Origin of the sequence: Pseudomonas brassicacearum (assembly GCF_000585995.1) — a bacterium.
Lineage (GTDB): Bacteria > Pseudomonadota > Gammaproteobacteria > Pseudomonadales > Pseudomonadaceae > Aquipseudomonas > Aquipseudomonas brassicacearum_A.
Window position 1 is genome coordinate 1,086,851 of the sequence record NZ_CP007410.1, and the last position, 56,321, is coordinate 1,143,171.

Here is a 56,321-nt window from a genome sequence, read left to right on the forward strand (position 1 = left end):
CGCATCAATCTGATTTGATCAGCGAGGACATCCTCGCCTACCTGGGCCAGCACGAGCGTAAAGAGCTGCTGCGCTTTTTGACCTGCGGTAACGTCGACGACGGCAAGAGCACCCTGATCGGGCGCCTGCTGCACGACTCCAAGATGATCTACGAGGATCATCTGGAAGCCATCACCCGCGATTCGAAGAAAGTCGGCACCACCGGTGATGACATCGACCTGGCGTTGCTGGTCGACGGCCTGCAGGCCGAGCGCGAACAAGGCATCACCATCGATGTCGCGTACCGCTATTTCTCCACCGCCAAGCGCAAATTCATCATCGCCGATACCCCGGGCCATGAGCAGTACACCCGCAACATGGCCACCGGTGCTTCTACCTGTGACCTGGCGATCATCCTGGTGGACGCCCGCTACGGCGTGCAGACCCAGACCCGTCGCCACAGCTTCATCGCCTCCTTGCTGGGCATCAAGCATATCGTCGTCGCCATCAACAAGATGGATTTGAAGGACTTCGACCAAGGTGTGTTCGAGTCGATCAAGGCCGACTACCTGAAGTTCGCCGAAGGCTTGAAAATGAAGCCCACCAGCATGCATTTCGTGCCGATGTCTGCCCTCAAGGGCGACAACGTGGTGAACAAATCCGAGCGCTCGCCGTGGTACACCGGCCAGTCGCTGATGGAAATCCTCGAGACCGTGGAAGTGGCGGGCGACCGTAACTTCACCGACCTGCGTTTCCCGGTGCAGTACGTCAACCGTCCGAACCTGAACTTCCGCGGATTCGCCGGCACCCTCGCCAGCGGCATCGTGCACAAGGGTGACGAAGTGGTGGTGCTGCCGTCGGGCAAGAGCAGCCGCGTCAAATCCATCGTCACCTTCGAAGGCGAGCTGGAACATGCCGGTCCCGGTCAGGCAGTCACACTGACCATGGAAGACGAGATCGACATCTCCCGTGGCGACCTGTTGGTGCATGCCGACAACGTGCCGCCAGTGACCGACAGCTTCGAAGCGATGCTGGTGTGGATGGCTGAAGAGCCGATGCTGCCGGGCAAGAAATACGACATCAAGCGCGCCACCAGTTACGTGCCGGGCTCGATTGCCAGCATCGTCAACAAGGTCGACGTGAACACCCTGGAAGAAGGTCCGGCCAGCGCGTTGCAGCTCAATGAAATCGGCAAGGTGAAGATCGCGCTGGATGCGCCGATTGCCCTGGACGGTTACGAGAGCAACCGCACCACCGGCTCATTCATCATCATCGATCGCCTGACCAACGGCACAGTCGGCGCCGGCATGATCGTCGCCCAGCCGCTGGCCCATGGCAGCAGCACGCACCACGGCAAACTGGCCCACGTGTCGGTGGAGGAGCGCGCCCAGCGCTTCGGCCAGCAGCCGGCCACGGTGTTGTTCAGCGGCCTGTCGGGCGCGGGTAAAAGCACGCTGGCCTATGCGGTGGAACGCAAGTTGTTCGACATGGGACGTGCGGTGTTCGTCCTTGATGGCCAGAACCTGCGTCATGACCTGAACAAGGGCTTGCCGCAGGATCGCGCCGGGCGTACCGAGAACTGGCGCCGTGCGGCTCACGTCGCCCGTCAGTTCAACGAAGCCGGCCTGCTGACCCTCGCTGCGTTCGTTGCGCCAAATGCCGAAGGGCGTGAGCAGGCCAAAGACCTGATCGGCAGGGAGCGTCTGCTGACGGTCTACGTCCAGGCCTCGCCAACAGTGTGCGCCCAGCGTGATCCGCAAGGGCTGTACGCTGCTGCTGGCGACAACATCCCGGGCGAGTCCTTCCCGTACGACGTGCCGCTGGACGCCGACCTGGTGATCGACACCCAGTCGCTGACGTTGGAAGAGAGCGTCAAGCAGGTCCTGGATCTGCTGCGCAAGCGTGGGGCGATCTAAGGAACGCCGCTGTAAATAAAAAGCCCGCAGGTGAGTGATCATCTGCGGGCTTTTTCATTTCCAGAGGGCACTCGATCAAATGTGGGAGCGGGCTTGCTCGCGAAGACGATGGAACATCCAACATCTTCATGAGCTGACACACCGCTTTCGCGAGCAAGCCCGCTCCCACAGGGATTAACGGTGATCTGGGTATTCGCGGTGCATCTGCTCCAGCAACGCATCCTTGTCCTGCCACAACTGGTTGATCCAGCCTTGGAATTCCAGGCGATACGCGCCGTCCTGATCGTAGTTTTTCCGGATGAACTGCGCTGGAATCTTCAGTTCCTGGAAATGCACCACCACCTCGCCCATCTTGCCGCACAGCAAATCCCAATACCCCGGACGCCCGCCTGGATAATGGATCGTCACGTTGATGATCGACTCCAGTTGCTCACCCATAGCATCGAGCACAAACGCGATGCCGCCGGCCTTGGGCTTGAGCAGGTAGCGAAACGGTGACTGCTGCTGGGCATGCTTGCCTTCGGTGAAGCGCGTGCCTTCGACGAAGTTGAAAATGCCCACCGGGTTGTTGCGAAACTTCGCGCAGGTCTTGCGGGTGGTTTCCAGGTCCTTGCCTTTCTTTTCCGGATGCTTCTCCAGATAAGCCTTGGAGTAGCGTTTCATGAACGGGAACCCCAGCGCCCACCAGGCCAGGCCAATCACCGGTACCCAGATCAGCTCCTGCTTGAGAAAAAACTTCAACGGGCGGATGCGCCGGTTCAGCACGTACTGCAGCACCATGATGTCGACCCAGCTCTGGTGGTTGCTGGTGACCAGGTAGGAATGCTGGTAGTCCAGACCCTCCAGGCCGCTGAGGTGCCAGCGGGTGCGGCGCAGCAGGTTCATCCAGGCCTTGTTGTTGCTGATCCAGGTTTCGTGGATGTGGCCCATCAGCCAGTCGGTGAAGCGCTGGGCGGCAGGGAAGGGCAGCAACAGCTTGAAGATCGCCACGATGAACAGCGGCGTGCAGCAGGCGATGGTGTTCAGCGCCAAGAGCAGCGAGGCAATGACGCCGCGCACGGCGGCAGGCAGGAAATCCAGCATTTAAATATCCATGGGTCGGTTGGCGGCTTGGATCGCGGTCAGGGCGATGGTGTACACGATGTCGTCGACCTGGGCGCCGCGAGGCAAGTCGTTCACCGGTTTGCGCAGGCCTTGCAGCATCGGCCCGAGGCTGACGCAATCGGCGCTGCGTTGTACGGCCTTGTGGGTGGTGTTGCCGGTGTTCAGGTCCGGGAAGATGAAGACAGTCGCCCGGCCGGCCACCTGGCTGTTGGGCGCCAGTTGCCGTGCCACGGCTTCGTTGGCGGCGGCGTCGTATTGCAACGGGCCGTCGATCAGCAAACTGTGCTGCGCCTCATGGGCCAGCAACGTGGCTTCGCGGACTTTCTCTACTTCTTCGCCGCTGGCCGACTCGCCGCTGGAATAGCTGAGCATGGCCACCCGTGGGGTGATGCCGAAGGCGGCGGCCGAGTCGGCACTCTGCAGGGCAATCTCCGCCAGTTCCGTCGCGCTGGGGTGCGGGTTCATTACGCAATCACCGTAGACCAGCACTTCCTCGGGAAACAGCATGAAAAACACCGAGGACACCAGGGTGCAACCCGGTGCGGTCTTGATCAGTTGCAAGGCCGGGCGGATGGTGTTGGCGGTGGAATGGATGACCCCGGACACCAGCCCGTCGACCTCATCCAGTGCCAGCATCATGGTGCCGATGACCACGGTGTCTTCCAGTTGCTGCTCGGCCATCGGCGCGTTCAGGCTTTTGCTCTTGCGCAATCTCACCATGGGCTCGACGTAGCGTTCGCGGATCGAGTCGGGGTCGAGAATCTCCAGCCCCGGCGGCAGTTCGATGCCTTGGGCGCGGGCCACCGCCTCGACGTCAGCCGGTTTGGCCAGCAGCACGCAGCGGGCGATGCCCCGGGCCTGGCAAATGGCGGCGGCCTGGACGGTCAGCGGTTCGCTGCCTTCGGGTAGCACGATGCGTTTGTTGGCGGCCTGGGCGCGCTGGATCAATTGATAGCGGAACACCGCTGGCGACAGGCGCATTTCCCGTGGCGTGCCGCAGCGCTGGTGCAACCATTTGGCATCCAGGTGGCTGGCGACGAAATCGGTGATGATCTCGGCGCGTTCGCGGTCGTCGATCGGGATTTCCTTGTTCAGGCCGTTGAGCAGGTTGGCGGTGTCATAGGAGCCGGTGCTCACCGACAGCACCGGCAACCCGGCCTGCAAGGCGCCGCGGCACAGGTCCATGATGCGTGGGTCGGGCAGGGTGTCACTGGTCAGCAGCAAGCCGGCCAGTGGCACGCCGTTGATCGCCGCCAGGCTCACGGCCAGGATGATGTCGTCGCGATCGCCAGGGGTGACCACGAGCACGCCGGGCTTGAGCAGCTCCACCGTGTTGCGCATGGTGCGGGCGCAAATGATGATGTTGCTCATGCGCCGAGTTTCGTAGTCACCGGCGTTGAGCACCTGTGCGCCCATCAGGTCGGCCACGTCGCGGGTGCGCGGGGCGTTGAGTTCGGGGCGAAACGGGATGCAACCCAGCAGGCGGAAATCGCCGCTGCGCAGCAGGGGCGAGTGCTCCTTGAGGCGCGCGGAAAACGCTTCCATGCTTTCGTCGGTGCGGACCTTGTTCAGGATCACCCCGAGGACTTTCGGGTCTTTCGGTCCGCCGAACAGTTGCGCCTGCAGCTCTACCCGGCCAGACAGCTCGGTCAGCACTTCGTTTTCCGGCGCCGACACCAGGATGACCTCGGCGTCCAGGCTCTTGGCCAGGTGCAGGTTGACCCGGGCGGCGTAGCTGGCGTTGCGGGTCGGGACCATGCCTTCGACGACCAGCACGTCCTTGCCGATGGCTGCTTGCTGGTAAAGGGTGATGATTTCTTCCAGCAGCTCATCGAGCTGGCCGTCCCCCAGCATGCGCTCGACGTGAGCCAGGCCCAGGGGCTGCGGTGGCTTGAGGCCGTGGGTGCGGGCCACCAGTTCAGTGGAGCGCTCCGGCCCGGTATCGCCGGGATGAGGCTGGGCGATGGGTTTGAAAAAGCCGACTTTCAGCCCGGCCCGTTCGAGTGTACGCACCAGCCCGAGGCTGATGGAGGTCAGGCCCACACCAAAATCGGTGGGTGCGATAAAAAAAGTTTGCATGCGGATTCTCTAAAGGAGCATGGCTAGGGTGTCTTGTATTTGCGATACAGGACACCAGGGCGCGGCCTATGTCTGGCCGTCTACCGTCAAATTCAGTCGCCAAGGTTATCGCTAACCGGGGCCTGCGCGCACCAGCCGCAGTCAAAGGGCTGGCCTATTTTTTCAATACGTTGCGCAGGGTCCAGCACCCAGGCCCGGGATTGCCACGGTGGCTGGTGGCGCAGATGTTGGGTGTGACCGCAGGACAGCTCGGCCACCCAGTGCCCGTCCTCGTCCTGATGAAATCCGGTGACCGTTGGTCTGTTCGAGCAAGCCCGTTTGTCCGGGTTCCGTTCGCTTTCGGGCAAATCCTTGTTTAGACTTGTCCGTTCTTCATTCTTATGCAAAAGGTCTCGCCCCATGCTGATCGCCGCCAATAAGGCTGTCTCCATCGACTATACCCTGACCAACGACGCTGGTGAGGTCATCGACAGCTCTGCCGGCGGCGCTCCGCTGGTCTACCTGCATGGCGCAGGCAACATCATCCAGGGCTTGGAAAAAGCCCTGGAAGGCAAAACAGTCGGTGACGACCTGGACGTTACCGTTGAACCGGAAGACGCTTACGGCGAGTACTCCGCCGAACTGGTCAGCACCCTCAGCCGCAGCATGTTCGAAGGCGTGGATGAGCTGGAAGTGGGCATGCAGTTCCATGCCTCGGCGCCCGATGGCCAGATGCAGATCGTCACCATCCGCGATCTGGAAGGCGACGACGTCACTGTTGACGGCAACCACCCATTGGCCGGCCAGCGCTTGAACTTCAAGGTCAAGATCGTTGACATCCGTGACGCCAGCCAGGAAGAAATCGCCCATGGTCACGTCCATGGCGAAGGTGGCCATCACCACTGATTTCTGCGCTACGCTCAAGTGAACTGGAGAGGCGCCATACGGCGCCTTTTTAGTCGGTTACTGTTAGCATCACCCATGGCTGTTTCGAAAAGATCCGCAAACCTGGAGTTCGTCATGAGTGCTTTTCACGACCTTAAACTGAAAGCCCTGGATGGTCAGGAGCTTGCTCTGGCGCCTTTCAAGGGGCAAGTCGTGCTGGTGGTCAACGTCGCCTCCAAATGTGGCCTGACGCCTCAGTACGCTGCGCTGGAAAATCTCTACCAGCAATACAAGGCCAGGGGCTTCAGCGTGCTGGGCCTGCCCTGCAATCAGTTCGCCGGGCAAGAGCCTGGGACCGAGCAGGAAATCCAGGAATTCTGCAGCCTCAATTATGGCGTGACGTTCCCGCTGTCCAGCAAACTGGACGTGAACGGTCATGACCGTCATCAGTTGTACCGTCTGCTGGCGGGCGAGGGCGCCGAGTTTCCCGGGGACATTACCTGGAACTTCGAAAAATTCCTGCTCGGCAAGGACGGTCGCGTGCTAGCGCGGTTCTCGCCGCGTACGGCGCCGGATGATCCTGCGGTGATCCAGGCCATCGAAAAAGCGTTGGGTTGAAAGCCCGGCACTGACCCCCTGTGGCGAGGGGATTTATCCCCGTTGGGCTGCGCAGCAGCCCCAAGAGCAAGCAACTTGATTAGGCTGACACACCGGATATCAGATTTTAGGACTGCTGCGCAGCCCAGCGGGGATAAATCCCCTCGCCACAAGTTCTGCACCCGGCTGTGCATTCGGTTCAGTCCACCTAATCGCGATCCGTCTGCTCCCTTCTGATCCTTAATCACTCCAATCAATAGTGCTACCCAGCACTAGGCACGCCGCATATTATCCTCGTCATATAGACCTGCGACCTTGTCCCGTGGAGTGCCCCCATGCCAGTAAAAGCCCTGTTCAAACCCTTCCAGCTTGGCGCGCTCGAGCTGCCGACCCGCGTGGTAATGGCGCCGATGACCCGTTCCTTCTCGCCAGGTGGCGTGCCGAACAGCAAGGTGATCGAGTATTACCGTCGTCGTGCGGCGGCCGGGGTAGGCCTGATCATCACCGAGGGCACGACGGTCGGGCACAAGGCCTCTAACGGCTATCCGAACGTGCCGCATTTCTATGGCGATGCCGCGCTGGCCGGTTGGAAAAAAGTGGTTGATGCGGTGCACGCCGAAGGCGGCAAGATCGTTCCCCAGCTGTGGCATGTGGGCAGCGTGCGACGCGTCGGGACCGAGCCGGATGCCAGCGTGCCGGGCTATGGCCCGACCGAGAAGCTCAAGGACGGCCAAGTGGTGGTCCATGGCATGACCCAGGCCGATATCGACGAGGTTATCGCTGCGTTCGCCCAGGCCGCGAAAGATGCCCAGAGCATCGGCATGGACGGCGTGGAAATCCACGGTGCCCACGGTTACCTGGTGGACCAGTTCTTCTGGGAAGGCAGCAACCAGCGCACCGACGGTTACGGCGGCAGTCTGGCCAACCGTTCGCGCTTTGCGATCGAATTGATCCGCGCCGTGCGCGCGGCGGTGGGCGAGGGCTTCCCGATCATTTTCCGGTTCTCCCAATGGAAACAGCAGGACTACACTGCGCGCCTGGTGCAGACCCCTGAAGCCCTGGGCGAATTCCTCAAGCCGTTGTCCGAGGCTGGCGTGGATATTTTCCATTGCTCGACACGCCGCTTCTGGGAGCCGGAATTCGAAGGCTCCGAGTTGAACCTGGCCGGCTGGACCCGCCAGCTCACTGGCAAGCCCACCATCACTGTGGGCAGCGTCGGCCTGGACGGCGAGTTCCTGCAGTTCATGGTCAACACCGACAAAGTCGCGCAGCCGGCCAGCCTGGAAAAACTGCTGGAACGCCTGAACAACGATGAGTTCGACCTGGTGGCGGTGGGGCGTGCGCTGCTGGTGGATCCGGACTGGGCGCAAAAAGTGCGCGAAGGGCGTGAGCAGGAGATCTTGCCGTTCAGTCGTGAGGCGTTGATGACGCTGGTTTAAGCGGCGCCTGATCTGACGCTATCGCGAGCAAGCTCGCTCCCACAGGGGATCTTTGTCGAACACCAGACTCATGTTCGCTGAAGATCAAATGTGGAAGCGAGCTTGCTCGCGATGGCGATCTCAATATCGCCGAAGACTCAGCGCACTGTCGGCGCAGCAGGCATCACAGGCTCGCCGGCACAAACCCCACGCAACTGCGCCTCAAATTGCTCGATCACCGCCGCCCAGCCTTGGCGACTGGCATGTTGGCGCGCATTGAGCCGCACGCACCGCAAGGCCTCTCGCTCTTCCAGCAGCCAGCGGGCCCCATCGCAGAACGCTTCTTCGTCCCCCGGCATTGCCAGCACGCCGTTGTAGCCGTGGCGGATGTGTTGCGCCGCCGCAGCCTGATCATAGGCCACCACGCCCAGCCCGGACGCCAATGCCTCCAGCACGACATTGCCGAAGGTTTCGGTCAGGCTTGGAAAGACAAACACATCGGCGGACGCATAATGACCAGCCAGCGCCTCGCCTCGTTGTGAGCCACAAAAGATTGCGTCGGGCAGTTCCTGCTCCAGCGCGGATCGCTGCGGGCCGTCGCCGACCACCACCAGTTTCATCCGCCGGCCCGGAAATGCGCTGCGCAGTGTGTCGAAACTGCGCTTGAGCAACCCGAGGTTTTTCTCCGGTGCCAGGCGCCCGACATGGATCACGGCGATGTCATCCTCGCCCAGGCCCCAGGCCTCACGCAGGGTGGCCGAGCGCTTGATCGGATGGAACAACTGGCTGTCCACGCCGCGAGACAGCAGCGCTACCCGCTCGAAATGCCGACGCTCCAGCTCCATGCGCTGGCTGAGGCTGGGGACCAGGGTCAGGCTGGAGCGGTTGTGAAACCAGCGCAGGTAATGGGTGAGCGCGCGACTCAACAAGCCGAAGCCGTACTGCTGGGTGTATTGCTGGAAATTGGTATGGAAACCGCTGACCACCGAGATGCCCAGGCGCCGCGCCGCCCGCAACGCCGACAAACCCAGGGGACCTTCCGTGGCGATGTACAGTACATCCGGACGATGACGTTTCCAGCGCCGCAGCAGCTTGTGCATCGACGCCTGGCCCCACTGCAAACCCGGATACCCCGGCAGTGGCCAGCCCCGGCACAGCAGCAACTGCTCATCACTGGCCTGGCGTTGGTCGTCGGCCTGGCGGGGCCGGATCAGCTCCACCCGATGCCCACGGGCGCGCAAGCCGTCATACAGGCGGCCCAGGGTATTGGCCACGCCATTGATTTCCGGCGGGAAGGTTTCGGTGATCAGGGTAATGTGCAGAGATGTGGTCATGACCCCAGTGTCGACCGGGGCCATTTCGTCATTGTGACGCCAGGATGATGGATTTGTGACCGACTCAGCCTTGCCGGGCCAACGCAGTCTCGGCGCCTTGCTCACGCACCCAGAACAAGGTCGCCCCGGCTACCGCCGCCGGCATCATCAGGATGTTCACCACCGGGATCAGCAGCACCAGGTACACGCTGCCGCCAAAGCCCAGGCTCTGCCAGCGTTTTTCCCGCAGCCAGGCGAGCATTTCGTTCCAGCCCAGCTTGTGGTTGTCCGCCGGGTAGTCGATGTATTGGATCGCCATCATCCACACACCGAACAGCAGCCACAGCGGTGCGGCCACGATATTGATCACGGGGATGAACGAGAGCACGAACAGCCCCAGGGCACGGGGCAGGAAATAGCCGAGCTTACGCGCCTCCCGGGCGAGGGTCCGCGGGATCATGGCGACCAACTCGCCCCAACTGAAGGCGGGGAAATCATCGGTGCCCCGGACGACAACCTCGACTTTCTCTGCCAGAAAGCCGTTGAACGGCGCGGCGATGACGTTGGCCAGCATGGTGAAGGTGAAGAACACCATCAGCACGACGAGCACCACGAACAGCGGCCAAAGAACGTAGTTGAGGAAACTCAGCCAGTCCGGCAGCGACGGCATCAGTGTGTCGACCCACAGGCTGAACTGATGGCCGGCCAGGTAGATCAATCCGACGAACAGCACCAGGTTGATCGCCAGGGGCAAGAGTACGAACAAACGCAGGCCCGGGCTCAAGACCAGCTTGAGGCCTTCTCGCAAATATTGCGGGCCGGACAGGACGGGGGCGGGCATAGGTGACTCCGAGCGAAGTTGAACGCGCCGACCTTACCGGCTTTACCCTGCGCGGGAAAGCGGCGACATGGCGCGTAACAACCTTTATTGCCGCGGATACGCTATTGAAACGGCCGCTGCGGATAGAGCTCGCCTATGAGCTGGATTGTTAAACCGTATTTCCTTAATCTTCGCACCCTCGATACGCTGCACCCATTCTTTTTTCAGGACTGTCGAACCAAGCCTTCCCCAAGTGCGTCAACGGTCCTTTTTTATTCACGCCGCTCACCCGGCGTTCCGGCCCGCAAGGTCCGGTCAACAGGAGCAGGTCATGTCTGAAGTCCGTCATTCGCGAGTGATTATTCTCGGTTCCGGCCCTGCCGGTTACAGCGCTGCGGTTTATGCAGCCCGTGCCAACCTCAAGCCGCTGCTGATCACCGGCATGCAGGCTGGCGGTCAATTGACCACCACCACCGAAGTCGACAACTGGCCAGGCGACGTCCACGGCCTGACCGGCCCGGCGTTGATGGAGCGTATGAAAGAGCACGCCGAGCGTTTCGAGACTGAAATCGTTTTCGATCACATCAATGCTGTGGACTTCGCCGCCAAGCCGTACACCCTGAAGGGTGACAGCGCGACCTACACCTGCGATGCCCTGATCATCGCCACCGGCGCCAGTGCGCGTTACCTGGGCCTGCCGTCGGAAGAAGCCTTCATGGGCAAAGGCGTTTCCGCCTGCGCGACCTGTGACGGTTTCTTCTACCGCAACAAGCCAGTGGCCGTGGTGGGTGGCGGCAACACCGCCGTCGAGGAAGCCTTGTACCTGGCCAACATCGCCAGCACGGTCACCCTGGTCCACCGTCGTGAAATCTTCCGCGCCGAGAAAATCCTGGTCGACAAGCTCAATGCCCGCGTCGCCGAAGGCAAGATCATCCTCAAGCTCAACGCGACCCTGGATGAAGTGCTGGGCGACAACATGGGCGTGACCGGTGCCCGTCTGAAAAACAACGACGGCAGCTTTGAAGAGCTGAAAGTCGACGGCGTATTCATCGCCATCGGCCATACCCCGAACACTTTGTTGTTCGACGGCCAGTTGGATCTCAAGGACGGCTACCTGGTGGTCAAGGGCGGCCGCGACGGCAACGCCACCGCCACCAGCGTCGAAGGTATCTTCGCCGCCGGCGACGTGGCCGACCACGTCTACCGCCAAGCCATCACCTCGGCCGGTGCCGGTTGCATGGCGGCCCTGGACGCGGAGCGTTACCTGGATGACCTGCAGAACGCTTCGTTCTGATTCATCTGGCATAAAAAAACCGGCTTCGGCCGGTTTTTTTACTTAGGCTCCACGCAAACCTGTGGGAGCGGGCTTGCTCGCGAATGCGGTGTGTCAGTCAACACTGTGCTGGCTGATCCCCCGCATTCGCGAGCAAGCCCGCTCCCACAAGTTTTTTGTGTGCTCAGAAGCATTGCATTTCAGGCCAGCTTCGCCAGGCAGGCCTCCAGAATATCCAACCCCTCTTCCAGCACTGCCGGCTCGGTTGTCAATGGCGCCAGCAGCCGCACGATGTGTCGCGATTTACCGCTGGGCATCAGCAGCAAGCCTGACTCCCGCGCCAGGGCCAGCAGTTGCGTCAGTTGCGCCGATGCCGGGGTGCCGTCGGCGTGGGCCAGCTCGATGCCGCGCATGGCGCCGATACCGGTCAGGCGGCCGAGGAACGGTGACAGCCCACGGCGGCGCCAGGATTCGTAGCGGCTGACGATCGCCTCTTCCTGTTGCATGCCCCAGGCGTGCAGGTTCGCGTCGGTCATTTCGTCCAGGGTTGCCAGTGCGGCAGCGCAAGCGATGGGGTTGCCCGAGTAGGTGCCGCCCAGTCCGCCCTTGGGCAGGTTGTCCAGCAACGCCTTGCGCCCCACCACTGCCCCGAGGGGGACGCCGCCGGCAATACTTTTGCCCAGCAGGATCAGGTCAGGCTCGATGCCCAGGCGCGAGAATGCAAAACGCTGGCCGGTGCGACCGAAGCCGGACTGGATTTCATCGATGATCAGCACAATGCCCTTGTCGTCGCAGAACTGCCGCAGGGCCTGGGCGAATGGTATGTCCATCGCCAGGAAACCGGCTTCGCCCTGGACCGGCTCGACGATGAAGCAGGCAACGTCGTTCACGTCGATCTCGACGCTGAACAGCCGTTCCATGGCGTTCAAGGCCTCGGCGCACGTTACGCCGTTGTCCTGGCTGGGGTAGGGCAGGTGATAGACCGGCCCGGGCAGTACACCGACTTTTTGTTTATAGGGCGCGACCTTGCCGTTGAGGTTGAGGGTGGCCAGGGTACGACCGTGGAAACCGCCATCAAAAGCGATGACGGCGGTGCGTCCCGTAGCACCACGCACGATCTTCAAGGCGTTTTCCGCCGCTTCTGCGCCGCTGTTGGTGAGCATGCCGCTGACTGGGTAATCCACCGGAACAAACGCCGCCAGGCGCTCCATCAGTTCGATGTAGGGCGCATGGGGCGCGGCGTTGAACGCGTAGTGCGTCAGCCGGGTGGCTTGTTCGCGGATCGCCTCGACGACGCGCGGATGACAATGGCCGAGATTCAACACGCCGATGCCGCCGACGAAATCGATGTAACGCTTGCCATCGGTGTCCCAGACTTCGGCATTCCTGCCATGGCTGAGGCTGACGGGGTGCACGATGGAAATCGACTGGCTGATGGTTTCGCTGCTCATGGATGACGGCTCGGAGGGAGGAAAGGTTTCCTTTATCTAAGCCGCGAGCAGAGGGGCCCGGCAAACGAAATAAAGTTGCCGGGTCAATCTTAAAAGTCGGGATGTGGTGAGGCGTTCTTCATGAGGATGAATGGAGCCCTTGTGGCGAGGGGATTTATCCCCGCTGGGCTGCGAAGCAGCCCCAAAGCAGTTACCCAAACTCTGACACACCGAGGCAGCAGGTTTTAGGGCTGCTACGCAGCCCAACGGGGATAAATCCCCTCGCCACAAAAGCGGGCCTCACCACACAGGAAGAGCCGATCAGCGCCGTTGCAGCGGCTGTGCCTCGAACTTCACCCCCGCCAACCCATGGGCCATCAGCGCACGGATATTGCCGTGATCATTGCCTTCGGGCGTGGCCAGCACCGAACGGTAATGTTCGCCAAACGCCAGCAACGCTTCTTCATCGCTCAAGCCTTCAAGCAGTGCCAGGCCCAGGGTCTTGCAAGAACCTTCGTTCTGCCCGGCGGCGTTTTGCACGCCACCGTTGTCGAAGGCCTGGGGCTGGTAGTCGTAGCCGGCGGCGATAAAGGCCAGGGTGTCGGCAAAGGCGTGTTCGCCGCTCTTGAGGCGGGTGCGCAGGGTGTTCAGGTCAGGCATCGGGTTTTCCTTTGGCGAACGCCGCTTGCTGTTCGGCGCTGGCTTCTTGCTGGTATTGGGCTTTCCACTCGGCGTACGGCATGCCGTAGACCACTTCACGGGCGTCGTCGAGGCTGACCTCGATCTGGCGGTCATCGGCGGCGGCCTTGTACCACTTGGACAGGCAGTTGCGGCAGAAGCCGGCGAGGTTCATCAGGTCGATGTTCTGCACATCCTTGCGGCTGTCCAGGTGGGCAACCAGCCGACGGAAAGCGGCGGCTTCGAGTTCGAGGCGTTGTTGATCGTTCATGGAGGTCTCTGCGAGGCAGCTTCAAGGGGCAAGCTTCAAGCTGCAAGAGTGGATTTGCGGTGGTCAGGCTTGAAGCTTACAGCTTGAGGCTTGCAGCTGCTACGAAGTAGCCCGACTTGCTGCGAGCGTAATCGACACCGACTCGGCAAATCGCAAAGCGTGAGGCTTGTCGACTTCGACTTCGGCGTACAGCACCGACTCGTTGGCCATGACCAGGTCGAGCAACTCCTGGGTCAGGCGTTCAAGCAGCGCGAAGCGGTTGCCTTCCACGTGGGCGATGATCGCCTTGGTGATGGTGCGGTAGTTCAGCGCGTGGTCGATGTCGTTGTCGCGCACCGCCTCTTGGGCGGCATAGAGGATGGTCAGGTTGATCAACACATCCTGCTTGTTGAGGATTTCATCCTCGTTGATGCCGATGAAGGTGCGCAGGCGCAGGTCCTTGACCTTGATGCGTGCCATGGCTGGCTGAAGTTGTGGCATTTATTGGCTCCGTCGAATCAATTGCAGGAACTCCTGGCGGGTGGTGCTGGACTCGCGGAAGGCGCCGAGCATCACCGAGGTGTTCATGGTCGAGTTCTGTTTTTCGACACCGCGCATCATCATGCACATGTGCTGGGCTTCGATCACCACCGCAACGCCGGCGGCCTGGGTGACTTGCTGCACCGCGTCGGCGATTTGCCGGGTGAGGTTTTCCTGGATTTGCAGGCGGCGGGCGAACATGTCCACCAGCCGGGCGATCTTCGACAGCCCCAGGACCTTGCCCGTAGGAATATAAGCTACATGGGCCTTGCCGATGAAGGGCAGCAGGTGATGTTCGCACAGGGAATAGAGCTCGATGTCGGCGACGATCACCATTTCATCGCTGTCCGAGGCGAACAGGGCACCGTTGACGATCTGCTCGACGCTTTGTTCGTAGCCATGGCAAAGGTACTGCATGGCCTTGGCCGCGCGCATCGGGGTGTCGAGCAAGCCCTCGCGCTCCGGGTTTTCGCCCAGGCCGATCAGGATCTCGCGGTAGTTCTCAGGCAGGGATAGCGTCATGGTACTTCCTCGAAACAAGGCTATTTGACGTGCCTTCCGCCGTTGACGGTCAGGGTCGTGCCGGTGACATAGGGGTTGTCCAGCAGATAACGCAGGCTCTGGTAGATCACTTCGCTGCCGGGTTCGATGCCCAGCGCAGACTTGGCCAGGGCCTTGGCGCGGTAAGCCGCGTCGTCTTCGGGATTGAACAGTAGCAGGGCCGGGGCGATGCCGTTGACCTTGATGGCCGGTGCGTACTTCGCCGCGAACGACAGGGTCAGGCTTTCGAGGCCGGCCTTGGTGGCGCAATAGGCGATGTGCTTGCTGCTGCCCTTGCGCGTCACATCATCGCTGATGTGCACGATATCCGCAGGTGTTGAACGTTGCAGCAGTTCGGCGCAGTGCAGGTTGATCAGGTAGGGTGCGAGCATGTGCACGCCGAACATGGCACTGAAAGCGTCCGTCTCGGCGCCCGGGACCTCGGCCAGCCACGCCGAGGCGTTGTGCACGATGGCCCGCAGCCGGTCGGTGTGCTGCTTGAGCTGTTCGATGAAACCCAGGATCCCGGCCTCGCTGGAAAGGTCGGCGAACAGCACGGTCGCGCCCAGGTCCCGCAGTGTCTGCACGCCTGGGCGTTCGGTGCGATAGGTGGCGATCACCGGTTGACCGTCTTCCAGTAATCGTCGGGCGCAATGCAGGCCGACGCGCTGGGCTGCGCCAGTGATCAGGATTGGAGCGGTGGCGCTGGACATAGGGTGGCTCGGTTCACGGCAAGAGCAAAACTATAACAGCGACCGGTCCATTCAACCCAAATGTTGACTGCCATTGCATTTTCGCGAGCATTGGCGACGCGCTGGGAGCTGAAAAACAGTCAAAACCCATGCCTTTTTGAACGAAACGCAACGAAACCGCCCATCGCTATTGTCATCCTATGTCTAGGAGGGAGTAAACTGGGATCCAATTTGCCAGCCGGATTTGTCTGCCAAAATGAGCGTAATCACAGACGATAACTTCGTTTTCCAGGCCTCAGGTGCTTTAAAGCGCGAAGATTTGTTTCCCATTCGCGAAGTAGCCCGATTGACCGGTGTAAACCCCGTGACCCTGCGCGCATGGGAGCGTCGTTACGGGTTGATCCAGCCCACCCGCACCGAAAGCGGGCATCGCCTGTATTCTTTGAGCGATATCGACAAGGTGCGCAGCATCCTGGCCTGGATTGAGCGCGGCGTAGCGGTCAGTAAAGTGAGTAAGATTCTGGCGAAGACCGAGTCGGTGCAGCCGGTCTCTGCGCTGATTTCACCCGACCTGGTCAGGGCCGATTACGCCCAGTGGCAACAACAGGTGGCGGATGCAGTTGGCAACTTTGACGATATAGAGCTGGATCGCGTCTACGGGCAGATCTTTTCCACCTACGCGGTACCGATCATCTTCCAGGACATCCTGATGCCGATCTGGCGGCAATTGCTGCAACACCAGCAAGAGTTCGGGCAAACCAGCGAGTGGGTGTTTTTTGACGGTTTCCTGCGCTCGCGCATCATCCAGCGGCTCTTGCTCAAGCGCGAAGGCCTGTCGCGCCGTGTCCTGATCAGCGCCATTGCCGGTCAGTGCCGTGAATTGGAATTGCTGGTCGCGGCGCTGTTCCTGTCCAAGGCGGACGTCGGCGTCAGGGTGCTGTCGATCGGCCTGCCGTTCGACGAACTGACCCTGGTGTGCCAGAAGATCCAGCCGTTGGCGCTGGTGCTGGTTTCAAACCATGCGCCGACTTCCGAACTCCCCAAACGCTTGGGAAAACTGTCGATGAGCCTGGATTGTCCGTTAATGCTGGCCGGTGATGCCTCCGATCTGGCGCAGGAGCGCCTGGCTGGATCGTCAATCGGTTGCCTGGGCAATGAGGGAACGGTGATGAACCATCGCTTGCGTCAATTTCTGACGGGCAACCTGGACACCTGAACGGGTGCCCTGCCTCACACGTTAAAGATGCATGGTCGGATGGGTCAGGCGATGTTGCTGCAGGATGTACTGGCGCAAGCGTTCAGTCTCGTCCAGGTCATTCTGGTTCAAATGGTAGGCAAACAAACCCTGGTCGGTTTCCCGTTCGAAGCTGCCTCGCAACGAAATTCTCTCGTAGCCTGACGGGCTGAACCACAAGGCAAATTGCTTGGGTGGCTTGATACGACTGCGGTTTTCCAACAAGACGCCTTTACAGGACACCTCGTGGACCCAGAGAGATCCCGGCTGGCCCTTGATATTTTCCAGCGCTACGGGCTCCTCGAGCGTCAGGCGCCACGGGCGTATCTTCGGTCCGTCCTCGTAGATACTCGGCACACCTAAACGCAAGTGCATCGCATGGAATTCGTCTTCCACCAGGTGCAACGGAAAGGTCATTTGCTGGTTTTCGAAGTTGGCTTGCAGCGTCACTTGCTCATTCGCCGCCAGGCGCGTCAGCAGGTCACGGATCTGCGACCCACCGTTTACCAGCAAGCTCGACGTGACATCCCGCTCGTTCAATTGCGGGTTGTGCTGCATGGTCCGGATGAAGTCCAGTTCATCCTGAGTCAATAGGGCATCGCGCTGCATGGTCTACTCGAAATGATGATTTACATTTTCACTGGTGATTGTAGTGACTGACCGTTAATTCGCCGGTTTGTTTGTGCCGTTCGTCGCTTCGAGCCGGGCAATCGTTTCCCGGGCGTCGGCCAACTGCTGTTCCAACTGGGCGATACGTTGCTGGGCCTTGACCTGGACGGTGACGTCTTTCTGGACGCCGACGAAATAGGTATGGCCGTCGGCTTCGCTTTTAACTGTTGATAACGACAGTTCATTCCAGAATGGCGTGCCATCCTTTCGGTAGTTGCGTAGTACCTCCCGGCACGACCCCCCTCGCTTCAAGGCATTGCGAATCAGCTCGAGAGCGGGTTGGTCGCGATCACCCGATTGCAGGAACCGGCAATCCTGATAAAGGATTTCGTCGCTGTTGTAGCCTGTCAGCCGTTCGAAGGCCGGGTTAACGTAGATGAGAATATTGTCTTCGTCGCCTTCTTTTTCAGCGATGACGATCCCGTCGTTCGAAGCATTGATGACCAGTTGCATCAGTTGAGCGTTGATCATGTAGAGGGCCCTTTAAACATCCTTGTTGAAACCATATTTTAGAAGAAATCGACAAGCTGTCCACTTGCCATTACGGCTCTATTGAGAGCCATTCGCAGTCCGACGAGCGCTGCTGTTACTATCGCAGCTCTCTTATTTTGGTTCAGGATCAGATTGATGAAAGTCGCCATTCTTTCCGGCTCGGTCTATGGCACCGCCGAAGAAGTCGCCCGACACGCAGCCAAACTGTTTCGCGACGCGGGTTTCGAAGCCTGGCACAACCCTCGCGCCACCTTGGCGGATATCCAGGCATTTGGCCCACAGGCCTTGGTGGCGGTGACCTCTACGACGGGCATGGGTGAGTTGCCGGACAATTTGATGCCGCTGTACTCGACCCTCCGCGACCAGTTGCCTGGACTCTTTCGCGGCTTGCCCGGCGCGGTGATCGGCCTGGGCGACGCCAGCTACGGGGATACCTTCTGCGCTGGGGGCGAGCAAATGCGCGAGTTGTACGCCGAGCTGGGCGTGCGCGAGGTGTTGCCGATGCTACGGCTGGACGCCAGCGAAAGCGTCACCCCGGAAACCGATGCCGAACCGTGGCTCGGCGAGTTGATCGACGCCTTGCGTTGACGGCGTTGGCCGGGCGCCAGGGCGTCCATTGCGATGACCCGCTCGGCCAGTAAGCTGGCTGCTAATGCAACTACCGCTCCCCCAAGAGCTGACTAGACTGGTTTTCTTGCGTACGAAGTTTTTGTAATGAGCTTCATATAATAAGAAAACCAGGGGGTCCGAGCCGTGAGCGTAGCGCCCATCCAACCGACACTCAGCATCAAAGACCAAGTCAGTGCCGCCGAATGGCAAACCCGGGTCGACCTTGCCGCCTGTTATCGGCTTGTCGCATTGCATGGCTGGGATGACCTGATCTTCACCCATATTTCCGCCAAGGTTCCCGGCACGGAGGATTTCCTGATCAACCCGTTTGGGTTGATGTTCCATGAAATCACCGCGTCGAGCCTGGTTAAAGTCGACCAGGCCGGTAATAAGTTGATGGACAGCCCTTACGAGATCAACCCGGCCGGCTACACCATCCACAGTGCGGTGCATGAGGTTCGCCATGATGTGGCCTGTGTGTTGCACACCCACACGGCGGCCGGTGTCGCAGTGTCGGCCCAGAAGCAGGGCGTGTTGCCGATCAGCCAGCAATCGCTGTTCGTGCTGTCGAGCCTGGCCTATCACGCCTACGAAGGGGTGGCCTTGAATCACGAGGAAAAGGCTCGCTTGCAGGCGGACCTGGGTGACAGCAACTTCCTGATGCTGCACAACCATGGCCTGCTGACCTGCGGCGGCACCATCGCCGATACCTTCCTGATGATGTTCACCTTCCAGCGGGCCTGTGACATTCAGGTCCTGGCTCAGGGCGGTGGGGCCGAGCTGATCGCCATCGAGCCACAGATCCTGGCTGGCGCCCAGGCGATGATCGCCGGGGTGACCAGGAGCGCACAGGGCATGGGAGGCGCGTTGGCCTGGCCGGCGTTGCTGCGCAAGCTCGATCAACAAGACACGGGGTATAGAAGCTGATGCCCCTGGTCCAGATTCCCCTGCGTATCTGGCGCCAGCGCAGCCAGACCTTCCTGTTCCGCGGCCATGTCATTCGTTACTGGGTGGCAGGGCAGGGCGAACCGCTGTTGTTGATCCACGGTTTCCCCACCGCCAGTTGGGATTGGCATTACCTGTGGCAGCCATTGGCGCAACGCTATCGCGTGATCGCGTGTGACATGCTCGGTTTCGGTGACTCCGCCAAGCCGTTGAACCATGCCTACAGCCTGCTGGAGCAGGCGGATCTGCAACAGGCCTTGCTGGCGCATCTGAACGTCAAGCAAGCGGTGCATGTGTTGGCCCACGACTATGGTGACAGTGTGGCCCAGGAGCTGATCGCCCGGCATTTTGAGGCGCGCATCCAGGTCGCCAGTTGTGTGTTCCTCAACGGTGGTCTGTTCCCGGAAACCCATCGTCCGGTACTGGCTCAAAAACTGTTGCTCAGCCCCGCGGGTTGGCTGCTGGGGCGGCTATTCTCCCGGCAAAGCCTGGTCAAGAGTTTTCGCCAGATTTTCGGCCCCAGGACCGCGCCCACTGAAAGTGTGCTGGATGATTTCTGGAGTTTGGTCGAAGCCCATCGCGGCCCGCGGATCATGCACAAACTCATCGCCTACATCCCCGAACGACGGGTGCAGCGCGATCGTTGGGTGCGCGCGATGCAGCGCGGTGCAGTGCCGTTGCGGGTGATTGACGGGGCGGTCGATCCGATATCCGGTGAGCACATGGTGGCGCGCTACGAGGCGCTGATTCCAAACCCTGACACGGTGCTGTTGCCGGACATCGGTCATTACCCCCACACCGAGGCACCGGTGCAGGTGCTCCAGCATTACCTGGCGTTTCGCGCAAACATCGCCACCCCGCTCAGGCAGATGGCCTATTCGTGAGCATTCGTTGTGGGGCTTGCTCGCGATAGCGAAGTCATAACCACCCAAGAATGTGCCGGCCCCATCGCGAGCAAGCTCGCTCCCACAATGGACTTGTGGCGTGATCAAAATCCGTGGGCATCCGCGACCCCTGTGGGAGCGAGCTTGCTCGCGATGGCGGTGGTTCTGCCGGTGAAGACATTGAATGTGCCGCCGTGGATGCAAGCTACGGCGACCAGGATTTGGCCCGCATCATCCCCCACCTTATCGCCCACCATTCACTCCCAACCGTGTTGATTGTGACCGGTCGACTTGTACCGGACACTCGTGCCCATTGTCCTATCGGCCTGCTGGAGTTCTGTCATGAGTGAGTCTGTGCGCTTCGAAGATAAAGTCGTGATCGTCACGGGTGCCGGCGGTGGCCTGGGACGCGCCCATGCGCTGCTGTTCGCCAAACAAGGTGCAAAGGTGCTGGTCAACGACCTTGGCGGCTCGGCGCAAGGGGAAGGGGCCAACGCCTCGGCAGCGGACCGGGTAGTCGCCGAAATTCGCGCAGCCGGCGGCATCGCCGAAGCGAATCACGACTCCGTCACCGATGGCGACAAACTGGTCCAGAACGCCCTCGACGCGTTCGGCCGGGTCGATGTGGTGGTCAACAACGCCGGCATCCTGCGGGACAAGACCTTTCACAAAATGGACGATGCCGACTGGGATCTGGTCTACCGCGTCCATGTCGAAGGCGCCTACAAAGTCACCCGCGCCGCATGGCCGCACCTGCGTGAACAAAACTATGGGCGGGTCATCTTCACGGCCTCAACGTCTGGCATCTACGGCAACTTCGGCCAATCCAACTACGGCATGGCCAAGCTTGGCCTGTATGGCCTGACCCGCACCTTGGCCATCGAAGGTCGCAAGAACAATATCCTGGTCAACGCCATTGCCCCCACCGGCGGCACCCGCATGACCGAGGGCCTGATCCCGCCGCAGGTATTCGAACAACTCAAGCCTGAACTGGTCAGCCCGTTGGTGGTGTACCTGGCCAGTGAAACCTGCCAGGAAACTTCCGGATTGTTCGAAGTGGGCGGCGGCTGGATGGGCAAGGTGCGTTGGGAGCGCAGCTTGGGTGCCGGGTTCGATCCGCGCAAAGGCTTCTCGCCTGAAGACGTCGCCGCCCATTGGCAGCAAATTTGTGATTTCGAGGATGCGGTGCACCCGAATGACAACCTGGAAGCGTTGAAGGAAATGATGGCGAATCTGCAACGCTACACCGTTTAACTCGCTGCCTGGACCGGTTGCCGTCAGTGACGGCAACGCGGGTCACGGAACGTATTTCTTCACCAGCGCTGCCAGGTTCGCCGCCGTCTCGATATCCATCACGCCGTCATGTTTCGCCGGACGAAAGTGCAGCTGAAACGCGCGCACCAGCCGCTGAAAACCCGCGCTCGTCGTGGCGGCCGACGTGTCATACCCATATTTCTTGAACAGCCCGAGCAGTTGCTCACGCGTCGGCAAGCCGTTGCATTGGTAAGCCTGCGTGTAGGCCTTTTGCGTGGGCCCATCGAACCAGGCGCCGATGCCTTTGGCGTACAGCGCCTGCCAGGGAAACATCGGGCCAGGGTCGCTTTTCCTGCCGGCGGCGATGTCCGAATGCCCCACCACGTTGACCGGGCTGATGTCCGGATAGCGCTTGAGTATGTTCAACGCCAGGTATTCGATCGCCTCGATTTGCTCGGGCGTATAAGGCGGGAAGGTGAACTGCCCCTGGTTATCCGTGGCGAGATTGACGATTTCAACGCCAATCGAGGTGTCGTTCAGATTATTTCGACCACCCCAACTGCTCACTCCCGCGTGCCAGGCACGTTGGTTTTCGTCGACCAGATTGAAAATCTGCGGCTCGTTGAAACCGGCTTTCAAGTAACTCGGGTCGGTGAAGTCCGGGATCAGGTAGTGAGCGCTGACCGAAGCGCCGGTCAGTGCGTTGACGGAAGAGGAGAAGTTCGCGGCGGTGTAGTGAAAGACCAGAAAACGAACTCGGCTGTTATAGCCGTTCTTTGATCGATAGCTGCTGTAGTTGATTGGCGTCATAAAGAACTCACTGAGATTTAAAATCGAAGCAGAATGCTGCGACTGACTTTCAGCCTATCAGTGGATTTTTTATGAGCTTGTAGTGGGGTTCTTACAATGTTGTAGGAATAGGCGTTTGGGTGTTTGGGAACTGACTGTCGTGGATGTAATGAAGTGATAAGCCAAAGACGCCCCTGAATCCTAGATGCTTACGGATGAAATGATTCCGTGGCAAGGGAGCTTGCTCCCGCTGGGCTGCGTAGCGGCCCCTTTTTGGGGACTGTCAGATATTTTGTGTGCGGGCCGGTAACGGCCTGCCGTTAGGCAGGCCATGCTTTTACCAGGTCGGTCTGATAAATCGATCTCCGTACAGAATCGCGAATTGATTCATCGCACTTTTCCAGTCATGGGCCGCTGAACCCCAGTTTGCTGTGATATTGCGCAGCCCAAGCCAGATCAGCTTGGTCGCCGCATCGTCGGTCGGGAAGTGGCCTCGGGTCTTGATGATCTTGCGCAGTTGAGCGTTGATGCTCTCAATGGCGTTGGTCGTGTAGATCACTTTTCGGATCGCCGGCGGGAAAACGAAAAAAGGAATCACACGATCCCAAGCGCGGCGCCAAGCAGCCACTACCGTCGGATACTGCTTGCCCCATGGCCCGCTTTCAAACGCATCCAGCGCTTGCTCGGCCGCTTCGGCGGTGACTGCCTGATAGATCGGTTTGAGCGCCTTGGCCAGTTCGCGGCGCTTATCCCAAGCCGCGTAATCAAGACTGTTGCGGATCAGATGAACAATGCATGTTTGCAGTGTCGTGTCCGGAAATACAGCGCTGAGAGCTTCCGGCATGCCTTTAAGGCCATCGGTCACAGCAATCAACACGTCTTCGACGCCGCGTGTCTTGAGGTCGTTGAACACCTTCATCCAGAATTTGGCGCCCTCGGTCGTTTCGATCCAAATGCCGAGAATATCGCGTGTTCCGTCAGGCAAAACACCCAAGGCCAGGTAGATTGCCTTGTTGCGAACCAGCCCCTCTTCGCGGATTTTGACCCGCAGAGCATCGAAGAAAATAACCGGATACATCGGCTCCAAAGGCCGCTGTTGCCAGGCACCGATCTCTGCCATGACTTCGTCGGTTACAGAGCTAATGAAGTCGGGAGAAACGTCCGTACCGTACTGCTCGGAAAGAAACGCACGGATCTCTCTAACAGTCATTCCGCGGGCATACATGGCGATGATCTTGTCGTCGAACCCAGTGTAACGCCGCTCGTGTTTGGGGATCAGGATGGGAGAAAAACTGCCGTCCCGGTCGCGAGGAATATCCAGTCGGAGCGGACCATCACCGGTTAGAACCGTCTTGCCGCTTTTGCCATTGCGCTGGTTGGTTTCATCCTCTGGGCGCTGCGCGCCCGGCGGATAGCCCAGGTGGTGGCCAAGCTCAGCACTCAAGGCTCGCTCGATCAAAGCCTTCTTGAACGCCGCAGAGGCATCCTCAATGGCTTCAGCGGTCATCGGTCCATCGGTAAATTGCTCAAGCAGCTCTTTCGGGATTTTCGGCAGCTCTCGCAACGCGGGTTTCTTCTTGGTTGGCATACATGCACCTCTTACTCATGTTATGCCCGAACACAAAATTTCTGACACCCCCCTTTTTGTGAGCGCTTCGCACTCAAGCGGGAGCAAGCTCCCTCGCCACGATGATTCAAAGAAACCTCAAGTGAACGGCATTACCCATAAAGTGGATTCCATCAGGTATATACCTATCCTGCGCGGCTCAACATCCAGGCGAAGCGCTCGGCGGACCATTCCTTGCGGTCTGACACCTGGCCGTCGCCCAACTCGATTACCCGCAGTACACCGTCTGACCTGAGTGCTACGTCGATCGAGAAAAAAGGACTGTCGATCAGCCGTGCGCATTCGATCACCAACTCAGGCACCTCGTCGGTGACGCCATAGGCCTGCCCGTGGAGCACAAAGTAACGACGCTCGGTTTCTTCGAGGTATTCCTCTCGTCGTCTGACGCATATACCGCCTTCAATCTGGCCACGATATTGGCGCATCTTTTCAACAAGCGGCGCTATGCCTTCGGGAGTGCTCACCAAGCTACCACTACCGGTGTTAAGCGACTTTACGTAATCCTTGATGAAGTAGCCTGGCCATTGTAGGCCTTCGAGTGCCTGAGTGAAGTTTGCATCACTGGCCAACACCACCGTTTCGCTCGTGTAGGCAACCAGCAATGGATACCACTGCGGCAAGTGATGACAGAGTCGATATTGCGTAGCGTCGGTTATTCCAATGATGCCCTTTTCGCACAGGTGGCTAACCAAAGCGGCATACGCGTCGAGTGTCAGCATCCACCCGCGATATAAGGTCGAGTCTCCAGACGTGAGGGGCGCAGAAGTCCTGAAAAGACCTGCTTCGAAATCTTCAAAAGAGAACAGCGCAGTCCTCAGTCCCGCAGTCATTACCGCTTCGTACTCTTCAGCGTACTGCTCATCAGGATGTTTTTTATCAAATGGGTCGCTAGGGTAGAGGAGGTGCATAATGCTTTTTACCGATGAGAAGTGGAGGGTCAAATGCTGCTGGATTCGGTACATCGCGACACGGAGTCGAGAGAGCCTGCTGCCGATTATTCAGCAGCAAGGGTCGTTTAAATATCTGGAGCGTCAGGGCTGCTTGAATCCCGGTTTTCCGTTGGCGGCGCGCCAAGCTTTTATCTTTTCAACTATTTGTTCAGGGCTGTTATGGCCGTCTTCTGGATAATAAATTAGATCTGAGCCGGAAGGGTGCTCTGAGGTTTTCTAAATTCTAAAACAGCTACCGTGTGGGCTTCTTCTGAGGGGAAACTCATATAGCGTTTCCGACAGTGCTGTAGGAATCGAGAAGTTTCTATCGAGAAATAACCCGCAAATAAAAAAGGCCGCTGCAAAAGCAGCGGCCTAAACATGACGTTGCAAAGGAGCTACAAATCAACGTCGGTAAACACGGGATGATGGATCGATACGCCAATCCATCCGAAGGACGGTACGCCAGGCGTGAGGGATGCCGTGGCGGCTTGCGCTTGCAGGCCCGTTGCCCTGAAAGCCCCGCCAGCATAAGGATCGAGTTCTTCGGGAAACAGCCTGGATTCAGACATGCACCGTTACGGGGTCCGCAACAGTCGCAATGGCTGTGATGAATATGCGCGCAGCTGATAACCCATCATCCAGTCCGTCGATGCTCGACGCAGAGGCCCGCCCTGCAAGGCCAGTAATCCTTTTTAGGTACAACGCGAATACCTCCTTGGTGCGCTTATCGCCCATGGCGTGCGGCAGTAGGGTGAGGTCTCTGTCACTCACCGGGGAAGACGCATGACAACAATAACAATGCGCGCCATCTTCAAGCCGCAGGCGCTGGCCGTTGCGGTGGCCTTGGGTTGCTGTGCCCAGGCGCAGGCCGTTTCATTCAACATTGGCGAGATCGAGGGTCAGTTCGACTCTTCGCTGTCCGTGGGCGCGAGCTGGGGCATGCGCGACGCCGACAAGGACCTGGTTGGTACCGTCAACGGCGGTAGGGGGCAGTCGTCCACGGGTGACGATGGGCGGCTGAACTTCAAGAAAGGCGAAACCTTTTCCAAGATCTTCAAAGGCCTGCACGACCTCGAACTCAAGTACGGCGACACCGGTGTGTTCGTGCGTGGCAAGTACTGGTACGACTTCGAACTCAAGGACGAAGGCCGTGAGTTCAAGGACATCAGTGACAGCAATCGCAAGGAAGGCGCCAAGTCGTCAGGGGCGCAGATCCTCGATGCCTTCGTCTATCACAACTATTCCATCGCCGATTTGCCCGGCACAGTGCGCGCCGGCAAGCAGGTGGTCAGCTGGGGCGAAAGTACCTTCATCGGCAACTCCATCAACAGCATCAACCCGGTGGACGTGTCCGCGTTCCGTCGCCCGGGCGCGGAGATCAAGGAAGGCTTGATCCCGGTGAACATGCTGTTCGCCTCCCAGGGTTTGACCGACAAACTCACTATCGAAGGGTTCTACCAACTGGAGTGGGACCAGACCGTTGTCGACAACTGCGGCACGTTCTTCGGCAATGACGTAGTGGCAGATGGTTGCACCAGCGGTTACACCGTGGGCAGCCCGGCGATCGCGCCATTCGTGCCACTGACTCAGGCCTTTGGCCAAGGTATTCAGGTGAATGACGAAGGCGTTGTCATTGCTCGCAGCGGTGACCGGGACGCCCGTGATTCCGGCCAGTGGGGCACGGCGTTGCGCTGGCTCGGCGATGACACCGAGTATGGACTGTACTTCATGAACTATCACAGCCGCACGCCTACTGTGGGGACGACCACAGCGGGACTCTCCACGCTGGCGGCCCTGCCGGGGATGGTCGCGATTGCCAACGGTATAGCGCCCGGCAGCGGAGCGGGCCTGGCGCAAAGCGTGATGCTGGGACGCGGCCAGTACTACCTTGAATACCCCGAGGACATCCGCCTGTACGGCGCCAGTTTCTCCACCACGCTGCCTACCGGTACCGCGTGGACCGGGGAAATCAGCTATCGCCCCAACGCACCGGTGCAGGTCAATACCACCGACCTGACCCTGGCCTTGCTCAATCCGATTGCCGGTGGTGCAGCATCACCCATTGCCACCTCGGCGGGCGCAGACAACACCGGCTACCGCCGCAAGGAAATCACCCAAGTCCAGAGCACCCTGACGCACTTCTTCGATCAGGTACTGGGCGCCGATCGCCTGACCTTGGTGGGCGAGGCGGCGGTGGTGCACGTCGGCGGGCTGGAGTCCAAGGACAAACTGCGTTACGGCCGCGATTCGGTCTACGGCCAGTACGGGTTCAATGGTGACACCGATGGCTTCGTCACCTCGACCTCCTGGGGCTACCGCGCCCGGGCGATTCTCGACTACTCCAACGTGATCGGCGGGGTGAACTTCAAGCCTAACGTGTCCTGGTCCCACGACGTGGCCGGCTACGGTCCCAACGGCTTGTTCAACGAAGGCGCCAAGGCCGTCAGCCTCGGTGTCGATGCCGACTACCGCAACACGTACACCGCCAGCCTGAGCTACACCGACTTTTTTGGCGGCGATTACAACGTTCTCGAAGACCGCGACTTCCTCGCGTTGAGCTTCGGCGTGAACTTCTGATCTGGCTGACAAGGAAAACCCAATGCGCAAGATGATCCTGCAATGCGGTGCCCTGGCCTTGAGCCTGTTGGCCGCGAACGTGATGGCGGCGGTTTCGCCGGATGAAGCGAACAAACTGGGCACCAGTCTCACCCCCATCGGTGCGGAAAAGGCTGGCAACGCCGATGGCTCGATCCCGGCCTGGACCGGCGGCATTCCAAAAAACGCTGGAGCAGTGGACAGCAAGGGTTTTTTGGCCGACCCGTTCGCCAATGAAAAACCACTGTTCACCATCACCGCCGCGACGGTGGACAAGTACAAGGACAAGCTCTCCGAAGGCCAGGTCGCGATGTTCAAGCGCTACCCGGAAACCTACAAGATTCCAGTCTATCCAACCCACCGCAGCGTTTCCCTGCCGCCGGAAATCTACGAGTCGGCCAAGCGCAGCGCACTCAACGTGGCGTCCATCAACGACGGTAACGGCTTGTCCAACTTCACCGGCAACCGCTACTACGCGTTCCCGATCCCCAAGAACGGTGTGGAAGTCATATGGAACCACATCACCCGTTATCACGGTGGCAACCTGCGACGCATCATTACCCAGGCCACGCCACAGACCAATGGCGGCTTCACGCCGATCCGCTTCGAAGAAGAAATCGCCGTGCCGTTCCTGATCAAGGATGCCGACCCGGAAAAGGCCAGTAACGTACTGACCTATTTCAAGCAGGAGGTCACCGCCCCGGCACGCCTGGCCGGTAATGTGCTGTTGGTGCACGAAACCCTCGACCAAGTGAAGGAGCCGCGCCTGGCCTGGATCTACAACGCCGGCCAGCGTCGCGTACGTCGTGCCCCGCAAGTGGCCTACGACGGCCCGGGTACCGCCGCCGACGGGTTGCGCACCTCCGACAACTTTGACCTGTTTTCCGGCGCCCCGGATCGCTACGACTGGAAGCTGATCGGCAAGAAGGAAATGTACATCCCGTACAACAGCTACAAGCTCGATTCCCCCAGCCTCAAGTACGACGATGTGATCAAGGCCGGCCATATCAACCAGGACCTGACCCGCTATGAGTTGCACCGGGTCTGGGAAGTGGTCGGGACGGTCAAGCCCAGCGAGCGGCACATCTACGCCAAACGCCACATGTACTTCGACGAAGACAGCTGGCAGGCCGCGCTGGTGGACCACTACGACGGTCGCGGTCAACTGTGGCGGGTGGCCGAAGGTCATGCCCAGTTCTACTACGACCACCAGAACCCGGGCTACACCCTCGAGGCGCTCTACGACATCATCGCTGGCCGCTACATTGCCCTGGGGATGAAGAACGAAGAGAAGCACAGCTACGAGTACGGTTTCGAAGCCAGGGCAGCCGACTACACACCGGCGGCGCTGCGTTCGACTGGGGTTCGTTAAGGTCTGAAGGTTGGAAAGATGGCTGCCACAAACTGTGTCTGACTTGAAATGATCATGAACGACCGGCAGCAAACCTGCCGGTCGTTTTTTTATGGGCGCTAATCAGCGCGCTGAATACTTCTCCTAAGGTGAGCGACACAGGACTAGGGTGATGAAACAACAATAAACAGGACTCTGCTGACATGACCGCCATGACCCCGTGTCCGGACCGTCCAGGATTGCTCCCTCGTCTGTCCTCGACGCATCTACCGCGGCGGTCCTTGAGCGAGCCCTTGCTGGCCTCCGAGGCGCGGGTAAAACTGCTGTGCGCGCCGGCGGGCAGTGGCAAGAGTGCGTTGTTCGCCGAATGTTTCCTCCAGGCCCCCGCCGAGTGTCGGCTGCACTGGCTGCCCCTGGGGGGCGCGGCGCTGAGTGTCGGGCAAATGTGCGAACACCTGGCGCAAACCCTCGGGCTGCCGGTGATGGATCAAGTCGGGCTGACGGCTCATCTGGCGAGTTTGCAAACACCGACCTGGTTGTTTCTGGATGATTATTGTCGGGTACCGAATCCCGAGCTGGACCAGTGGCTCGATCGTCTGTTGAACGTCAGCAGCCCGGCGTTGCACGTGTGGGTAAATAGCCGCCGCCGTCCCCACTGCAATTGGCCGCGCCTGCTGCTCGATGACGAGCTGCACGAATTCGACACGCAGGCGTTGGTCTTCACCCTGGACGATGTCCAGCAATTGCTCAGTCATCTGCCGGCCCCCCAGGCGGCCCGCACGGCCCGTGAGGTGCTACAGCGCAGCGGCGGTTGGTGCGCCGGGGTGCGCATCGCCTTGCTTGAGCGTTGTGAATGGGCGCGCCGTCACGCGTCGCCGGGACGGCCCGGCACCCTGCTGGATTACCTTGAGTACGAGCTGTTCAGCACGCTGACCCCGGACCTGGCCCAGGCCTGGCGCGTGCTGGCCCATTTACCACGCTTCAATGCCCGGCTTTGCGAGCACCTGTTCGGCGATACCGTGGGCGCCGAATGCCTTCCCTTGTTGCTGGACCTGGGGTGCTTTATCGAACCGTGGGAACAGTCCTCGGACTGGTTGCACATTTTCCCGCCCCTGGCCCGCCTGGTACGTGACGAGCCCTGGCCGCAAGGACGGTCCTGGCACCGCCGGGCCTGCCAGTGGTTCGCCGCCGAGCAGGACTGGCAAATGGCATTCGAGCAAGCCATGCAGGCGGGGGAGTTCGAGACCGCCGTCAGCTTTTTGCAGCACTTGAGCTTCGAGCATGTACTGCAACGCAGCAACGTGGTGCTATTGCTCAACCTGCATGATCAACAAGGTGAAGCGTTGACGCTGGGTACGCCGCAATCGGTGGGGTTGGTGACGGCGGCGCTGTTGTTTGCAGGACGCTTCGAACAGGCGTCGGCGTGCATCGAACAACTGGCCCGGTTCGTGCCCCAGCCCCAGGCCTGCCAGCAGCGAGAAGTGCTGGCGCGCTGGCAGGTCTTGCGCGGTTGGTTGCTGCATCTCTCGGGAGACGGCGACCAGGCGCGCGAGCATTTCCTCCAGGCCCAGGGCAGCCTCGATCCACAAGCCTGGTCCCTTCGATTGCTATGCCTGCTGGGGCTGACGCAGCAAGCGCTGCTCAAAGGCGACCTGGCCTCTGCCCAATGGATCAACCGCCAGGCATTATGCCTGGCGCGCGCCCAAGGCTCGCTGGTGTTTGAAGGGCTGCTGGAATTGGACCACGCTCAGGTGCTGGAACAACGCGGTGCCCCCCATCGGGCCGAACATTTGCTAAGCGCCGTCCAGGCCTTGCTCGATAAGCCCGGCCAGGATTTTTCCGCGTTGTTGGGGCGTATTGCCCTGCGTCGTGGACGCCTGGCATTGCGCATGGGGCTTGATGAGTTGGCGGCCGAGCAATTTCAAGTGGGCCTGGAAACCGGCCTGCGCAGCCAGGACAAACAAGTGCTCTATGGTTTTCTCGGCAAAGCGAGCCTGGCCGCCAACCAAGGTGACTACGGCGAAGCGTTCATGCAACTGCGCGACGCCGAGCGGATCATGCAGCAGCGACACATCCCCGATACGGTGTACCGCGGCGTGCTGCTGCAAACCAGTTGCCAGTTCTGGTTGCAACAAGGCCGTCCGGAACTGGCTTATGAAGCCTTGACCCGGGTGTTGCGGCATTTTCGCGGGCCGCAGGCCAAGCACGCGCCTCCCGCGACGCTGGAGTTGATTCCGCGACTTGAATATCTACTGGTACTGACAGAGGTCTACTTGCATCGGGCGCAAGATCCGCAGGCTCGTCTGGAAGCCATGATCAGCCAGGCGCAATGCCTTGAAATGCATGGTCTGGAAGCCGATTTGCAGCTAGCGCTGGTTGAAGTGGTCTGGTTGTCTGCCGACCGTTCCCAGGTTCGAACGCTGGTGCAAGAAGGGCTCAAACGAGTCGCCTGTTATCGGGCGCAGCAAGCGTTGTGTGAGTTGCGCTTGCGCCAACCTGACCTGTTGCACTGGACGCAGTCGGCGGAGCCCATCGAGTCGCCAGCGGCTGGCTCTGAAGATACGTTGCTCAGTCACCGGGAACTTGAAGTGCTGGAGTTGATTGCACAAGGTCATTCCAATCAACAAATTGCCGAGCAGCTGTTCATATCGTTGCACACGGTAAAAACCCATGCGCGTCGGATCCACAGCAAGTTAGGTGTGCAGCGGCGTACTCAAGCGGTAGCGAAGGCTAAAGTCATGGGGATGATGGGGTAGTTTGTTCCTGGCTTGCGCTCACCGCGATGATCTAATGATCAAGATTGTCCCGGATTTGCTGAGCTGATCCCGGACTCGCCTCATAGCCCATTCGCCAACTCACGGCCCGGGTCGCCGCCAGCAGGCGTTGCGCCGCCGGACCGTGCTCGTCGGCATGGAACAGCGAGGTCGGGCCAACGATGGTCATGACCGCCGTTACTTGGCCGACGGCATTGAATACCGGGGCGGACAGGGCATCCACCCCCGGCATCAGCAAGCCATGCACGTGATGCAGGCCGCGACTGCGGATCTGCTCGCACAGGGCGGCATAGACCGTGTCGTCGGCCAGGGCATGGCTGCTGGTGCTGTTCACTTCCTGCACGCGTAACTCGATCGTCTCGCGCTCTGGCAGGTAGGCGCTGAAGACCAGCCCCGTGGATGAGCTGAGCAGCGGCAGTACCGAGCCCAGTTGCGTCACCACGGTCACGGCCCGCACAGCGGGCTCGATACGCACCACGGTCGCGCCGTGATTCCCCCACACCGCGAGGAAACAGGTTTCGTTCAGATCGTCGCGCAACTCGGCCAAGGGCAGTGCCGCCACTTGCAACACGTCCATGCCGTTCAATGCGGCCAGGCCAACGCGCAGGGCCTCGCGGCCCAGACCGTAGTGGTTGGTGGCGGTGTTCTGTTCGGCAAAACCGCTGGCGATCAAGGCCTGCAGGTAGCGATGAACCTTGCTCGCCGGCATTTGCACGTGTTCGGCCAGGCGCGACAGCGACGTGGAGGGCGACAGCTCGGCCAGGGCCTTGAGGATGTCGGTGCCGACTTCGGCCGAGCGGACTTTCTGTTTACCGTTGTTGGGCGGGTTTTCCATGGAAGCGCAGGGTCCAGAGGCGAGTGGGCGTCTTTATAGCTTGACGGTCGCTGTCGAGCAAATTACGTTATGCGTAATTGAATTACGATAAAAATAACCCAGTGCGCCTCACGCTCCTCCATAGGGCGACGGGCCGCACTCAGTCCTGTGTTCAGGAGGCTCCATGCACCTCGACTCCACGGCGTCGGATCTGGCTTACCAATCCGGTTTCGGCAACGAGTTCGCCAGCGAAGCACTGCCCGGCGCACTGCCGGTCGGCCAGAACTCCCCGCAAAAAGCCCCGTACGGTCTCTACACTGAGTTGTTCTCCGGTACCGCGTTCACCATGGCCCGCAGCGAAGCGCGGCGTACCTGGCTGTATCGCATCCGGCCGTCGGCCAATCACCCGGTCTTCGTCAAGCTTGAGCGGCAGATGGCCGGCGGTCCGTTGGGTGAGGTCACGCCCAATCGCCTGCGTTGGAACCCGCTGGACATTCCCGCCGAACCGACCGATTTCATCGACGGACTGGTTCGCATGGCGGCCAATGCCGGCTCGGACAAACCGGCCGGCATCAGCATTTACCACTACCGCGCCAACCGTTCCATGGAGCGGGTGTTCTTCAATGCCGACGGGGAATGGCTGATCGTGCCGCAACTGGGACGGCTGCGAATCGCCACCGAACTGGGCGTGCTGGAATTGGCACCGCTGGAGATTGCCCTGCTGCCCCGGGGCTTGAAGTTTCGCGTCGAACTGCTCGACCCGCAGGCCCGCGGTTACCTCGCTGAAAACCATGGTGCACCGCTGCGCCTGCCGGACCTCGGGCCCATCGGCAGCAATGGCCTGGCCAACCCGCGAGATTTCCTGACACCGGTCGCTCATTACGAAAACCTCGCCCAGCCGACCACGCTGGTGCAGAAGTTCCTCGGCGAGTTGTGGGGCTGTGAACTGGATCATTCGCCGCTTGACGTGGTGGCCTGGCACGGCAACAACGTGCCGTACAAATACGACCTGCGCCGTTTCAACACCCTCGGCACGGTCAGCTTCGACCACCCGGACCCGTCGATTTTCACCGTATTGACCTCGCCCACCAGCGTCCACGGCCTGGCCAACCTCGACTTCGTGATCTTCCCGCCGCGCTGGATGGTGGCGGAAAACACCTTCCGTCCACCGTGGTTCCACCGCAACCTGATGAACGAATTCATGGGCCTGATCCAGGGCGCCTACGATGCCAAGGCCGAAGGTTTCCTGCCCGGCGGTGCCTCCCTGCACAGTTGCATGAGTGCCCATGGCCCGGACGGCGAAACCTGCACCAAGGCGATCAATGCCCAGCTGGCGCCTGCGAAAATCGACAACACCATGGCCTTCATGTTCGAGACCAGCCAGGTCCTGCGCCCGAGCCGTTTCGCCCTGGACTGCCCGCAACTGCAAACCGACTACGATGCTTGTTGGGCCTCGCTGCCTGTCACGTTCGACCCGACCCGGAGATAATTCATGACTCAAGTTTCCCCTGCCCGTAGCTGGGTTGCCTCCGCCAACGGCCATGCCGATTTCCCACTGCAAAACCTGCCGCTGGGAATCTTCAGCATCGATGGCGGTGCCCCGCGCAGCGGCGTGGCGATCGGCGAGCGGATTTTCGATTTACCAGCTGCGCTGCAAGCGGGCCTGTTTGACGGTGCGGCGCGTGAAGCCGTCGCAGCCATGCAGGGCGGCCAGTTGAACGCGTTCTTCGACCTGGGACGCGCCGCCCGGGTGGCCTTGCGTGAACGGTTGCTGGAGTTGCTGCGCGAAGACAGTCCGCTGCGGGGCAAGATCGAAGCCCTGGGCGCGAAACTGCTGCCCCTGGCGAGCGATTGCCAGATGCACCTGCCGGCGAAGATCAACGACTACACCGACTTCTACGTCGGTATCGAGCACGCACAAAATGTCGGTAAGCTGTTCCGTCCCGACAATCCATTGTTGCCCAATTACAAATACGTACCCATCGGTTACCACGGCCGTGCCTCGACCATTCGCCCGTCCGGCACCGATGTGCGCCGTCCCAAGGGCCAGACCCTGCCGGCCGGCCAGACCGAGCCGACTTTCGGCCCGTGTGCGCGGCTGGACTATGAGCTGGAATTGGGCATCTGGATCGGCAAGGGCAACGCCCTGGGCGAACCCATCGCCATCGGCGATGCCGCCGAGCACATCGGCGGTTTCTGCCTGCTCAACGACTGGTCGGCCCGGGATATCCAGGCCTGGGAATACCAGCCGCTGGGGCCCTTTTTGTCGAAGAGTTTCCTGACCAGTATTTCGCCATGGGTCGTGACGGCCGAAGCCCTCGAACCGTTCCGCCGTCCTCAACCGGCACGCCCGGAAGGCGATCCGCAGCCGCTGCCGTATTTGCTGGACAAGCGTGACCAGGCCGCCGGGGCATTCGATATCGAGCTGGAAGTCCTGCTGCTGACCGAAACCATGCGCGAGCAGAATCTGCCGGCCCATCGGCTGACCCTGAGCAACACCCAGTACATGTACTGGACCGTGGCCCAAATGGTCGCCCACCACAGCGTCAATGGCTGCCAGTTGCAAGCCGGTGATCTGTTTGGTTCGGGGACTTTGTCGGGACCTGAAAACGGCCAGTTTGGCAGCCTGCTGGAAATCACCGAGGGCGGTAAAACGCCGATCGAACTGGCTTCTGGCGAAGTTCGTAAATTCCTCGAAGACGGCGACGAAATCATCCTGCGGGCCCGTTGCCGCGGGGAGGGCGTCACGTCCATCGGCTTCGGCGAATGCCGGGGCAAGATCCTGCCGGCGCGTTGAGGGTCAGGGCATGGAACTCTATACCTATTACCGTTCCACCTCTTCCTACCGGGTGCGCATTGCGCTGGCGCTCAAGGGCCTGGATTACCAGGCCCTGCCGGTCAACCTGATCGCTGTGCCTGGGGGCGAGCATCGCCAGCCGGCCTACTTGGCGATCAACCCCCAGGGTCGTGTACCGGCACTGCGCACCGATGAGGGGGCGTTGCTGGTGCAATCACCCGCCATCATCGAATACCTGGAGGAACGTTATCCACAGGTGCCGCTGCTCAGCGCGGACTTGGCGGTTCGCGCCCATGAGCGAGGCGTCGCGGCGTTGATCGGTTGCGATGTCCATCCGCTGCACAACGTCAGCGTGCTCAACAAACTGCGCCAGTGGGGTCACGATGAAACCCAGGTGACGGAGTGGATCGGGCACTGGATCAGCCAGGGGCTGGCGGCGGTGGAGCAGTTGATTGGCGATGAGGGTTATTGCTTCGGTGCCGCACCAGGGTTGGCAGACGTTTACCTGATCCCGCAGTTGTACGCGGCCGAGCGGTTCAATGTGTCTTTGCAAACGTATCCACGGATTCGTCGGGCTGCGGCATTGGCGGCTGGGCATTCGGCCTTCCAAAAGGCACACCCGGCGAATCAGCCGGATACCCCCTGACGGCTTCACACGGTTCTGAAAACCAGGTGATCCCATGTGGCGAGGGAGCTTGCTCCCGCTCGGTTGCGCAGCAACCGCAAAAAAGCTTGGGGCCGCTTCGCGTCCCAGCGGGAGCAAGCTCCCTCGCCACAGGGGGCCGTCATAGGGTCTAAGTTCATCTGTTCAATGCACCACCGAATTCGGCGGCAAATGGCCCAATCGCTCCGTCAGCCGGATTCGCTGGATCGGGTCGTCGCTGAGCATCAGGGCATGTTCCAGGTCGAAGCGTTCGGCATTGGGGCAATCGAGCCGCTGGTACAGGCTGGCGCGGGCCAGATAATCGGCGGCGCTGGCATTGCCCAGTTCCAGCACGCGTTCGGCGTCGATAAGCGCCGCAATGTAATCGTCGTTCGACAGGTGCAGTTGACGGAGATTGCGCGACAGGCGCTGGAGCATCTGCGCTGGTTCGGCGGTGACCAGGTGCTCGGCCTTGAGCGGCATGTTCGCGCCGTATTGGCGTTGCAGCAGTTCGCGACAGTCATTGGGGTACAGCCGACGACCACCGCACGGGTCGAGTAGATGGTCGGCGCCGGGCACTCGCAGCAGGAAATGGCCGGGAAAATTGACGCCGACCATCGGAATTTCCAGGCATCGGGCCAATTCCAGGGCAATCAGGCCCAGCGCCAGGGGTTGGCCGCGTTTGCGCGCCAGCACTTGGTTGAGCAGCGCCGCACGCGGGCGCAGAGGTGTGAAATCGTCCTGGGCAAACCCCAGGTCATTGAGGCGCCGCAACAGCGGTTGGCCCAGTTCGCTCACAGGCAGCATCGGCAGGCCATGGCTGACCCGTTGCTGCAGATCCTTGAAATCCTTCAGCAAGGTCGGTACGTCCGCGTCGCGTTCATGTTCGGCAGCGATCCATAACGCCGCTTCGAACAGTGCCGGTGGCGAGCGGTGAAGACAGTCAAAAAAGGCTTGGCGCGGTTTCATCAAACTCTCCGGGCTATGCCCCGTTTTAGCTCTGCCATGGACTTTCGTCCAGTCTCGGACAGACCCAGTTACAGGTTATGCCGAAAAAGACGGACGACCTTGGCGACTTATTCCGGCGTGCTCCAGCAAATTTCGACTGCACGCCTATACTGGCGAAACAAACAAAAGTGATTCGGGAGCCTTACGATGTTTGCTCTCATGCAAAGCTCCCGCCTTGAATCGCTGCACCTAAGCGTAGACCCGGCGACCGGGTTGAAGGCGGTGATTGCCATTCATTGCAGCCGTCCGGGGCCCGCCCTGGGAGGCTGTCGTTACCTTGCCTACCCCGACGACGAAAGTGCCGTGGTCGACGCCGTGCGCCTGGCCCAGGGCATGAGCTACAAGGCTGCCCTGGCCGGCTTGCCGGTGGGTGGCGGGGTCGCGGTGATCATGCGTCCGGCCCATGTCGAAAGCCGGGCCGCGCTGTTCGAAGCCTTTGGTCGCTGCATCGAGCAATTGGACGGTCGCTACATCACCGCCATCGACAGCGGCACCTCGGTGGCCGACATGGATTGCATCGCCCAGCAGACCCGTCATGTCACCAGCACCACGGCCTCGGGAGACCCGGCGCCCCATGCGGCGATGGGGGTATTTGCCGGCATTCGTGCCACGGCCATGGCCCGTCTGGGTAGCGATAACCTGGAAAGCCTGCGGGTCGCGATCCAGGGGCTGGGCAACGTCGGTTACGCCTTGGCCGAACAGTTGCACGCGGCGGGCGCGGAGTTGCTGGTCAGCGACATCGACCCTGGCAAGGTGCAACTGGCGATGGAGCAACTGGGCGCTCATCCGATCGCCAACGATGCGTTGCTCAGCACACCCTGCGACATCCTCGCCCCCTGTGGGTTGGGCGGTGTGCTCAACAGCCACAGCGTGGCGCAACTGCGCTGCTCGGCCGTTGCCGGTTCTGCCCATAACCAGTTGAGCAGTCTGCAAGTGGCCGATCAACTGGAACGGCGCGGGATACTGTATGCGCCGGACTACGTGATCAACTCCGGCGGCCTGATCTACGTGGCCCTCAAGCATCGTGGCGAAGAGTTGCCAACCATCACGGCGCACCTGTCCAAGATCGGCGCGCGGCTCACGGAAGTCTTCGCCCATGCCCAGGCGGAAAAACGCTCACCGGCCCGGGTAGCCGATGAGTTGGCGGAGCGTTTGTTGTACCGATAAAAATGGCCGCCTTCGCCAGTCGCTATCCTCTAGTTGCAGACGCCTGTGGGCGCTGGCGAAGGCGAGCGATCAGGGGCGTCCACCCTCGGCGATGACGGTGGTTTTGTTTTCCCGGGTGTAGGTCAGCACGAAATGCGCCACGAGCCCGAATATCAGCCCCCAGAACGCCGCGGCCAAGCCCAGGAAACTCATACCCGAGGCCGTCACCAGGAAGGTGAGCAATGCGGCTTCCCGTTGTTTCTCGTCGGCCATGGCGCCGGTCAGCCCGGCACTGATCGCACCGAACAAGGCCAGGCCGGCAAGGGATGCGATCAGCTCTTTGGGCAGCGCGGAAAACACCGAGGCCAGGGTGGCGCCGAAGGTGCCCATCAAAATGTAGAACACCCCGCAGGCGATCCCGGCGATGTAGCGTCTGTCTCGGTTCTCGTGGGCTTCGCGGCCAGTGCAGATCGCTGCGGTAATGGCTGCCAGGTTAAAACCGTGGGATCCGAAGGGAGCCATCAAGACCGAGCCAAGCGCGGTGACTGAAATGATCGAGCGCGCTGGCGTGTTGTAACCCGAGGTGCGCAACACCGCCATGCCCGGCACGTGTTGGCCGGTCAAGGTCACCAGCGCCAGTGGCAAGCCAATGTTGATGATCGCGTGCCAGCTCCATTCCGGGGCGATAAAGACCGGGTGGGCCACTGCGACGGTGATCGAGCTGCTGTTGAGCTCACCGAACGAGGCGGCCACCGCACAACCGACGATCAGTACCGACAAAATCGCATAGCGTGGCGAAAAGCGCTTGAACACCAGGTAAGCGGCGATCATCGCCAGCACCAGCGCCGGTTGCAGCTTGATGGACGTGAACAGCTCGGCGCCGAAGCGGAACAGGATGCCTGCAAGCATGGCGGCGGCAATGGCCTTGGGCAGGCGGTTCATCAGTTTGTCGAAGGCTCCGGACAAACCGACCACGGCGATGATCACTGACGCCACCACGTAGGCGCCGATGGCCTGGGGCAGCGTGACGTTGGGCAGCATCGACACCAGCAACGCAGCGCCCGGTGTCGACCACGCCGTAATCACGGGGACACGCAGGCGCCAGCTCAGGAGCAGGCCGGTGATCCCGCTGCCGATGGAGATCGCCCAGATCCACGAAGACACCACGTCGTTAGGCAGGTGTGCTTCCTTGGCTGCCTGAAATACGATGATGAGCGGGCCGGCGTAGGAAATGATCACGGCGATAAGGCCCGCAATGACCGCTGACAGCGATAGATCCTTTCTGAGTGTGTCCATGATGTCTCGACTTGGCGCGGCAAGGGCGCGCAGTGATCAGGAGGAATGAGTCGATTGATTCGATTCGCTAGCAGTGTATTTGAAATAATTGAGTTGATTCAATGAGTGATTTGCTTGTGCGAAATATTTTTTGCGGGTTGACCTCTGTTTTCCTGGTTTAGTTGGCTTAATTTGCTGATTTTTAATCATAAAAATTATCTGTTTGGCGCTGACTGATTAGGCTTAGGCATTTCTTTGATCGACTCAATCGACTCAATTTTTGAGCCTGATCGATTTATTAGGGACCTAACCTCCATGTGATATGCTCGGATACTCATCATTTCTACGATGGCAGAGATCATTCATGTGGGTCCCCCAGCTAAGCGAGCTCAACCAGCCGATGTATTTGTCGATTGCCGATGCGTTGGCGCGCGATATCAGCAACGGGGTGTTGAACGAAGGTGATCGCCTGCCGACGTTGCGAGAGCTGGCCACCACCCTGAATGTCACGCCGGGCACCATCAGCCGGGCCTATAGCGAAGCCCATCGGCGTCGCCTGGTGCAGGGGGAAGTGGGGCGGGGTACTTATGTGCTCAATCAGAAGTCGCCTGAGTTGTCGGCGAGCAATAGCGCCGCGTCGCTGAATCTGGGGCAATCCGAATTACTCGATCTTTCAATCATCAAGCCTTCCAGCGAAACCTTGGAGTATTGGTTGCGCGACGCGCTGGTGGGCATGGCCAAAAGCACTGATTTCGCTCGCGCCCTCGATTACGCACCGGATGGCGGGCACCCGGCGCATCGCGAGGCGGGAGCGCAATGGTTGCGTCATTCATTGCCCGACGCACAATGGCAGCAAGTGGTGATTACCGCCGGGGCCCAGCATGGCTTGATGGTCGCGATGAGCGCCCTGACCAACGCCGGCGACCTGGTGCTTTGCGAGGCGCTTTGTTACCCCGGCATCATTTCCCTGGCCCATGGCCTTGAGCGCCGCCTGCGTGGCGTGCCAATGGATGACGAAGGGATCATTCCCGAAGCCTTGCGCGAACTGTGCCTGCGAGAAAAGCCGGCGATGCTGGTCTGCGTGGCGACCTGCCAGAATCCGACGGCGGCGATCATGTCGCAAAAACGCCGGGCCCAGATCGCGGCGCTTGCCGAGGAGTTCGACTTCATCATCCTGGACGATGATATTTATGGTTTCCTCGCCACCGATCCGTCGATCAAACCGCTCTCGGCCTTTGCGCCGGATCGTTCGGTGTACCTGACCAGCTTGTCGAAGTCGGTCATGCCGGCGCTTCGCATCGGCTATCTCTATAGCCCGCCGAAACTGCTCTCACGGCTGGCCTCGATGGTGCGCAGCAGCGTCTGGATGCCTTCGCCGTTGACTGCGCAACTGGCCAGCAATGTAATCACCGAAGGCCTGGACAAAAAACTGGTCCGCATCCAACGCAACGAAGCCGCCGGACGGCAAGCCATTGCCCGGGAAATATTTGCCAATGTCGAGTTCAAGGCCCAGCCTCATGCGTATCACGTCTGGTTGACGTTGCCCGAGCCATGGACCAGCGACGAATTCACCATGCTGGCTAGGGCCAACGGCGTACTGGTGCTCAGTGGTACCCAGTTTCAGGCTGAGCGGTCCGGGAGCACCCGCTGCGTGCGGCTGGTGTTGATGTCGCCCACCAGCCAGGACGAACTGCGCTTCGCCCTGACCAAGCTGGCCAGCCTGATCGATTCCGATCCACGCCGTTACTATTAAAAAAAGATCGCAGCCTGCGGCGGCTTCCACAAGGTGCATTCCCTGTTAGAAGCCGCCGCAGGCTGCGATCTTTTTGGTTATTCGTCCGACGGATTGAGCAGTTCGGACAAGGCGTCCGGTTGGCTCTTGAATGCCTTGGCGAACACATCGCGATTCTTCGCCATGTAGATCCCGGCCTCTTCCACCTGCTGCTCACTCAGCGATGGAACGGCTTTTTGCAAAACCTCGGCCAGCAATTCGGCGAGTTCCAGCATTTTGTCATGACGGTCAGCTTCGGCTTTATCCATGAACAAGCGCTCCAGATCTCGGCTGCTGCGGTATACCACTTCGACGGCCATTCACCACCTCACATGCCTTCACATTGTTTATCTTTGTGACTACTGTATTTATATACAGGCCAGAGAATAAGCGAATCCTCTTCCCTTGGATAGTGGCTTTTTAATGTAGACCGCTTTCGGGGTTTGTCGCGCGAGTAAAGTGTCGACTACCAGCCTATTGCCATCTCACCCACAGCCGCTGGCCTTTTTTCTGCATGCAGAATAACCGTCACGTCCAACCTGCATCATCCGGTCGAGTCGACCTAAGGAAATTACATCGTGAAAATCAACTGGGCCGAGAATCTGCGCCAGAACGTGCATCAGCTGGCTGAATCCCTGGGAAACCTGTTCGTCGAGACCTTCCACTACCTGGCGTTGTTCGCCATTGGTGCGGTAACCGCGTGGGCGGCGGTCATGGAGTTCCTGCAGATGATCGAGGCGGGGCACATCAAGATCGATGACATCCTGCTGCTGTTCATCTACCTGGAATTGGGGGCGATGGTCGGGATTTACTTCAAGACCAATCACATGCCCGTGCGGTTTCTGATCTACGTGGCGATCACGGCATTGACGCGCTTGCTGATTTCCAACGTCTCCCATCACAGCCCGCCAGACCTGGGGATCATCTACCTGTGCGGTGGCATCCTGCTGCTGGCGTTCGCGATCCTGGTGGTGCGTTACGCTTCGTCGCAATTCCCTTCGGTGAAGATCGAGCACCCGCACCGCCAGGTTGGCGCGGGTTCCAGTGAGCATGCCGAAGTGGAGAAGGGAGAGATCTAGAAGCCTGCGAGGGAGGAGGCGAGCCCCTGTGCCTGCGGCGGTGGCAGTTTGATGGTGTCACCGCCGGTCATGGCTTCGAGGATCGCCACGGCGCTGTGGCCCTGCTCGATGGCAATACCGAACTGAATGCTCTGCACCAGGCGTTTGAGCCGTTCCGGATCGTTGCGCTGCTGGGCACTGATCATGCGTTTGGCGACGATGCGTCCGGTCTTGGAAAGGGTCAGCATGATGCTGCCGTCCAGGCCCTGGATGCTCAGGTTGATTTGATATTGCGGCGCAAAAGCGTCGGTAATGATCTGAAAAGGGTTGTCCATGATGCGTCACCGCCTGATTGAACGTGCAGTTGTTGACCGGCCTTGATCGGGATTAGTTCGCAACACCGGACCATCGGCCATTCCATGATCGTGTTCATCGCAAGGTTGCAGGGCCGGGCAGGCGGCCTGTCAGAAGGACCGCGACCTGCGAGGCTCCTACAGAGAGTTAGCAAGTGGCATGCCGGAAAAACTGTCGGACAATGATCGCGGCGCCTGGGCGCTGGAGGCTCTGGAATACGGCTGTCGCGGCTGCCCGTTTCGGGGCAATAACGCGCGGATGTTCGCTGACGGTGCAGGGCGGGAGGGGAATTTACGGGGGATGGGTCAGGCGAGGTAACTCCCGACATTAACAGTGCTTTTGCCCGTTGTCCGGCTTTATTTGCAAATCAATATTTATCTTTTTACAGGGGTTGAATTGTTCTTCCGCCAGCCCGACTCTGTATTCAAGGGGCCGTTGCACCAACGTCGATGGCCCCCGGCGAGCTAGCTGAAATAAGGGATGAACTATGCAAATCCAAGTCAACAGCGATAACCATATTCAAAGCAGCATCCGACTGGAGGAGTGGGTACGTACTACCATCGAAAGCACGCTCGAACGTTATGAAGAGGATCTGACACGGGTCGAGGTTCATTTGCGGGACGAGAACGGCGACAAGCCCGGTCCCCATGATTTGCGTTGCCAGCTTGAAGCACGGCCAAAAGGCCATCAGCCGATTTCCGTGACGCACAAGGCCGATACACTGGAACTGGCGATCGAGGGGGCGGCCACCAAGCTTGAAAACGCCCTGGAGCACATGTTCGGCAAACTGCGCGGAAAACGCGCCGCTATCGAGGTTCCGACCGAATCAGTAGCCTTGGCCGATGCGATGCTGGAAGAAGAATTCCTGGAGAACGAACGGGCTGCGCTTAACGGCTGAAACCTCGTTCATTGTTAATTTCCGACTTGAAACGGGCCTGCAATCGCAGGCCCGTTTTTGCTTTTATCGATCCGAAGTGACAAGCCAGTGACCGACGCCATCGGCTAGCGTAAAAACGCCTGCCGATACTCCCCGGGCGTGGCGCCCAAGACCTGGCGAAAACGGTTGGTAAAGTGACTGGCGCTGGCAAATCCACACGCCAGTGCCACATCGCCCAGCGGTTGTGAAGTACTGCGCAGCAAGTGCCGCGCGCGTGCCAGGCGCCTGGCCAACACATATTGATGGGGTGGCAGCCCGAAGCTTTCGCGGAACATCCGCGCGAAGTGATATTCGGACAACGCACACAGCGCCGCCAGTTGCCCGAGGCTGATGGCATCGGCCAGATGGCTGTCGATGTAGTCCACCAGCAACCGCCGCTGGTGAGCGGCCAGCCCGCCCTTGAGGCGGAGCCCCTGACGCTGTCCAACCTGGCTGAGCAGCAGATGGTTGAGCAGTTCATGGGCCAGGCTGGTGGTCAGCAGCCGTTCACCGGGCTCGTCCCAGTTCAGGGCGATCAATTGACGAAAGCGTTGTGCCTGTTGCGGATCGTCGAGGAAGGTCGCCTCGTGCAGTTGCACCTGCCGGGGTTCGCGGTCCAGCAGCGTGACGCAGCCAAGGGCGAATTGTTCGGGGCTGAAGTACAGGTGAGCGAGACGAATATCACCGTTGATGACCCAGGCCGATTCATGGCCGGCCGGCAGGATGCAGAGTTTGTCGGGAGCCCCCGTGGTGTCGGGCCGTTCGCGGCGAAACGTGCCGGTGCCGCCGGCGATGTAGCACGACAGCGTATGGTGGGTCGGCGCCTCATAGTCCCGGGCGTCGTGATGATTGCTCCACAAAGCAGCCGCCATGCCGTCCCCGAGCTCGGCACTGTGCTCCAGGCGAGCATTGGGCGAACTGTTGAGGGCTTGAAAGACTTGCAGGGTTTGCAGTGTCGGCATGATCGGTTCTCTCCGACTCGAATCCTACTCCGTCGGCCGGCCCATGCCAGCCCGCAAACCGACAAAAGCGCAAGTTTACGCAAGTGCGGGAGGGACAACGGCGGGACACTGAGGGTCATTGTCAGGAGTCGTCACCATGAACCTCTCGTTGTACCTGCTTACCGTACTCATCTGGGGCACCACGTGGATTGCCCTGAAACTGCAGTTGGGTGTTGTCGCCATCCCGGTGTCGATTGTCTATCGCTTCGGCCTCGCGGCCCTGATTCTGTTTGCGATGCTGTTGCTCAGTCGGCGCCTGCAGGTGATGAACCGGCGCGGCCATTTGATTTGCGTTGCCCAGGGCCTGTGTCTGTTCTGCATCAACTTCATGTGTTTCCTCACGGCCAGCCAGTGGATTCCCAGCGGCTTGGTTGCCGTGGTGTTTTCCACCGCCACGCTCTGGAATGCGTTCAATGCCCGGGTATTTTTCGGCCAGCGGATCGCGCGTAACGTGCTGTTGGGCGGCGCCTTGGGGCTGCTGGGGTTGGCACTGTTGTTCTGGCCGGAACTGGCCGGCCACAGCGCGAGCCCACAGACGCTGCTGGGGTTAGCGTTGGCGTTATTGGGCACCTTGTGTTTCTCGGCGGGCAACATGCTCTCGAGCCTGCAACAGAAGGCCGGCCTCAAGCCGTTGACCACCAATGCCTGGGGCATGGCTTATGGTGCGGCGATGTTGGCGGTGTGGTGTGTTTTCAAAGGCATTCCGTTCGACATGGAATGGAACGCGCGTTACGTCGGCTCGCTGTTGTACCTGGTGATCCCGGGCTCGGTGATCGGCTTTACTGCCTACCTGACGCTGGTGGGGCGCATGGGCCCGGAGCGAGCAGCGTATTGCACGGTGCTGTTTCCGGTGGTGGCCTTGAATGTCTCGGCGTTTGCCGAAGGTTATCAATGGACCGCGCCGGCGCTGGCCGGGTTGGTCCTGGTGATGCTGGGGAACGTGCTGGTGTTCCGCAAGCCGCGGCTGGTGGCAGCGAATGTCGCCTTGGGCGCACGCTGAGATATAACGTCTAGAGATAAACCCGTGGCGAGGGAGCTTGCTCCCGCTGGGTTGCGAAGCAACCCCAAGATGCATCTGCCGCCGCAGTGCATCAGATAAACCGTAAGGGGGGCTGCTGCGCAGCCCAGCGGGAGCAAGCTCCCTCGCCACGGTGTGTTCCCCCGGGGGGGGGCTTTTGCGGAGAATTTATTTCCAGACTTGCGGGTTGACCAGGTTTTGCGGTCGCTCGCCCATCAATGCACTTCGCAAGTTATCCACAGCAAGATTGGCCATGGCCTCGCGGGTCTCGTGGGTCGCCGAGCCGATGTGGGGCAAGGTCACGGCGTTTTTCAGCTGGAACAGCGGTGATTCGGTCAATGGCTCTTTCTCGTAGACATCCAGCCCGGCGCCGCGGATGCGGTTGCTCTGCAGGGCTTCGATCAGCGCCGGTTCATCCACCACCGGGCCACGGGAAATGTTCACCAGGATGGCGCTCGGTTTCATCAGGGCCAGTTCGCGTTGGCCGATCAGATGACGGGTCTTCTCGCTCAATGGCACCACGAGGCAGACAAAGTCCGCTTCGGCCAGCAACTGATCCAGCTCGCGAAATTGTGCGCCCAACTGGTTTTCCAGTTCGGTCTTGCGGCTGTTGCCGCTGTAGATGATCGGCATGTTGAACCCCAGCCGGCCACGCCGGGCAATGGCCGCGCCAATGTTGCCCATGCCGACGATACCCAGGGTCTTGCCGTGCACATCGCTGCCGAACAGTTGCGGGCCGACTGTCGCTTGCCATTGCCCGGCCTTGGTCCAGGCGTCCAGTTCAGCGGCACGACGGGCGCTGGTCATCAGCAAGGTGAAGGCCAGGTCGGCGGTGCTTTCGGTGAGCACGTCGGGGGTGTTGGTGAGCATGATCCCGCGTTCATTGAAGTAGGCCAGGTCGTAGTTGTCGTAACCCACTGACACACTCGACACCACTTGCAGGTTCGCGGCGCTTTGCAGTTGCTCGCGGCCGAGCTTGCGACCGACACCGATCAGGCCATGGACGTGGGGCAAGGCTTCGTTGAATTGCGCGTTGATGTCGCCGTTCGACGGGTTGGGCACGATCACGTCGAAATCCTGTTGCAGGCGCTCGACCATCTTGGGCGTGATACGGCTGAAGGCAAGTACGGTTTTTTTCATCGCGGAAGGCTCATCGGGCAAGGAATACCAAGCACGCTAACATTCCTGGCGAGGGTTAGGCGAGAGGGGAGTGTGATCGGCATGCCGCAAACTCCACGTGTGGGAGCGGGCTTGCTCGCGAAAGCGGACTGACATTCAGCATCAATGCAAGCTGACCCGACGCCTTCGCGAGCAAGCCCGCTCCCACAGAGATTTGCTGCAACCGTCTGAGGTTTATGCTGCCCGCAGCGAAATAAACGCGTAGTTGACCGGTACTTCAGTGACCACGCGCGCGCCGCTGGCCAGTACCTGGCCGGCAACGTCATCACCGGACAGATGGAACTGCCATTCACTGGCTTGCTGCGCCAGCGGCTGCGCGCGGAGCTGATCGAGGGTGGCGGCGAAGGCTGTCATGTCGGGCAGATAAGCGGTAAATCCGTCGCCCTTCAGCGCAGTGGTGTGAATGCCCAGGGAGGCGCAGACACGCTCCTTGAGCTGGATTTCTTCGCGATCAGCCTGGCGTGAGCGTTCAATCAAGCTGGCCAGTTCCTGGTCCACCAGTTCACCGCCAAGGATCAATTGCGGCCCGGTTTCCCACGACTCTGGTGGGCATTCCTTCACGGCGATGTTGAGAGGGATGTGCGGATTGATTTCCATCGGATAGATGCGGCACACCAATGGCCGGCGCTCGTAGATGCGGCACAGGTTCTCATCGTCAAGATTCCGGCAACGACCAACGTTGTAGGCGGCGAAAGTGATCGCCACGAAGGCTTCGGTGCTACCGCTGCGGACCACCACTGAACGGCGCTGGGCGTGCTCGCGTTGCGCCGGCGGCAGGCCAAGGCCATTGGGCAGGAAGGCCTCCACCAGAACAATCACCTGGCCGCCGTCGTCAGCCCACATGCGGGCCTCATCGAGGGTCAGGGGAACGTGGTGATCGGTGCAGCACTTGCCGCACCCTACGCAGGAAAACGTTGTGTTCATTGAGCAACCGGTCGAAGGCTAGCAAGTGGCGACAGATAAACGCCGCGATGAACCGTTGCAAAGCAAGTTATGCGCCATTCACCGCGGGCTATCGGCCGGACGAATCGCGTCCCACTCGGTGACATAGGCGGTTTTGGTTTTCTTGCGGTAGAGGCACAGCTCGGTGCCGGTCGCGTCTTTCATGTGTTTCTGCGGGTACTGGCCTTGCAGTAACAGCGCGGTGTAGCCGACCCGGTCGTCGAACTGCGCGGCGGTGCCCACCGGTTCGACGTTTTTCAGGCCACTGGCCTTGATGCAGCTGGCGAGGACGGCTTTGTCATGCGCGGCCCAGGCGTCGGGGCTGGCGGCGTGGGCCTGAAAGGCCAGGGCGGTGAGACTCATGAGGATAAGAGCTTGGGGTTTCATTGGGCATGTCCTTGTTCTGGGAGCCAGGGCAGGAGTATGCCTGAGGTTTGCCGGGCGATGATCGATCCCACGCCTTGGCATGGGAGCGATCTGGCCCGCCTCAATGACCTTGTTCGGCGACGGCCTTGGCCGCGGTGATCAGGCACTTGGTCAGTTCCGGCGAGGAGAACTTGGTCAGGACTCCGTTGGCACCGGCCAACCGGGCCTTTTCGCTGTTCATGGCGCTGTCCAGCGAGGTGTGCAGCAACACGTAGAGGTGGGCGAAGTCCGGGGTCTCGCGCAGGGTGCGGGTGAGGGCGTAGCCGTCCATCTCCGACATTTCGATGTCGGAGACGATCAGGTTGATCTGTTGATCGGTGCCTTGCAGGTCCAGCAGGCACTCGATGGCTTCCTTGGCACTGCGGGCAGTGTGGCATTGCAGGCCCAGGTTGCGCAGGGTGTACACCGATTGTTGCAGTGCCACCTGGCTGTCATCGACCACCAGGATTCGTGCGTGGCCCAGTACTTCGGCGTCTTCCATGCTCAGTTCGGTCGGCGCGGTTTCGATCTGTGCCGGGGCGATGCCATGGATGACTTTCTCGATGTCGAGCACCTGCACCAGCGTGCCGTCCACCGAGGTCACGCCGGTGATGAACGCCCGCACGCCGCCGGAGCCGTAGGGCGGCGGTTTGATGTCGGTGGTCAGGCAATGCACGATCTTGCTCACTGCCTGCACATGCAGGCCCTGCTTGGAACGGCTGACGTCGGTGACGATCAGGCAACCGCCATCCGGATCCTCCAGTGGCCGCTCGCCGATGGCGCGGCTCAAGTCGATCACCGACAAAGAAGTCCCGCGCAGGGTGGCGATGCCTTTGACGTGTGGGTGCGACTCCGGCAGCTTGGTCAGCGGCGGGCAGGGAATGATTTCACTGACTTTGAGCAGGTTGATCGCCATCAGCTTGCCGCTGCGCAAGGTAAATAGCAGAAGCGAAAGTGAATCTGCGCGGGCTTTATTGGAAGACATAAAAACCTTCTGTGGAAAAAGGTGGGGCGAGCACGAAGATCGCCAAAACAGCTTTTGATATTGGGTTATCGACTTGTTGAGGGCAGGCTTTAGGACAAAACCTGTCGACAGCAAGGATCGTTGTAACAAGATCCCTGTTGCAGAGAGTTATGTGGCGAGGGAGCTTGCTCCCGCTCGAGCGCGCAGCGGTCGCCAAATTCAACCTCGCGCCGCAGTTGGTAGGGAGCGCTGCGCACTCCAGCGGGAGCAAGCTCCCTCGCCACGGGGGCAATCATTTGAGCCCCAATCGCCTGGCCATCCGCCCCAGATTCGCCCGGTCCAGTCCCAGCTCCCGGGCGGCGCTGGCCCAGTTGTGCTGGTGACGTTCCAGGCTGGCGCCGATCAGCCTGCGCTGGAAGTCGTCCACCGCTTCGCGCAAGTCTGTGCTGATGCCGTCCATCGTCGGCGCAGGGGCGGCGGATGAGGGCGCAGGGTTTTCCTCGGCGACTTGGGGCAGGTCGAGATCCTGGGCGCCGAGGCTGAGGATTTTCGGTCGCACCGCGCACCTGCCCAAGGCTTTCAAGGCACTGCGGCCGATCAGGTGTTCCAGTTCACGCACATTACCCGGCCAGTCGTAGGCCAGCAGGGCGGCCTGGGCGTCGCTGTTCAGGCGCAGGCTGTTAAGGCCCATGCGCGAACGGTTCTGTTCCAGGAAGAAGCCACTGAGCAACAGGACATCTCGTCCGCGATCACGCAACGCCGGTACCTGCAACGGGTACACGCTCAAGCGATGATAAAAGTCGGCCCGGTAACGGCCGTTGCGCACCTCATCGGCGAGGTCGCGATTGGTGGCCGCGATCAGGCGCACATCAACCCGGTGTTCCTTGTCCGAACCCAGGCGTTGCAACTGGCCGCTCTGCAACACCCGCAGTAACTTGGCCTGGACGGTCAGCGACAGCTCGCCCACTTCATCAAGGAACAACGTGCCGCCATCGGCCAGTTCAAACTTGCCGCGTCGGTCGCTCGTGGCCCCGGTGAACGCACCGCGTACGTGGCCGAAGAGTTCGCTTTCCACCAGGGTCTCCGGCAGCGCGGCGCAGTTGAGGCTGATCAGTGGTTGTTCGGCGCGCTTGGACGCGGCATGAATGGCTTGGGCGACCAGTTCCTTGCCAACGCCGGTTTCGCCCGTGATCAGCACGGTCAGGTCGCTGCCGCCCACCAGCTTGATCTCTTCCACCAAGCGTTTATGGGCCTTGCTCTGGCCGACCATGTCGCGGTGTTGCTGGCCGCTGGCCTGGCGATAGACCTCGGCTCGGCGGTGCTCGTCTTCGGCCTTCAAGGCCAGGCCCTCGATGCGTTCGGCGGCGCTGACCGTGGCGGCCGCGAGGCTGGCGAACGCCTGCAGGGCGCTCAGGTCGATGGGTTCGAAGCGGCCCGAGTCCAGCGAATCGAGCGTCAGCAGGCCCCAGGGACGCTCGTCGACGAACAGCGGGCAGCCCATGCAGTCGTGAACTTCCAGATGCTCGTCGAGACCCTCCACCAGCCCGTCGTAGGGATCGGGTAAATCACTGTCGGCGGCGAAGCGGGTGGGCTGCGGGTTGGCCAGCAGTGCCTCGAAGCGCGGGTGTTCGCTGACCCGGAATCGTCGACCCAGGGTATCGGTGCTCAAGCCATCTACCGCCAGCGGCACCAGGCAATCACCGTCCAGGCGCAACAACGCCGCCGCGTCGCAAGGCAGTAGGGCCCGCAAGGCGCCGAGCAGGCGTCGATAACGCTCGCCTTCAGGCAGTTCACGGGAGAGGTCGGCCACCAGGGGCAGCAGGGAAGTCAGCAGTGTGGTTGCGGTCATAATGACTCCATGTAGTCGTAAAGACTATAGAGTGCGCCGTGTCGATATGACTACTTTATTTTTAAACTATTGATAATAAACATAAAAATTATTGGCATGGAAACTGATAAAGCCTGGGTACTGTTCTCTGTATACGCCAGGAGTCACCCTATGCTCACTCGAGAAGAACGCGCCATCATTCGCTCCACCGTTCCATTGCTTGAAAGCGGTGGGGAAGCGCTGATAACTCACTTCTATCGCATGATGCTGTCCGAATATCCCCAGGTGCGTCCGCTGTTCAACCAGGCTCACCAGGCCAGTGGCGATCAGCCGCGTGCGCTGGCCAACGGCGTATTGATGTATGCACGGCACATTGACCAGCTCGACCAGTTGGGCGACCTGGTGGCGAAAATCGTCAACAAGCACGTCGCCTTGCAGATCCTGCCAGAACATTACCCGATTGTCGGTTCGTGCCTGTTGCGGGCGATCGCCGAGGTGCTGGGCGAAGAGATCGCCACGCCCGAAGTGATTGCCGCATGGGGCGCCGCCTATAACCAACTGGCCGATATCCTGATCGGCGCCGAAACCGGCATGTATGACCGCAAGGCCGCAGCACCGGGCGGCTGGCGGGGCGAGCGCGAGTTCACCCTGGTGGCCAAGGTGCAGGAAAGCTCGGAGATCACCTCGTTCTACTTTGAACCGGCGGACAAAGGGCCGATCCTGGTGGCCGAGCCGGGCCAATACATCGGCATGAAGTTGATGCTCGATGGCGAGGAAGTGCGCCGCAACTATTCGCTGTCAGCCCTGGCGGACAACGGTCAATACCGCATCAGTGTCAAACGCGAGGCGGGTGGACGAGTATCCAACTACCTGCACCATCATTTTCAGGTCGGCAGCAGTATCCAGCTGTTCCCGCCGTCCGGTGATTTCTACCTGACCGCCAGCGACAAGCCGCTGGTGTTGATCAGTGGCGGTGTTGGCATCACCCCGACCCTGGCCATGTTGCAGGCTGCGCTGCAGACCGAGCGGCCGGTGCATTTCATCCACTGCGCGCGCAACGGCCGCGCCCACGCCTTCCGCGGCTGGATCGACGAGCTGGCCGAGCGTCACCCCCAACTCAAGCGTTTCTATTGCTATGACGAAGACGACGGCTTGAGCCCGGCGGCTGACAAGGTGGGGCTGTTGAGCGAGGCGCAACTGGCGCAATGGTTGCCGGAACAGCGCGACCTGGACGCTTATTTCCTCGGGCCGAAGGGCTTCATGGGCGCCGTCAAGCGCCACCTCAGGGCCTTGGGCGTACCGGACCAACAGAGTCGCTACGAATTCTTCGGGCCGGCGGCGGCGCTGGAATGAGGTAGCGGCAAACCCGGGCAACCGGGTTGCCTTCATCGCGAGCAGGCTCGCTCCCACAGTTTTTTGCGCTGTTCACAGCAATTGTGTCCGCCGCTATCTCCTGTGGGAGCGAGCTTGCTCGCGATGGCGGCAGCAGGTCCATCCCTACCCAACTGCCAGAATTAATCCCCGCTTAACCTTCTTGCGGTCTATTCCCCTCCAATGTCGACGCCCGCAGCTCGTTCACTGTCATGGTCAGCGTGTAGACTTCGATACATCCGATCGCGCGCCGGGTGTCGCGAGGCTGCGCGTCAATCCATGCATACAAAAGGAAAGGCAATGAGTGAGGAAATGATGCGCCTGGGTCGTGAACGGCGCTTTCTGGTGCTGTTGGGGCTGATCTGCCTGGCGCTGATCGGCGGCGCGCTGTACATGCAGGTAGTGCTCGGTGAAGCGCCGTGCCCGCTGTGTATCCTGCAGCGCTATGCGCTGTTGCTGATCGCGATCTTCGCCTTTGTCGGCGCGGCCATGCGCACCCGTCGCAGCCTGACGATTTTCGAAGGACTTGTGGTGCTTTGCGCCCTGGCCGGAGCGGCCGTGGCGGGGCATCACGTGTACACCCAGTTCTTCCCGGCGGTCAGTTGCGGCGTCGACGTGTTGCAACCGATTGTCGACGACCTGCCGCTGGCGAAGATCTTCCCGTTGGGTTTCCAGGTCGATGGTTTTTGCTCCACCCCGTACCCGCCGATCCTGGGGCTGTCCCTGGCACAGTGGGCGCTGGTGGCCTTCGTGCTGATCGTGGTGCTGGTGCCGTTGCTGGTGTCGCGTAACCGCAAACACCTTCGCTGAAACACCCCAAGGAAACGCCCCGGTTCCTCTTCTGGAGAGCCGGGGCGTTTTGCATTTCAGCCTTGGGATGGATCGGCCTTGATCCGAGGCAAGAATGGGTTGCGACAGTGTGCGACATGTTGTCACACATTTTGCCTCCTGCGATCCTTCCAGGCGTGGATAAACGCCTCATCCTGTAACAAAAAAACAGTACATGCTGCTCGGATTATCTCAGGCGGCTCTTCGTGCAGCAGGCATTTTTAACAGCGAAGCGCCATGCGGCCTAGCCCCCGAAAAATGGGCTCTCCCCAGAAAAACTAGCGCTTCTTAACCCCCTCGAGCTGTCTAAATCGGGCGTAGTAGGCCTATATTTTTTGTGGTTCTTGTTGAGAATGAATTTCGATAAGATGCCGGCCGTTTGTATTTACGGGCAGGGATTATTGCCGGATCGGATAAAAATTATTTCGGGATGAGACATGGTCTACAGCGCGCCAGCTCACTACAATCGGCCGCACCGAATTTCCGACCCGGCTCAGGCTTGAGCACGAGGTGGTCGAAGGGCGTTATCGCCCCATGCGACCCCGGGTGTCGGTGCCTCCAACTACCCGCACCAAATGGAATTGGGCTTGAACTAGGCCTTTGACCAACGAATAAGAACTCACTGCTGGCCCAGGATGTGTCGAACAGCGTCTGATTGATGCAGCGACGGGCAGCCCTTATTCAATCCAAGAAAAATGCCAACCCTTGGCAGGGTGAAGTGTTGGCGATCAAAACCCAACTGCATTGCGCAAGCTGCTTTAGAGGTCGTGAGATGAGTAAAAACAGGTACCCCCGATTACTAGGCTTATTGCCCCTGCTCGGCACGTTGTTGCTGGGAGGCTGCAACATGACCTTGCTCGATCCCAAGGGCCAGGTCGGCCTGGATGAACGAAACCTGATCATCACCGCCACGCTGCTGATGTTGCTCGTCGTTGTGCCGGTTATCGTCATGACCTTCCTGTTCGCCTGGAAATACCGCGCGTCCAACACCAGTGCCACGTACACGCCGAAGTGGTCGCACTCGACCAAGATCGAAGTCGCGGTGTGGACGATTCCAGTGCTGATCATCATTGCCCTGGGTTACATCACCTACAAGTCGACCCATGCCCTGGACCCGTATCGTCCACTGGATTCGGACGTCAAGCCGATCACCATTGAAGTGGTTTCGATGGACTGGAAGTGGCTGTTCATCTATCCGGAACAAGGCATCGCCACTGTCAACAAGATCGTGTTCCCGGCCCACACGCCGATCAACTTCAAGGTCACCTCCGACACCGTGATGAACTCGTTCTTCATCCCGGGCCTGGGCGGCCAGATCTACGCGATGGCGGGCATGCAGACCAAGCTGCACCTGATCGCCAACCAGAACGCCGAACTCGACGGTATCTCCGCCAACTACAGCGGCGCGGGTTTCACCGGCATGAAGTTCAAAGCAATCGCCACGACCCAGGAAGATTTCGACGCCTGGGTCAACGATGTGAAGAAGGCACCTAAACAGCTTGAAAAAGCTGAATACGAAGCCCTTTCCAAACCGAGCCAGAACAACCCAGTCGAACTCTACTCGTCGGTCACGCCGAACCTGTTCCAGACCATCATCGACAAGTATGAAGGGATGAATCCGGGCAAGCCGATGCACCACGAGAAGAAAGAGAAGGAAGTGGCCCACAACATGGAAGGGATGGACATGAGCTCGCATTCAGCTGCCGGGGCAGAGGAGTAAACGATGTTTGGTAAATTAAGTTGGGAAGCGATCCCGTTCCACGAGCCGATTGTCATGGTGACCCTCGCCATCATCGCGCTCGGTGGCCTGGCGCTATTTGCGGGGATCACCTACTTCAAGAAGTGGACCTACCTGTGGACCGAGTGGCTGACTTCGGTCGACCACAAGAAGATCGGCGTGATGTACATCATCGTCGCCATGGTCATGCTGCTGCGCGGTTTTGCCGACGCCATCATGATGCGTACCCAGTTGGCCATGGCCACCGAGGGTTCGCCTGGCTACCTGCCGCCTGAACACTATGACCAGATCTTCACCGCCCACGGTGTGATCATGATCATCTTCATGGCGATGCCTTTCTTCACCGGCCTGATGAACCTTGCAGTGCCGCTGCAGATCGGCGCGCGTGACGTGGCCTTCCCATTCCTGAACTCCCTGAGCTTCTGGCTGCTGGTGTCCGGCGTGGTGCTGATCAACCTGTCCCTGGGCGTTGGCGAATTCGCCAAGACCGGTTGGGTGGCCTATCCGCCGCTGTCTGGGCTGCAATACAGTCCGGGCGTGGGGATGGATTACTACATCTGGGCGCTACAGCTATCCGGGTTGGGGACAACGCTGACGGGGGTCAACTTCCTCGCCACCGTGCTGAAAATGCGTACCCCCGGCATGAAGTTGATGGACATGCCGATCTTCACCTGGACCTGCACCTGGGCCAACGTGCTGATCGTCGCTTCCTTCCCGATCCTCACCGCAACCCTGGCTTTGCTGACGCTTGACCGCTACATGGATTTCCACATTTTCACCAATGAACTGGGTGGAAATCCGATGATGTACGTCAACCTGTTCTGGGCCTGGGGTCACCCCGAGGTGTACATCCTGATCCTGCCGGCGTTCGGGATTTTCTCCGAAGTCATCTCGACCTTCTCCGGCAAGAAACTGTTCGGCCACCACTCGATGATCTACGCTTCCGGCGCGATCTCGGTACTGGGCTTCATGGTCTGGCTGCACCACTTCTTCACCATGGGTTCGGGGGCCAGCGTCAACGCCTTCTTCGGCCTGGCGACGATGCTGATTTCGATCCCGACGGGGGTGAAGCTGTTCAACTGGCTGTTCACCATCTATCAGGGCCGCCTGCGTTTCACCAGCCACGTGCTGTGGACCCTGGGCTTCATGGTGACCTTCGCTATCGGCGGCATGACCGGCGTACTGCTGGCCATCCCGGGTGCGGACTTCGTGCTGCACAACAGCCTGTTCGTGATCGCCCACTTCCACAACGTGATCATCGGTGGCGCGGTATTCGGCTATATCGCCGGCTTCGCGTTCTACTTCCCGAAAGCGTTCGGCTTCAAGCTGCACGAAGGCTGGGGCAAGGCCGCGTTCTGGTTCTGGATCACCGGCTTCTTCGTCGCGTTCATGCCGCTCTATGTACTGGGCTTCATGGGCATGACCCGTCGCCTGAACGCCACTACCAACCCTGAGTGGGTGCCGTACCTGTACGTCGCCATGTTCGGTGCGGTGATGATCGCTGTCGGCATCGCCTGCCAGCTGATCCAGCTGTACGTCAGCGTGCGCGATCGCAACAAGCCAGAGAACGTGTGCGATCACGGTGACCCGTGGAATGCCCATACCCTGGAGTGGTCG

The 56,321-nt window shown here is 60.2% G+C and carries 54 protein-coding genes (2 of these 54 running past the window's edge); 25 read left to right on the forward strand and 29 right to left on the reverse strand.

The genetic code is table 11. The annotated features are described in order from the left end of the window. Positions 1–1,895, forward strand: the 3' portion of a protein-coding gene (cysN, locus tag CD58_RS04540) for a sulfate adenylyltransferase subunit CysN (RefSeq protein ID WP_025211877.1). It extends 4 nt beyond the left edge of the window; the window shows 1,895 of its 1,899 coding nt (coding positions 5–1,899); its start codon lies beyond the left edge, outside the window; the stop codon is at positions 1,893–1,895. 174 nt (positions 1,896–2,069) lie between these two features. On the opposite strand, the gene CD58_RS04545 is transcribed toward cysN, so the two are convergent. The 3 genes from CD58_RS04545 to CD58_RS04555 all read right to left on the reverse strand — a co-directional run bounded on the left by CD58_RS04545 (position 2,070) and on the right by CD58_RS04555 (position 5,509). Next, the gene (locus CD58_RS04545) at positions 2,070–2,978 is read right to left on the reverse strand and encodes an acyltransferase (RefSeq protein ID WP_025211878.1); all 909 of its coding nucleotides are present in this window, start codon (positions 2,976–2,978) and stop codon (positions 2,070–2,072) included. Beyond that, a complete protein-coding gene (pta, locus tag CD58_RS04550; protein ID WP_025211879.1) occupies positions 2,979–5,078 on the reverse strand; it encodes a phosphate acetyltransferase in 2,100 nt (699 codons plus the stop codon). A gap of 92 nt (positions 5,079–5,170) precedes the next feature. Then, on the reverse strand, positions 5,171–5,509 hold the full coding sequence (locus CD58_RS04555) for a DUF3565 domain-containing protein (RefSeq protein ID WP_080712631.1): 339 nt from the start codon (positions 5,507–5,509) through the stop codon (positions 5,171–5,173). On the opposite strand from CD58_RS04555, the gene CD58_RS04560 reads away from it, so the two are divergent. The 3 genes from CD58_RS04560 (at position 5,478) to CD58_RS04570 (ending at position 7,978) form a co-directional block, all read left to right on the forward strand. Beyond that, the gene (locus tag CD58_RS04560) at positions 5,478–5,963 is read left to right on the forward strand and encodes an FKBP-type peptidyl-prolyl cis-trans isomerase (protein WP_003178049.1); all 486 of its coding nucleotides are present in this window, start codon (positions 5,478–5,480) and stop codon (positions 5,961–5,963) included. The two genes, CD58_RS04555 and CD58_RS04560, sit on opposite strands and share 32 nt — an antisense overlap. A gap of 114 nt (positions 5,964–6,077) precedes the next feature. Then, positions 6,078–6,560: a glutathione peroxidase gene (locus CD58_RS04565; protein ID WP_025211880.1), complete on the forward strand. Its 483-nt coding sequence runs from the start codon at positions 6,078–6,080 to the stop codon at positions 6,558–6,560. A 314-nt stretch (positions 6,561–6,874) separates the two neighbouring features. Beyond that, entirely contained in the window at positions 6,875–7,978 is a 1,104-nt protein-coding gene (locus CD58_RS04570; protein ID WP_025211881.1) for an NADH:flavin oxidoreductase, read from the forward strand. 137 nt (positions 7,979–8,115) lie between these two features. On the opposite strand, the gene CD58_RS04575 is transcribed toward CD58_RS04570, so the two are convergent. Together CD58_RS04575 and cysZ are read right to left on the reverse strand one after the other, a co-directional pair. Further along, on the reverse strand, positions 8,116–9,315 hold the full coding sequence (locus CD58_RS04575; RefSeq protein ID WP_025211882.1) for a glycosyltransferase family 4 protein: 1,200 nt from the start codon (positions 9,313–9,315) through the stop codon (positions 8,116–8,118). Between the two features lie 40 nt (positions 9,316–9,355). Then, entirely contained in the window at positions 9,356–10,111 is a 756-nt protein-coding gene (gene cysZ / locus CD58_RS04580) for a sulfate transporter CysZ (protein ID WP_025211883.1), read from the reverse strand. 310 nt (positions 10,112–10,421) lie between these two features. On the opposite strand from cysZ, the gene trxB reads away from it, so the two are divergent. Continuing rightward, positions 10,422–11,384, forward strand: coding sequence for a thioredoxin-disulfide reductase (trxB, locus tag CD58_RS04585; protein ID WP_025211884.1), 963 nt, complete (start codon positions 10,422–10,424; stop codon positions 11,382–11,384). A gap of 179 nt (positions 11,385–11,563) precedes the next feature. Here trxB and CD58_RS04590 read toward each other — a convergent pair whose 3' ends face one another. The 6 genes from CD58_RS04590 to folM form a co-directional block, all read right to left on the reverse strand. Beyond that, the gene (locus CD58_RS04590) at positions 11,564–12,814 is read right to left on the reverse strand and encodes an aspartate aminotransferase family protein (protein ID WP_025211885.1); all 1,251 of its coding nucleotides are present in this window, start codon (positions 12,812–12,814) and stop codon (positions 11,564–11,566) included. 300 nt (positions 12,815–13,114) lie between these two features. Next, a complete protein-coding gene (locus CD58_RS04595; protein ID WP_025211886.1) occupies positions 13,115–13,453 on the reverse strand; it encodes a HopJ type III effector protein in 339 nt (112 codons plus the stop codon). Continuing rightward, entirely contained in the window at positions 13,446–13,742 is a 297-nt protein-coding gene (locus CD58_RS04600) for a DUF1244 domain-containing protein (protein ID WP_025211887.1), read from the reverse strand. The genes CD58_RS04595 and CD58_RS04600 overlap by 8 nt, the downstream gene beginning before the upstream one ends. A gap of 99 nt (positions 13,743–13,841) precedes the next feature. Next, positions 13,842–14,222 (reverse strand): dihydroneopterin triphosphate 2'-epimerase, encoded by a 381-nt coding sequence (gene folX / locus CD58_RS04605; RefSeq protein ID WP_025211888.1) that lies wholly within the window; start codon positions 14,220–14,222, stop codon positions 13,842–13,844. Continuing rightward, positions 14,223–14,783: a GTP cyclohydrolase I FolE gene (gene folE / locus CD58_RS04610; RefSeq protein WP_025211889.1), complete on the reverse strand. Its 561-nt coding sequence runs from the start codon at positions 14,781–14,783 to the stop codon at positions 14,223–14,225. A 20-nt stretch (positions 14,784–14,803) separates the two neighbouring features. Then, the gene (folM, locus tag CD58_RS04615) at positions 14,804–15,514 is read right to left on the reverse strand and encodes a dihydromonapterin reductase (RefSeq protein ID WP_025211890.1); all 711 of its coding nucleotides are present in this window, start codon (positions 15,512–15,514) and stop codon (positions 14,804–14,806) included. 235 nt (positions 15,515–15,749) lie between these two features. Here folM and CD58_RS04620 point away from each other — a divergent pair, with 235 nt between their 5' ends. Then, positions 15,750–16,709, forward strand: coding sequence for a MerR family transcriptional regulator (locus CD58_RS04620; protein WP_025211891.1), 960 nt, complete (start codon positions 15,750–15,752; stop codon positions 16,707–16,709). Between the two features lie 21 nt (positions 16,710–16,730). On the opposite strand, the gene CD58_RS04625 is transcribed toward CD58_RS04620, so the two are convergent. Together CD58_RS04625 and CD58_RS04630 are read right to left on the reverse strand one after the other, a co-directional pair. After that, positions 16,731–17,336 (reverse strand): hypothetical protein, encoded by a 606-nt coding sequence (locus CD58_RS04625; RefSeq protein ID WP_025211892.1) that lies wholly within the window; start codon positions 17,334–17,336, stop codon positions 16,731–16,733. 54 nt (positions 17,337–17,390) lie between these two features. After that, a complete protein-coding gene (locus tag CD58_RS04630; RefSeq protein WP_025211893.1) occupies positions 17,391–17,867 on the reverse strand; it encodes a PAS domain-containing protein in 477 nt (158 codons plus the stop codon). A gap of 156 nt (positions 17,868–18,023) precedes the next feature. Here CD58_RS04630 and CD58_RS04635 point away from each other — a divergent pair, with 156 nt between their 5' ends. The 4 genes from CD58_RS04635 (at position 18,024) to CD58_RS04650 (ending at position 21,580) form a co-directional block, all read left to right on the forward strand. Beyond that, the gene (locus tag CD58_RS04635) at positions 18,024–18,476 is read left to right on the forward strand and encodes a flavodoxin (RefSeq protein WP_025211894.1); all 453 of its coding nucleotides are present in this window, start codon (positions 18,024–18,026) and stop codon (positions 18,474–18,476) included. A 165-nt stretch (positions 18,477–18,641) separates the two neighbouring features. Beyond that, a complete protein-coding gene (locus CD58_RS04640; protein WP_025211895.1) occupies positions 18,642–19,424 on the forward strand; it encodes a class II aldolase/adducin family protein in 783 nt (260 codons plus the stop codon). Beyond that, positions 19,424–20,326: an alpha/beta fold hydrolase gene (locus CD58_RS04645; protein ID WP_025211896.1), complete on the forward strand. Its 903-nt coding sequence runs from the start codon at positions 19,424–19,426 to the stop codon at positions 20,324–20,326. The genes CD58_RS04640 and CD58_RS04645 overlap by 1 nt, the downstream gene beginning before the upstream one ends. A 342-nt stretch (positions 20,327–20,668) precedes the next feature. After that, positions 20,669–21,580 (forward strand): SDR family oxidoreductase, encoded by a 912-nt coding sequence (locus CD58_RS04650; RefSeq protein ID WP_025211897.1) that lies wholly within the window; start codon positions 20,669–20,671, stop codon positions 21,578–21,580. A 42-nt stretch (positions 21,581–21,622) separates the two neighbouring features. Here the strand turns inward: CD58_RS04650 and CD58_RS04655 are convergent, their stop codons facing one another. The 5 genes from CD58_RS04655 to CD58_RS31105 form a co-directional block, all read right to left on the reverse strand. Next, positions 21,623–22,390, reverse strand: a complete 768-nt coding sequence (locus CD58_RS04655; protein ID WP_025211898.1) for an N-acetylmuramoyl-L-alanine amidase — start codon at positions 22,388–22,390, stop codon at positions 21,623–21,625. A gap of 316 nt (positions 22,391–22,706) precedes the next feature. After that, the gene (locus CD58_RS04660) at positions 22,707–23,957 is read right to left on the reverse strand and encodes an IS256 family transposase (RefSeq protein ID WP_025211138.1); all 1,251 of its coding nucleotides are present in this window, start codon (positions 23,955–23,957) and stop codon (positions 22,707–22,709) included. 164 nt (positions 23,958–24,121) lie between these two features. Next, positions 24,122–24,904: an ATP-grasp domain-containing protein gene (locus tag CD58_RS04665; protein ID WP_025211899.1), complete on the reverse strand. Its 783-nt coding sequence runs from the start codon at positions 24,902–24,904 to the stop codon at positions 24,122–24,124. 123 nt (positions 24,905–25,027) lie between these two features. Then, positions 25,028–25,129: a bacteriocin immunity protein gene (locus tag CD58_RS31585; protein WP_144238648.1), complete on the reverse strand. Its 102-nt coding sequence runs from the start codon at positions 25,127–25,129 to the stop codon at positions 25,028–25,030. Between the two features lie 194 nt (positions 25,130–25,323). Then, the gene (locus CD58_RS31105; RefSeq protein WP_158482150.1) at positions 25,324–25,497 is read right to left on the reverse strand and encodes a hypothetical protein; all 174 of its coding nucleotides are present in this window, start codon (positions 25,495–25,497) and stop codon (positions 25,324–25,326) included. 214 nt (positions 25,498–25,711) lie between these two features. Here CD58_RS31105 and CD58_RS04675 point away from each other — a divergent pair, with 214 nt between their 5' ends. From CD58_RS04675 to CD58_RS04685, 3 genes are all read left to right on the forward strand, one after another. Further along, a complete protein-coding gene (locus CD58_RS04675; RefSeq protein ID WP_025211901.1) occupies positions 25,712–27,505 on the forward strand; it encodes a DUF1302 domain-containing protein in 1,794 nt (597 codons plus the stop codon). A 22-nt stretch (positions 27,506–27,527) separates the two neighbouring features. Beyond that, positions 27,528–28,895, forward strand: a complete 1,368-nt coding sequence (locus CD58_RS04680; protein ID WP_025211902.1) for a DUF1329 domain-containing protein — start codon at positions 27,528–27,530, stop codon at positions 28,893–28,895. A gap of 182 nt (positions 28,896–29,077) precedes the next feature. Next, positions 29,078–31,630 (forward strand): helix-turn-helix transcriptional regulator, encoded by a 2,553-nt coding sequence (locus CD58_RS04685; protein WP_025211903.1) that lies wholly within the window; start codon positions 29,078–29,080, stop codon positions 31,628–31,630. 31 nt (positions 31,631–31,661) lie between these two features. Here CD58_RS04685 and CD58_RS04690 read toward each other — a convergent pair whose 3' ends face one another. Beyond that, positions 31,662–32,483 (reverse strand): IclR family transcriptional regulator, encoded by an 822-nt coding sequence (locus tag CD58_RS04690; RefSeq protein ID WP_025211904.1) that lies wholly within the window; start codon positions 32,481–32,483, stop codon positions 31,662–31,664. Positions 32,484–32,646: 163 nt separating this feature from the next. Between CD58_RS04690 and hmgA the strand changes: the two genes are divergently transcribed. The 3 genes from hmgA to maiA are packed head-to-tail and all read left to right on the forward strand — an operon-like array spanning position 32,647 to position 35,905. Beyond that, positions 32,647–33,951, forward strand: coding sequence for a homogentisate 1,2-dioxygenase (gene hmgA, locus CD58_RS04695; RefSeq protein WP_025211905.1), 1,305 nt, complete (start codon positions 32,647–32,649; stop codon positions 33,949–33,951). Positions 33,952–33,954: 3 nt separating this feature from the next. After that, positions 33,955–35,259: a fumarylacetoacetase gene (gene fahA, locus CD58_RS04700; RefSeq protein WP_025211906.1), complete on the forward strand. Its 1,305-nt coding sequence runs from the start codon at positions 33,955–33,957 to the stop codon at positions 35,257–35,259. 10 nt (positions 35,260–35,269) lie between these two features. Beyond that, positions 35,270–35,905 (forward strand): maleylacetoacetate isomerase, encoded by a 636-nt coding sequence (maiA, locus tag CD58_RS04705; RefSeq protein ID WP_025211907.1) that lies wholly within the window; start codon positions 35,270–35,272, stop codon positions 35,903–35,905. A gap of 162 nt (positions 35,906–36,067) precedes the next feature. Here maiA and CD58_RS04710 read toward each other — a convergent pair whose 3' ends face one another. Next, positions 36,068–36,871, reverse strand: a complete 804-nt coding sequence (locus CD58_RS04710; RefSeq protein ID WP_025211908.1) for a SirB1 family protein — start codon at positions 36,869–36,871, stop codon at positions 36,068–36,070. A 186-nt stretch (positions 36,872–37,057) separates the two neighbouring features. Here CD58_RS04710 and CD58_RS04715 point away from each other — a divergent pair, with 186 nt between their 5' ends. Further along, positions 37,058–38,077, forward strand: coding sequence for a Glu/Leu/Phe/Val dehydrogenase family protein (locus tag CD58_RS04715; protein ID WP_025211909.1), 1,020 nt, complete (start codon positions 37,058–37,060; stop codon positions 38,075–38,077). Positions 38,078–38,146: 69 nt separating this feature from the next. On the opposite strand, the gene CD58_RS04720 is transcribed toward CD58_RS04715, so the two are convergent. Continuing rightward, on the reverse strand, positions 38,147–39,352 hold the full coding sequence (locus CD58_RS04720) for a benzoate/H(+) symporter BenE family transporter (RefSeq protein WP_025211910.1): 1,206 nt from the start codon (positions 39,350–39,352) through the stop codon (positions 38,147–38,149). Between the two features lie 343 nt (positions 39,353–39,695). Here CD58_RS04720 and CD58_RS04725 point away from each other — a divergent pair, with 343 nt between their 5' ends. Then, complete coding sequence (locus CD58_RS04725; protein WP_025211911.1) at positions 39,696–41,084, forward strand: PLP-dependent aminotransferase family protein; 1,389 nt, start codon at positions 39,696–39,698, stop codon at positions 41,082–41,084. Positions 41,085–41,161: 77 nt separating this feature from the next. On the opposite strand, the gene CD58_RS04730 is transcribed toward CD58_RS04725, so the two are convergent. Continuing rightward, positions 41,162–41,422 (reverse strand): YebG family protein, encoded by a 261-nt coding sequence (locus tag CD58_RS04730; RefSeq protein ID WP_003205410.1) that lies wholly within the window; start codon positions 41,420–41,422, stop codon positions 41,162–41,164. A 258-nt stretch (positions 41,423–41,680) separates the two neighbouring features. Here CD58_RS04730 and CD58_RS04735 point away from each other — a divergent pair, with 258 nt between their 5' ends. Beyond that, positions 41,681–42,181 carry a phosphate-starvation-inducible protein PsiE gene (locus tag CD58_RS04735; RefSeq protein WP_025211912.1) on the forward strand — a complete coding sequence of 167 codons (501 nt, stop codon included), beginning with the start codon at positions 41,681–41,683 and terminating at the stop codon, positions 42,179–42,181. On the opposite strand, the gene CD58_RS04740 is transcribed toward CD58_RS04735, so the two are convergent. After that, entirely contained in the window at positions 42,178–42,495 is a 318-nt protein-coding gene (locus CD58_RS04740; protein ID WP_025211913.1) for a DUF3509 domain-containing protein, read from the reverse strand. The genes CD58_RS04735 and CD58_RS04740 overlap by 4 nt on opposite strands. Positions 42,496–43,001: 506 nt before the next feature. Between CD58_RS04740 and CD58_RS04745 the strand changes: the two genes are divergently transcribed. Beyond that, positions 43,002–43,412: an HPF/RaiA family ribosome-associated protein gene (locus tag CD58_RS04745; protein WP_025211914.1), complete on the forward strand. Its 411-nt coding sequence runs from the start codon at positions 43,002–43,004 to the stop codon at positions 43,410–43,412. A 104-nt stretch (positions 43,413–43,516) separates the two neighbouring features. On the opposite strand, the gene CD58_RS04750 is transcribed toward CD58_RS04745, so the two are convergent. Further along, positions 43,517–44,392, reverse strand: a complete 876-nt coding sequence (locus CD58_RS04750) for a helix-turn-helix domain-containing protein (RefSeq protein ID WP_025211915.1) — start codon at positions 44,390–44,392, stop codon at positions 43,517–43,519. A 136-nt stretch (positions 44,393–44,528) separates the two neighbouring features. On the opposite strand from CD58_RS04750, the gene CD58_RS04755 reads away from it, so the two are divergent. Next, a complete protein-coding gene (locus CD58_RS04755) occupies positions 44,529–45,431 on the forward strand; it encodes a DMT family transporter (protein ID WP_025211916.1) in 903 nt (300 codons plus the stop codon). 186 nt (positions 45,432–45,617) lie between these two features. On the opposite strand, the gene CD58_RS04760 is transcribed toward CD58_RS04755, so the two are convergent. The 5 genes from CD58_RS04760 to norR all read right to left on the reverse strand — a co-directional run bounded on the left by CD58_RS04760 (position 45,618) and on the right by norR (position 50,788). Beyond that, positions 45,618–46,589, reverse strand: coding sequence for a 2-hydroxyacid dehydrogenase (locus tag CD58_RS04760; RefSeq protein WP_025211917.1), 972 nt, complete (start codon positions 46,587–46,589; stop codon positions 45,618–45,620). Between the two features lie 213 nt (positions 46,590–46,802). Next, on the reverse strand, positions 46,803–47,552 hold the full coding sequence (locus CD58_RS04765; RefSeq protein ID WP_025211918.1) for a YkgJ family cysteine cluster protein: 750 nt from the start codon (positions 47,550–47,552) through the stop codon (positions 46,803–46,805). Between the two features lie 78 nt (positions 47,553–47,630). After that, positions 47,631–47,957 (reverse strand): hypothetical protein, encoded by a 327-nt coding sequence (locus CD58_RS04770; protein ID WP_025211919.1) that lies wholly within the window; start codon positions 47,955–47,957, stop codon positions 47,631–47,633. A 100-nt stretch (positions 47,958–48,057) separates the two neighbouring features. After that, on the reverse strand, positions 48,058–48,960 hold the full coding sequence (locus CD58_RS04775; RefSeq protein ID WP_025211920.1) for a chemotaxis protein: 903 nt from the start codon (positions 48,958–48,960) through the stop codon (positions 48,058–48,060). 271 nt (positions 48,961–49,231) lie between these two features. Next, on the reverse strand, positions 49,232–50,788 hold the full coding sequence (norR, locus tag CD58_RS04780) for a nitric oxide reductase transcriptional regulator NorR (protein WP_025211921.1): 1,557 nt from the start codon (positions 50,786–50,788) through the stop codon (positions 49,232–49,234). Between the two features lie 150 nt (positions 50,789–50,938). Between norR and hmpA the strand changes: the two genes are divergently transcribed. The 4 genes from hmpA to cyoB form a co-directional block, all read left to right on the forward strand. Next, positions 50,939–52,120 (forward strand): NO-inducible flavohemoprotein, encoded by a 1,182-nt coding sequence (gene hmpA, locus CD58_RS04785; RefSeq protein WP_025211922.1) that lies wholly within the window; start codon positions 50,939–50,941, stop codon positions 52,118–52,120. 318 nt (positions 52,121–52,438) lie between these two features. Next, positions 52,439–52,948: a disulfide bond formation protein B gene (locus CD58_RS04790; RefSeq protein ID WP_025211923.1), complete on the forward strand. Its 510-nt coding sequence runs from the start codon at positions 52,439–52,441 to the stop codon at positions 52,946–52,948. A gap of 790 nt (positions 52,949–53,738) precedes the next feature. Then, positions 53,739–54,686 carry a ubiquinol oxidase subunit II gene (cyoA, locus tag CD58_RS04795; protein WP_025211924.1) on the forward strand — a complete coding sequence of 316 codons (948 nt, stop codon included), beginning with the start codon at positions 53,739–53,741 and terminating at the stop codon, positions 54,684–54,686. A 3-nt stretch (positions 54,687–54,689) separates the two neighbouring features. Beyond that, positions 54,690–56,321: the 5' portion of a cytochrome o ubiquinol oxidase subunit I gene (gene cyoB, locus CD58_RS04800; protein WP_025211925.1), read on the forward strand. 399 nt of this gene lie beyond the right edge of the window; the window shows 1,632 of its 2,031 coding nt (coding positions 1–1,632); it begins with the start codon at positions 54,690–54,692; its stop codon lies beyond the right edge, outside the window.

Coding starts and splice junctions, on each gene's coding strand:
- CD58_RS04545 (WP_025211878.1), bottom strand. CDS start 2,978: ATGCTGGATTTCCTGCCTGCCGCCGTGCGCGGCGTCATTGCCTCGCTG.
- pta (WP_025211879.1), bottom strand. CDS start 5,078: ATGCAAACTTTTTTTATCGCACCCACCGATTTTGGTGTGGGCCTGACC.
- CD58_RS04560 (WP_003178049.1), top strand. CDS start 5,478: ATGCTGATCGCCGCCAATAAGGCTGTCTCCATCGACTATACCCTGACC.
- CD58_RS04555 (WP_080712631.1), bottom strand. CDS start 5,509: ATGGAGACAGCCTTATTGGCGGCGATCAGCATGGGGCGAGACCTTTTG.
- CD58_RS04565 (WP_025211880.1), top strand. CDS start 6,078: ATGAGTGCTTTTCACGACCTTAAACTGAAAGCCCTGGATGGTCAGGAG.
- CD58_RS04570 (WP_025211881.1), top strand. CDS start 6,875: ATGCCAGTAAAAGCCCTGTTCAAACCCTTCCAGCTTGGCGCGCTCGAG.
- CD58_RS04575 (WP_025211882.1), bottom strand. CDS start 9,315: ATGGCCCCGGTCGACACTGGGGTCATGACCACATCTCTGCACATTACC.
- cysZ (WP_025211883.1), bottom strand. CDS start 10,111: ATGCCCGCCCCCGTCCTGTCCGGCCCGCAATATTTGCGAGAAGGCCTC.
- trxB (WP_025211884.1), top strand. CDS start 10,422: ATGTCTGAAGTCCGTCATTCGCGAGTGATTATTCTCGGTTCCGGCCCT.
- CD58_RS04590 (WP_025211885.1), bottom strand. CDS start 12,814: ATGAGCAGCGAAACCATCAGCCAGTCGATTTCCATCGTGCACCCCGTC.
- CD58_RS04595 (WP_025211886.1), bottom strand. CDS start 13,453: ATGCCTGACCTGAACACCCTGCGCACCCGCCTCAAGAGCGGCGAACAC.
- CD58_RS04600 (WP_025211887.1), bottom strand. CDS start 13,742: ATGAACGATCAACAACGCCTCGAACTCGAAGCCGCCGCTTTCCGTCGG.
- folX (WP_025211888.1), bottom strand. CDS start 14,222: ATGCCACAACTTCAGCCAGCCATGGCACGCATCAAGGTCAAGGACCTG.
- folE (WP_025211889.1), bottom strand. CDS start 14,783: ATGACGCTATCCCTGCCTGAGAACTACCGCGAGATCCTGATCGGCCTG.
- folM (WP_025211890.1), bottom strand. CDS start 15,514: ATGTCCAGCGCCACCGCTCCAATCCTGATCACTGGCGCAGCCCAGCGC.
- CD58_RS04620 (WP_025211891.1), top strand. CDS start 15,750: ATGAGCGTAATCACAGACGATAACTTCGTTTTCCAGGCCTCAGGTGCT.
- CD58_RS04625 (WP_025211892.1), bottom strand. CDS start 17,336: ATGCAGCGCGATGCCCTATTGACTCAGGATGAACTGGACTTCATCCGG.
- CD58_RS04630 (WP_025211893.1), bottom strand. CDS start 17,867: ATGATCAACGCTCAACTGATGCAACTGGTCATCAATGCTTCGAACGAC.
- CD58_RS04635 (WP_025211894.1), top strand. CDS start 18,024: ATGAAAGTCGCCATTCTTTCCGGCTCGGTCTATGGCACCGCCGAAGAA.
- CD58_RS04645 (WP_025211896.1), top strand. CDS start 19,424: ATGCCCCTGGTCCAGATTCCCCTGCGTATCTGGCGCCAGCGCAGCCAG.
- CD58_RS04650 (WP_025211897.1), top strand. CDS start 20,669: ATGAGTGAGTCTGTGCGCTTCGAAGATAAAGTCGTGATCGTCACGGGT.
- CD58_RS04655 (WP_025211898.1), bottom strand. CDS start 22,390: ATGACGCCAATCAACTACAGCAGCTATCGATCAAAGAACGGCTATAAC.
- CD58_RS04660 (WP_025211138.1), bottom strand. CDS start 23,957: ATGCCAACCAAGAAGAAACCCGCGTTGCGAGAGCTGCCGAAAATCCCG.
- CD58_RS04665 (WP_025211899.1), bottom strand. CDS start 24,904: ATGCACCTCCTCTACCCTAGCGACCCATTTGATAAAAAACATCCTGAT.
- CD58_RS31105 (WP_158482150.1), bottom strand. CDS start 25,497: ATGTCTGAATCCAGGCTGTTTCCCGAAGAACTCGATCCTTATGCTGGC.
- CD58_RS04675 (WP_025211901.1), top strand. CDS start 25,712: ATGACAACAATAACAATGCGCGCCATCTTCAAGCCGCAGGCGCTGGCC.
- CD58_RS04680 (WP_025211902.1), top strand. CDS start 27,528: ATGCGCAAGATGATCCTGCAATGCGGTGCCCTGGCCTTGAGCCTGTTG.
- CD58_RS04685 (WP_025211903.1), top strand. CDS start 29,078: ATGACCGCCATGACCCCGTGTCCGGACCGTCCAGGATTGCTCCCTCGT.
- CD58_RS04690 (WP_025211904.1), bottom strand. CDS start 32,483: ATGGAAAACCCGCCCAACAACGGTAAACAGAAAGTCCGCTCGGCCGAA.
- hmgA (WP_025211905.1), top strand. CDS start 32,647: ATGCACCTCGACTCCACGGCGTCGGATCTGGCTTACCAATCCGGTTTC.
- fahA (WP_025211906.1), top strand. CDS start 33,955: ATGACTCAAGTTTCCCCTGCCCGTAGCTGGGTTGCCTCCGCCAACGGC.
- maiA (WP_025211907.1), top strand. CDS start 35,270: ATGGAACTCTATACCTATTACCGTTCCACCTCTTCCTACCGGGTGCGC.
- CD58_RS04710 (WP_025211908.1), bottom strand. CDS start 36,871: ATGAAACCGCGCCAAGCCTTTTTTGACTGTCTTCACCGCTCGCCACCG.
- CD58_RS04715 (WP_025211909.1), top strand. CDS start 37,058: ATGTTTGCTCTCATGCAAAGCTCCCGCCTTGAATCGCTGCACCTAAGC.
- CD58_RS04720 (WP_025211910.1), bottom strand. CDS start 39,352: ATGGACACACTCAGAAAGGATCTATCGCTGTCAGCGGTCATTGCGGGC.
- CD58_RS04725 (WP_025211911.1), top strand. CDS start 39,696: ATGTGGGTCCCCCAGCTAAGCGAGCTCAACCAGCCGATGTATTTGTCG.
- CD58_RS04730 (WP_003205410.1), bottom strand. CDS start 41,422: ATGGCCGTCGAAGTGGTATACCGCAGCAGCCGAGATCTGGAGCGCTTG.
- CD58_RS04740 (WP_025211913.1), bottom strand. CDS start 42,495: ATGGACAACCCTTTTCAGATCATTACCGACGCTTTTGCGCCGCAATAT.
- CD58_RS04745 (WP_025211914.1), top strand. CDS start 43,002: ATGCAAATCCAAGTCAACAGCGATAACCATATTCAAAGCAGCATCCGA.
- CD58_RS04750 (WP_025211915.1), bottom strand. CDS start 44,392: ATGCCGACACTGCAAACCCTGCAAGTCTTTCAAGCCCTCAACAGTTCG.
- CD58_RS04755 (WP_025211916.1), top strand. CDS start 44,529: ATGAACCTCTCGTTGTACCTGCTTACCGTACTCATCTGGGGCACCACG.
- CD58_RS04760 (WP_025211917.1), bottom strand. CDS start 46,589: ATGAAAAAAACCGTACTTGCCTTCAGCCGTATCACGCCCAAGATGGTC.
- CD58_RS04765 (WP_025211918.1), bottom strand. CDS start 47,552: ATGAACACAACGTTTTCCTGCGTAGGGTGCGGCAAGTGCTGCACCGAT.
- CD58_RS04770 (WP_025211919.1), bottom strand. CDS start 47,957: ATGAAACCCCAAGCTCTTATCCTCATGAGTCTCACCGCCCTGGCCTTT.
- CD58_RS04775 (WP_025211920.1), bottom strand. CDS start 48,960: ATGTCTTCCAATAAAGCCCGCGCAGATTCACTTTCGCTTCTGCTATTT.
- norR (WP_025211921.1), bottom strand. CDS start 50,788: ATGACCGCAACCACACTGCTGACTTCCCTGCTGCCCCTGGTGGCCGAC.
- hmpA (WP_025211922.1), top strand. CDS start 50,939: ATGCTCACTCGAGAAGAACGCGCCATCATTCGCTCCACCGTTCCATTG.
- CD58_RS04790 (WP_025211923.1), top strand. CDS start 52,439: ATGAGTGAGGAAATGATGCGCCTGGGTCGTGAACGGCGCTTTCTGGTG.
- cyoA (WP_025211924.1), top strand. CDS start 53,739: ATGAGTAAAAACAGGTACCCCCGATTACTAGGCTTATTGCCCCTGCTC.